The organism is Mycobacterium sp. 012931, from assembly GCF_000419295.1.
GTDB lineage: Bacteria > Actinomycetota > Actinomycetes > Mycobacteriales > Mycobacteriaceae > Mycobacterium > Mycobacterium marinum.
Genome location: NZ_AOPX01000001.1, coordinates 4,150,970 through 4,208,640, shown reverse-complemented (window position 1 = coordinate 4,208,640; position 57,671 = coordinate 4,150,970). Strand labels below are relative to the sequence as shown.

The following is a 57,671-nucleotide window of genomic DNA, read 5'->3' as shown; positions in this document are numbered from 1 at the left end:
GCCCGGTGACCGGATTCGGCGCACGCTTGGCAGAGGCCAAGGCACACCGCGGGCCGCTGTGTTTGGGGATCGATCCCCACCCCGAGTTACTTCGGGCCTGGGATCTGCCGGCCACCGCCGACGGATTGGCCGCGTTCTGCGATATCTGCGTGGCGGTCTTCGCGGGATTTGCGGTGGTCAAGCCGCAGGTGGCTCGTACCCACCCCGAGTTACTTCGGGCCTGGGATCTGCCGGCCACCGCCGACGGATTGGCCGCGTTCTGCGATATCTGCGTGGCGGCCTTCGCGGGATTTGCGGTGGTCAAGCCGCAGGTGGCGTTTTTCGAAGCGTACGGTGCCGCGGGATTTGCGGTGCTGGAAGGCACGATGGCCGCGCTACGGGCCAATGGTGTGCTGGTCCTGGCGGACGCCAAGCGTGGCGACATCGGGTCGACGATGGCGGCCTACGCGGCGGCCTGGGCGGGCGACTCGCCGCTGGCGGCCGATGCCGTGACTGTCTCGCCCTTTCTGGGGTTCGGCTCGCTGCGGCCCCTGCTCGAGGTTGCGACGGCCAATGATCGGGGTGTGTTCGTGCTCGCGGCTACCTCCAATCCGGAGGGCGCCACCATTCAACGCGCCGACGCGGATGGCCGCACGGTGGCCCAACTGATCGTCGATCAAGTCGGACTCTTCAATAGTGAAGTTGGCGAAGTGACGGGGCCGGAGCCCGGATCAGTTGGTGTGGTCGTCGGTGCAACGGTGCTGAATCCGCTGGATGTGAGCGGGCTGGGCGGACCCGTATTGGTTCCCGGCGTCGGGGTGCAGGGCGGCCGGCCGGAGGCGCTGGGCGGCCTCGGCGGCGCGGCGCCACAACAGCTGTTGCCCGCGGTGTCGCGCGAGGTCCTGCGCGCCGGCCCCAGCATTTCTGAAGTCCGGGCGGCGGCCGAGCGGATGCTGGACTCCGTCGCGTACCTTTCAGCGGTCTAGGTCTTCGGGTCAAGCACGCTCGGCGCCCGTTGCTGTTGGAGTTTCTGTAGCCGCTGACGCCCGGGGTCGATCTGCGTCTGAGCGCCGCCGGAATCCCAGCCCGCTTGCCACCTCACACGTCGGCGCTCGGCAACCGTGCGCGGCAGCCGGGCTCCATGCTTGCCGGAATCCACTCTGAAAAGGCTTGCAGTAAAAGGAAAATCGTCAGATTTCCGTGGTCACCGGGGCTTCGTCGCGGCCCGCCAAACTGCCCGAGTCGGCGTCGGCACGTTCGCATTGGTGCCGGCGCGATCAACTGCGTGTGGCCGTTTGGGCGCCCGCGCCGCGCTGTTGTTCGGGAAACCCCGACGTTGCTGGCCGCATTCGGCTGGACATCCGTACCAGATTTGCTGGGCAGTCGAAATGGACCGATGTTCGTCCGTCGGTGAATGCGGCGCGACGCCCGCGTCGTGAGTCGGCGTGGTGGGGTCTCGGGTCCGCCCCGTTCCGGCAACGTGGACGGGCCCACCGCACGGTTCGAGCATGCGCTGGCCTGCTGATTCGCTCCATTTGCCCCGAACCGCCCGACACGCGCGACACGCCACCGAAATGCGTGATCCATGGCACGTTGGTCGCGGGGGTTGCTCGGGGTGGCCCGGGGCGGCCCAAACCGGCCGGCGGGCGGTGCGATCGTCGGGCGGCGCCGCCCGCAGATTCCAGTCAAATCGCAAATAACCGCAGCTAGGCATCAATATCTGGGGGTGTGGCCGGACCATCCCGCTGGGCGCTCGACCCCGTGGTTTGTGGCCGCTCGGGCGTGGCGGCGGAGCGCTGATTCGTCTCGCGGCCGGGGCCCACGCTGGGGATTTGTCACCCAAACCAGGGGGTCGGGTTAGATTTCGTCAGGAACCGTGAGTACGGTCGTCTCCGCTGGCTGTAGTACCAGCCAAGACAAACAAATGATCGATTGATATCGATGAGAGACGGAGGAATCGTGGCCCTTCCCCAGTTGACCGACGAGCAGCGCGCGGCCGCGTTGGAGAAGGCTGCTGCCGCACGTCGAGCGCGAGCAGAGCTCAAGGACCGGCTGAAGCGCGGCGGCACCAACCTCACCCAGGTGCTCAAGGACGCCGAGACCGACGAAGTCTTGGGCAAGATGAAGGTGTCTGCGCTGCTCGAGGCTTTGCCGAAGGTGGGCAAGGTCAAGGCGCAGGAAATCATGACCGAGCTCGAAATCGCCCCGACCCGGCGGCTGCGTGGTCTTGGTGACCGTCAGCGCAAGGCCCTGCTGGAAAAGTTCGGCTCCGCCTAGCCCGCTGCCGACGATGCAGGCCGCTGGGCCTGAGGTGGGGTATCACCCGCTAGCAGGGGTGGTGCGGGCAATCAGCGCCCAAGGATCCAGGCTGCAGTGCCTGGTGGGGGTGCCGACTCAGGAGCGCCGATGAGCGCCGGCGGAGGACCGGGCACAGGACATGTGGTCGTGCTGTCCGGTCCTTCCGCTGTCGGCAAGTCGACGGTGGTCCGCTGCTTGCGTGAGCGGATCCCAAACCTGCACTTCAGCGTCTCGGCCACCACCCGGGCGCCGCGGCCGGGGGAGGTGGACGGCGTGGACTACCACTTCGTCACCCCGGAGAGCTTCCAGCAGATGATCGACCAGGGCGAGTTGCTGGAGTGGGCCGAGATTCACGGGGGATTGCACCGATCGGGCACCCCGGCTCAACCGGTGCGGGAGGCCACGGCCTCCGGAGTTCCGGTGCTGATCGAGGTCGATCTGGCCGGGGCCAGGGCTGTCAAGAAGGCGATGCCCGAGGCCATCAGCGTGTTTTTGGCGCCGCCCAGTTGGGAGGACCTCAAGGCCAGGCTGGTCGGTCGGCGCACTGAGACGCCGGACGTTATTCGTCGCCGGTTACAGACCGCGCAGACCGAACTGGCAGCCCAACCCGACTTCGACAAGGTCGTGGTAAACGGTCGATTGGAATCCGCATGCGCTGAATTGGTATCCTTGCTGGTGAGAACTGTGCCCGGCTCTGGGTGAGTCATCAGCCAGGCAAAGAGCCAGAATTCAGAATTGAGATCTTTACCGTCTTCGCAACGATTTACGCCGCCAGGAGAAAGTCTTAAGTGAGTATTCCGCAGTCCGATGCGCCGTTGGCCGCCGTTTCCGCCGTGGATCAATTCGATCCTTCCTCTGGCGGGGTCGGTGCCTACGACACCCCGCTGGGCATCACCAATCCGCCCATTGACGAGTTGCTGGATCGCGTCTCGAGCAAATACGCCCTGGTGATTTATGCGGCGAAGCGGGCTCGGCAGATCAACGACTACTACAACCAGCTCGGCGAGGGCATCCTGGAATACGTCGGGCCGTTGGTGGAGCCGGGCCTGCAGGAAAAGCCGCTATCGATCGCGATGCGTGAGATCCACGCCGATCTGCTCGAGCACACTGAGGGCGAGTAACAGGGCAGGCCCCGGATGGACCGTAAGCGGATCGTCGTCGGCGTCTCTGGGGGTATCGCCGCGTACAAGGCGTGCACGGTCGTCCGTCAACTGACTGAGGCCGGTCATCACGTCCGGGTCATCCCCACCGAATCTGCGCTCCGTTTTATCGGGGCGGCCACCTTCGAGGCGCTCTCCGGTCAGCCCGTGCACACCGGGGTGTTCGACGACGTGCCGGCGGTGCCGCATGTTCAAATCGGTCAGCAGGCTGACCTGGTCGTGGTCGCCCCGGCGACGGCTGATCTGCTGGCCCGGGCGGTAGCCGGGCGCGGAGACGACCTGCTGACAGCAACTCTGCTCACGGCCCGGTGTCCGGTGATGTTCGCTCCAGCGATGCACACCGAGATGTGGCTGCATCCGGCCACCGCCGACAATGTGGCCACGCTGCGCCGTCGTGGCGCGGTGGTGCTCGAACCCGCATCCGGGCGGCTGACCGGCAGTGACACCGGCGCCGGACGCTTGCCCGAGGCCGAGGAGATCACCACCCTGGCCCAGCTGCTGCTGGAACGCCATGATGCGTTGCCCTACGACCTGGCCGGCCGCAAGGTGTTGGTGACCGCCGGTGGCACCCGGGAGCCGATCGATCCGGTGCGCTTCGTGGGCAACCGCAGCTCCGGTAAGCAGGGTTACGCCGTCGCGCGCGTCGCTGCCCAGCGGGGCGCCGAGGTGACGTTGATCGCGGGGCACACCACCGGGTTGATCGACCCGGCCGGTGTCGAGGTGGTGCACGTCAGCACCGCGCAGCAACTCGATGACGCCGTCTCCAAGCACGCACCCACCGCGGACGTGCTGGTGATGGCCGCCGCCGTTGCCGACTTTCGGCCGGCGCAAGTTTCCACCGCCAAGATCAAAAAGACTGCCGACAGTCCACCGGTGATCGAACTCCTGCGCAACGACGATGTGTTGGCCGGTGCGGTGCGTGCGCGCGAGGATGGGCAGCTGCCCAAGATGCGTGCCATCGTTGGTTTTGCCGCCGAGACCGGTGACGCCAACGGGGATGTGCTGTTTCACGCCCGACAGAAGCTGCGGCGAAAAGGCTGCGACTTGCTGGTCGTCAACGCCGTGGGCGGTGACAGGGCCTTTGAGGTGGACAACAACGACGGCTGGCTATTGGCCGCCGATGGAACCGAGGCGGCGCTGCAGCACGGGTCGAAGACGCTGATGGCAAGCCGTATCGTTGACGCAATAGTTACGTTCCTGGATAGCTGTCGCGGGTAGTCGATCCACGGGCTCGGTGCTGTACAGCGGCTGGACAGGTCCTGAACGATGCCTTGCTCGAGTGGACGAGCGCAAATTGATGCCTGAGGATATAATTCGGCTAACTAATTATCGGAAGGATGCAGATAGTGAGTGAAAAGGGTCGCCTTTTTACCAGTGAGTCGGTGACGGAAGGACATCCCGACAAGATCTGTGACGCGGTCAGCGACTCGGTCCTCGACGCGCTTCTGGCGGCGGACCCCCGCTCGCGTGTTGCAGTTGAGACCCTGGTGACCACCGGGCAGGTGCACGTGGTGGGTGAGGTCACGACGACCGCCAAGGAGGCGTTCGCTGACATCACCAATATCGTTCGCGAACGCATCCTCGACATCGGCTACGACTCGTCGGACAAGGGCTTCGACGGGGCATCCTGCGGAGTGAACATCGGTATCGGAGCCCAGTCGCCCGACATCGCACAAGGTGTTGATACCGCCCATGAGGCCCGCGTCGAGGGCGCTGCGGATCCGTTGGACGCGCAAGGCGCCGGCGACCAGGGCCTGATGTTCGGTTACGCGATCAACGACACCCCGGAGCTGATGCCGCTGCCGATCGCGCTGGCTCACCGGTTGTCGCGGCGACTGACCGAGGTCCGCAAGAACGGTGTGCTGCCCTACTTGCGCCCGGATGGCAAGACTCAGGTCACCATCGCCTACGAGGACCGGGTGCCGGTGCGGCTGGACACGGTGGTCATTTCGACCCAGCATGCGGACGACATCGACCTGGTGAAGACGCTGGATCCCGACATTCGCGAGCAGGTGCTCAAGACCGTGCTCGACGACCTGGCCCACGACACCCTGGATGCCTCGGCGGTGCGGGTGCTGGTCAACCCGACCGGAAAGTTCGTCCTTGGCGGACCGATGGGCGATGCGGGCCTCACCGGCCGCAAGATCATCGTCGACACCTACGGCGGGTGGGCCCGGCACGGTGGTGGCGCATTCTCCGGCAAGGATCCGTCCAAGGTGGACCGCTCGGCGGCGTACGCGATGCGCTGGGTGGCCAAAAACGTGGTCGCAGCAGGACTGGCCGAGCGGGTCGAGGTACAGGTGGCCTACGCTATCGGCAAAGCCGCCCCGGTCGGCCTGTTCGTGGAGACATTCGGCTCCGAGGCTGTCGACCCGGTCAAGATCGAGAAGGCCATCGGTGAGGTGTTCGACCTGCGGCCTGGCGCGATCATTCGCGACCTGAACCTGCTGCGGCCCATCTATGCGCCCACCGCCGCTTACGGGCACTTCGGTCGCACCGATGTCGACCTGCCGTGGGAGCGGCTCGACAAGGTCGACGACCTCAAGCGCGCCATCTAGGTTTCCGGCACGAGCAGACGCGGAATCGCGCGCGGGATCCCCGCGCAATGCGATTCCGCGTCTGCTCGCGCGTGTGGTGGCTCAGTTTTGCGCGCTGGGCGGCAGGGGATGGTCGGAGTCCAACGCCGGCAGGCCATCGATGCTGTGCTGGTTGCGATCGATGACACCAGAGAAGGTTTCCTCGGTCGCTTTGCGGAAGTGGGCGTCCAGCACCGGTCGTTCATCGACGAGGTCGTAATAGGGAACCGCGAATCCGCACGCATCCGCGATGCGGTCGACGTCGATCACGACGGCGGAGCGCGTGCCCGGATGAAGAGTCTTGAAATGTTCTCTCAGGGTTTGGAATTCGCCGTCATCGGGGCGCACCACTCGTCCGGTCCCATAGAGCCGCAGGATCCGCGAGTTGCGGGTGAACGAGCAGAACATGATCGTGATCCGGCCGTTGTCGCGCAGGTGCGCAATGGTTTCGGCGCCGCTGCCGAATAGGTCGATGTAGACGACCGTGTGGTCGTCCAGCACCGCGAAAGTGTCGCGATAACCCTTGGGGGAGAGGTTGACTCGGCCTCCGTCGGACGGCGCGGTGGCAACGAAGAACATGGCCTGGTTGCCGATGAACTCGCGGATCGACTCGTCGATGTGCGAGAACTCTTTGGCCACCGAAATCTCCTTTTGCTCATTCGAAGCCGCACGTTCGAGCCTAACGCCGGCCAGCGAGGTCGGCGACGTGAGTTTTGTCTCGGGGGAGCTCTCAGCGTCCGAAGCGGTAGTCGTCGAGATCGAAATGCCTGCCACGCCAGTAGGCTTCCACGGTGGTGGTGGGACGCAGCGGCACGTCGCCGTTCTTGTCGAAGTAGTAGCTGTTGGCCCGGCGGCAACTGTCCTGCCAGAACACTTGGCGGTACCGGCGCCGCATCATCTCGGCGAAGTAGCGGGCGTTGGCTTCCTCGGTCACCTCGACCCGGGTCGCGCCGTCGCGTCGGGCCCGCTTCAGGCAGCGCAGGATGTGGTGGGTCTGGGTCTCGATGAGCGCGAAATACGACGAACCCACGTAGCCATACGGGCCGAACACGGCGAAGAAATTGGGGTATCCGGGAACGCTGACGCCTTGGTAGGCCTGCGCGCGATGCTCTTCCCAGAACTGGCTCAGTGATCGACCTGCGCGTCCGATGACCGGATAGGTCAGCACATCGTCGGTGTCGAGCACCTTGAAGCCGGTGGCCAGGATCAGCACGTCTATCTCGTGGTCGGTGCCGTCATCGGTGGCCACCGATGTCGGGGTGATCTTCTCGATCGGCTCGGTGACCAGCTGCACGTTGTCGCGGTTGAAGGTGGACAGGTAGCCGTTGTGGAATCCGGGTCGTTTGCAGCCGACCGCATAGCGTGGGGTGAGTTGGTCGCGCACCACCGGATCGTCGACCCGCTGTCGCAAATAGCGCCGTCCCAGCACCGCGCTCCAGCGCGCCAACGGAAACACCGTGAAGTAGTGCGCCGAGATTGGGAAGGTCGCCTCCACATAGGCCTGGCTGAGTAGCCGCTGCAGCGCTTTTCCGCCCGGGATGCGCATTGCCCAGCGCAGCGCTGCCGGCAACGGAAAGTCGAATTTCGGAAAACACCAGATCGGAGTTCGCTGAAACACCGTGAGGTGTTTCACGATTGGTGCGATTTCCGGGATGACCTGGACCGCCGACGCGCCGGTGCCGATGATCCCGACGCGTTTGCCGGTCAGCTCCTGGCTGTGATCCCAGCGCGCGGTGTGCATGGTGACGCCGGCGAAGGAGTCGACGCCGGCAATGTCAGGAAGCTTTGGCACGGTCAAAACGCCGCTGGCATTGATGATGAATCGGGTGGTCAGTTCGCCGCCGGGATCCGTCTGCAGACGCCACAGACTGCGCTCGTCATCGAACTCGGCACCAAGGACCTTGGTGTTGAACCTGATTCGGGGCCTGATGCCGTACTTGTCGGCGCAGTGCTCGGCGTAGGCCCTGAGCTCGCGGCCGGGTGCGTAGCTGCGCGACCAGTCCGGGCTCTGCTCGAACGAGAACTGGTAGGAGAACGACGGAATATCCACGGCTATGCCGGGATAGGTATTCCAGAACCAGGTTCCGCCGACGCCGTCGCCGGCTTCGATCACGAGGTAGTCGCCGAATCCCGCCTTGTCGAGGCTGATCGCGGCACCGATGCCGGAGAATCCGGCGCCGACGATCACGATCTGGTAGTCCGGTTCGATGCTCACTAGCGTTCCCCTCCGATGCCGAGAACTCCGTGCTCGGGCCGCAGGATCAGCGCCGCCTCGAGGGCCATGGCACCACTGTATGGCTGACGGCGGTGGCCGGTAAGGGCCGGACTCCCGGGTCTTTCGAGTCCCTGCTAGTTCTTGTTAGTAATGCAACACTTTGCGCAGTGCCGCCAAGCCGCGGCTGGTTGCTTCGGCGGCTGAGGGCACCACCACGGCGAAGCTGACGTAGCCATGCACCAGGTTGGGCTCGTTGCACCACTCGGCCGCTATCCCCGCGGCAGTGAGCAACTCGGCATAACGGGCCCCGTCGTCACGCAGCGGGTCGTGTTCGGCGGTGCCGATGAAGGCCGGAGGTAGCCCGGTCAGGTCGCCGTTGCCCGGCGCGAGCGTGGCAGGCAGCGCCGTGTGGTCGCTGACGTCAAGGTCGGGCACATACCACGACAGGAACGCGTCGATGACCTCGAGATCCAGGATGGGCGCTGTGGCGTTTTCGCTGAAGGACGGCAGGGCCAGGTCGCCGACGCACGACGGGTACCACAGCAACTGGAAGACCAGGTTCGGAGCGCCATTACCGGCATGGTCACGGGCCAGCTGCGCCATGATCGCCGAGATGTTGCCGCCAGCGGAGTCGCCGGCTACGGCGATCCGGTTCGGGTCCCCGCCCAACTCGTGAGCGTGCTCACCGACCCACCGCAACGCGGCCCAGCTGTCTTCGATCCCGGCCGGGTAGGGATGCTCCGGAGCGAGCCGGTAGTCGACGGAGACCACGATGGCCTCCGCGCCCACCGCATGCGCCCGCGCGACGTGGTCGTGGGTATCCAAGCTGCCCAGCGCCCAGCCGCCGCCGTGGTAGTACACGACGACCGGAAGGACCCGGTCGGGCTCCACGGTGGGCCAATAGATTCGGACGGGGATGTCGGTAAGCTCGCCATAGCCGATCTTGCGGTCCTCGGTCCGCAAATCGGGGAGCAGTTCCGGTGGTGCTTTGAGCGCGGCGAGCCGTTCGCGGGCCAATTCGACGCCGTCTGCGGCGCAAAAGGTCATCGGAACCGCGTCGAGCAGCATCTTCAGGATGGGATCGATGCCGGGGCGGGTGCTGATCTGCTCCGTCATGGGTCCTACACGGTACGCACTTGTGGCCTATCCGTGCAGCGCAACGCGCAATGCCGCCAGCCCGCGCTCCATGGCGGTGGTGGCCGCGGGCACCACGCCGGCATAGCCGATGTAGCCGTGTACCAGGGATCCGGCGTTGTGAACTTCAACCGAGACGCCGGCAGCGGCCAGCAATTCGCCGTACCGGATGCCGTCGTCACGTAGCGGGTCGTGGCCGGCCACCGCGATGTAGGCGGCCGGTAGATTCGCCAGGTTCTCGGCGCGGCCCGGAGCCATGCCCGCTGGTGGGTTAGACAGGTCGGTATCGCCTGCATACCAGCGGGAAAAGTCGGCGATGGCCTTGACGTCGAGAACCTCGCCGGTGGCGTTTTCGGTGAACGACGGCAATGTCTGATCCCACATCGTGGACGGATACCACAGCAGTTGAAAGGCGATCGGCGGTATGGGGCCATCGGCATTGTCCCGGGCCTGTTGTGCGATCACCGCAGCGATGGTTCCACCTGCTGAATCACCGGCCACGGCTACCCGGTTGAGGTCAGCGCCGATAGTGGATCCGTGGTCGGCGACCCATCGCGTTGCGGCCCAAGCATCTTGGATGGCCGCGGGGTAGGGGTGCTCTGGGGCCAAGCGGTAATCGACTGAAACGACCAGCGTGTCGGCCCCGACGGCATGCTGACGACAGGTTCCGTCGTGAGTGTCCAGGTCGCCCATGACAAAGCCGCCGCCGTGAAAGAACAGCACCACCGGTAGTGGATCGGTGGCATCGGGACTGATTGGTGGCCAATAGATCCGAATGGGGATGGATCCACCCGGTCCGTCGATGGCCCGGTCCTCGACGCGAAGCTCGGGGTGCACGGGCCGGCGTGGCAAGTCCCGCAGCCGCTGACGTACCGCATCGATTCCGTCCTCGGTGGATAGCCGAAACGGAACCGCATCCAGTACCTTCTGCATGATGGGGTCGATAGCGGGTTTCTCGTCTGCGGTTTTGTCCAAACTGGGCATGGACGTACCGTACGCACCTCGGTTGGTGACCGGCGGCTGGGTGCTCGCCGGATGGGCCGGCCTCGGCTACGGCGTGTACCTGACCATCATCGCGATGCGCCGCCCGCAGGGTATGGAACTGACCGGGCATTGGATCCTGCAGCCGCCGTTCAAGGCATCGATGGCGGTGCTGCTCGCGCTAGCGGCGGCCGCCCACCCGATCGCGCGCGAGCGACGGTGGCTGATAGCGGCGTTGCTGTTTTCCGCCGCCGGTGACTGGTTGTTGGCAATCCCGTGGTGGACCCAGTCATTTGTGCTGGGGCTTGGTTCGTTCTTGTTGGCCCACTTGTGCTTTCTCGGAGCCATGCTGCCGATGGCCTGGGGGGCGGTTCCATCGCGTCCACGGATCGCTGCGGCGGCGTTGATGTGCGTGGTCTCAGTGGGGCTGTTGATTTGGTTTTGGCCGCACCTCGGTCAGGAAAATCTGACGATTCCGGTGACGGTCTACATCCTGGTGCTGACCGCCATGGTGTGCACGGCTTTCGTCACCAGGCTTCCGACGATATGGACAGCGGTGGGGGCGTTGAGTTTCGCGGTATCGGACTCGATGATCGCGATCAGCCGGTTCATCCTCGGTAACGAGGCCCTGGCGGTGCCGATCTGGTGGGCATATGCCGCCGCGGAGATCTTGATTACCGCCGGGTTCTTCTTCGGCCGGGATATTTCGGATAACGGGCCGGCCGCTGTCGACGGCTGAGGCGCCGCGTCCGCTGTTGCGAAAAAGCAAGAAAAAGATTGTCTAGCAAATCATCTCGAGGCTGCGAGCGCGTACCGATCGAGGTAGAGCCGATCGCGAGGGTACTACCGATGCTTTCGGTGCCCCACCTCGATCGTGAATTCGACTACTTGGTGTCCGCCGAGCAGTCCGACGATGCCCAGCCCGGGGTGCGGGTCCGGGTGCGGTTCCACGGCCGATTGGTCGACGGGTTTGTGCTCGAGCGCCGCAACGACACCGACCACCAGGGCAAGCTGGGCTGGCTGGATCGGGTGGTATCGGCCGAACAGGTGCTCACGCCGGAGATCCGCCGATTGGTCGACGCCGTGGCCGCTCGCTATGCAGGCACCCGGCCGGACGTCTTGCGGCTGGCGGTGCCGGCCCGGCATGCGCGGGTGGAGCGCGAAGTCGCAACGCGGCCGGACCTGCCGGAGGTGGCTCCGGTCGATGGGGCCGGCTGGGCGGGGTACGGCAGGGGCGGCCAATTCTTGGACGCCCTCGGCGAGGCGCGGGCGGCGCGTGCCGTCTGGCAGGCGCTACCCGGCGAGCCGTGGGCCGATCGATTCGCCGAGGCCGCCGCGCAGACGGTGCGCACCGGCCGGGCGGTGCTGGCGATCGTTCCCGACCAGCGGGACCTCGACGAGCTGTGGCGAGCGGCGACAACCCGCATCGATGAGCGCAGCGTGGCGGCATTGTCGGCCGGATTGGGTCCGGCCGCCCGCTACCGACGCTGGTTGGCCGCGCTGCGGGGTGGTGCACGACTGGTGATCGGTACCCGCAGCGCCGTGTTCGCGCCGCTGAGCGACCTGGGGTTGGTCATGGTCTGGGCGGACGGCGACGACACCCTGGCCGAGCCGCGGGCGCCCTACCCGCACGCCCGGGAGGTGGCGATGCTGCGGGCACATCAAGCCCGGTGCGCGGCGTTGATCGGCGGCTACGCCCGAACCGCCGAGGCCTACGCCCTGGTGCGAAGCGGGTGGGCGCATGACATCGTCGCGGCCCGGCAGGTGGTTCGGGCGCGCACCCCGCGCGTCATTGCCCTCGATGACAGCGGCTACGCCGACGAACGCGACCCGGCCGCACGGACCGCGCGTCTGCCATCGATCGCCCTGCACGCCGCCCGCTCGTCGTTGCAGGCGGGGGTGCCCGTACTGGTCCAGGTGCCACGGCGCGGGTACGTGCCCTCCCTGGCTTGTGGGCGCTGCCGGGCAATCGCGCGGTGCCGACATTGCACGGGGCCGCTGTCCCTGCCGGAACGCGGCGCGCCCGGCGCGGTCTGTCGATGGTGCGGGCATGGGGAACCGCTGCTGCGCTGCACGCGCTGTGGGTCGGACACCGTGCGGGCCGTCGTCGTTGGAGCCCGGCGCACCGCCGAAGAGCTGGGACGCGCCTTCCCCGGTACGTCGGTGATCACCTCGGCGGGCGATGCGATCGTGCCCGACGTCGATGCTCGCCCGGCGCTGGTCGTGGCCACCCCGGGCGCTGAGCCCCGGGCAGCCGGGGGATACGGGGCCGCCCTGTTGCTGGATACCTGGGCGTTGTTGGGCCGTCAAGATCTGCGCGCGGCCGAGGAAGCGCTCTGCCGTTGGATGGCTGCAGCGGCCCTGGTGCGCTCGCGTGCCGACGGAGGCGTGGTGGCGGTGGTCGCCGAATCGTCTATCCCGACGGTGCAATCGCTGATCCGCTGGGACCCGGTGGGGCACGCCGAAGCCGAGCTGGAGGCCCGTAGCGAAGTCGGGCTGCCGCCGAGCGTGCACATCGCCGCCATCGATGGCACCGCGGAGGCGGTCCTGGCCTTGCTGGATCAGGCCCGGTTGCCCGAAGACGCAGACATGCTCGGCCCGGTCGACCTGCCGCCGGGGGTACGCCGCCCGGCAGGCACCCCCGACGGCGTGCCCGTGACCAGGATGCTGGTGCGGGTACGCCGGGAACAGGGTCTGGAACTAGCCGGGTGTCTGCGCCGCGGAGTCGGTGTGCTCAGCGCACGCCAGACTCATGAACCGGTCCGGGTACAGATCGACCCGCTGCACATCGGCTAACCTGCATTGATCCATCGTCAGCGCTTGCGCGCGGTGAAAATCAGGTACTCCCACTCCATCACGCCGTCGGTGAGGTATTCGCGGCTGAGTTCGATGAGTTCGGCGTCGAGCTGGGCAACTCGTTGGGGGTCGTCGCTGATATTGCGGTAGGCGTTGATCGTCGGTCCGTAGTAATCCTTGAAGTAATCGACGCATTCTTCGGGTTGCCCGAACCGCTTTACCCGCAACGAGCCCCGCTGTGTCCGGACATCGCACACGTGGTCGCTGAACAGGTCGCCGATGTACTCTTCGCGCCCCCACCACACCTCATGCGGGGCGCCCATCGGCAGCGTCGGCCGGTACGGCCGGAGGGTGGAGAGCAACTGGCCGTAGAACCCCTCCGGCGTCCAACTCAGCACACTGATCTTGCCGCCCCTGCGACATACCCGGGCCAGCTCGTCGGCCGTGCGCTGATGACGCGGAGCGAACATCGCCCCGATCGTCGAAAGCACCGCGTCGAACTCGTTGAACCCGAAGGGCAGGGTCTCGGCATTGGCTTCCCGCCAGCTGAGGTGTACTCCCGCTGCCGCGGCGCGTCGCTGAGCGCTGCGCAGCAGTTCCGGCGTGAGGTCACAGGCGACGACATGAGCACCCGCAACCGCCGCGGCGATCGACGCATTCCCCGAACCCGCGGCAACGTCGAGGACGCGACCTCCGGGGCGAATGCCGCTGGTGGAGAACAGGATTGGCCCCAGCGGGGCCAGTACTTCATCGGCCAGTACCGCATAGTCGCCCAACGCCCACATGGCCCGATGCGTGGTTGCCGGGGCCCGCCGATCGCTGATTGGTGTGTCAAGAGCCATTGCCCCTCCTGACCGAATTCGGGAAATTTGCTGCGACACCATCGTCGGCGCAAGGCAGGCGCAGGGAAACCACTTCCGATCGTTGCCCGGCGGCAATTGTATACGTGATCAATAATCGCTGTCTACGAATGTAGGGCGCTGCTAGATTCTTCCCTTGCTGCAGCCTGTTTTGTGCGACAACGAACTTGAAAAGCCCAGCGAAATCCGGGGAAGGGGGCCATTAATGTCCACCGAGAACGCGACGGCAGCTGAAGAGTCACTGGACATGATTACCGATGCGCTGCTAACGGCGTCTCGGCTGTTGGTAGGCATCTCGGCGCATTCGATCGCGCAGGTCGATGAGAACATCACCATCCCGCAATTTAGGACCCTGGTCATTCTGTCCAATCGGGGACCGGTCAATCTGGCCACGCTGGCGAACCTGCTTGGGGTGCAGCTGTCGGCGACCGGCCGGATGGTCGACCGTCTCGTCAGCGCCGGGATGATCGACCGACAGCCGCACCCGACCTCGCGTCGTGAACTACTCGCGGTGTTGACCAAGCGTGGTCGTGATCTCGTCCGCCGGGTCACCGCGCACCGGCGCGACGAAATCGCTCGTATCGTCGAGCAGATGCCGCCGGCCGAACGGCAGGGGTTGGTTCGCGCGCTGACCGCGTTCACCGCGGCCGGCGGTGAGCCGGACGCAAATGTCGAGATGGATCTATAGGCTCAGCCTTTTGGTGCCCATTTGGGCTTTGGGTCTTTGGGGTCCTCTCGAAGACGTCGGGATTCAGCCGTTCCAGGCCGCCCGCCGAATTGGCGGGCGGCCCCGGCCCGGTTGCGGAGCGGCTTACTTCTTGGTGCCGGTCAGAACCAGGTACTCCCATTCCATGACGCCGTCGGTCAGGTATTGGTCGGCGAGTTCAACCAGCTGGGCGTCGAGTTCGGCCGCCAGCACCGCGTTGTCGCCGATGTTCGCGTAGGCCTCGATCGTCGGGCCGTAGTGATTCTTGAAGTAGTCGTGCACGGCCTGCGCCGTTTGGAAGCGTGTGACCTCCAACTGTCCGCGCTGCGTTTGGATGTCGGAGACGTGGTTCCCAAACAGGCCGCGGGCGTAGGCTTCCCGTCCCCATAGCGCAGACGGGGGCAGGGCCGCCGACAGGCTCGGGCGGTAGGGCCGGATGGTGGCCAGCATGCGGCCGAAGAAACCTTCTGGCGTCCAGCTGATCACGCCGATGGTTCCGCCGGTCTTGCAGACGCGGGCCAGTTCGTTGGCTGAGCACTGGTGATCCGGGGCGAACATCACGCCGATCGCCGAGATCACGGTGTCGAACTCGCTGTCGCCGAACGGCAGTGCCTGTGCGTTGGCCTCCTGGTAGTCAAGGGTCAATCCCTGGGCTGCGGCGCGCGCCTTGGACCGTTGCAGCAGTTCGGGTGTCAGGTCCGTCGATACCACCGTGGCGCCCGACTTGGCCGCCGGAAGCGAGATGTTGCCGGAGCCGGCCGCAACGTCGAGCACGCGCACGCCGGGCCCAATGCCGGCGGCAGCGACCAGGATCGGGCCGAGCGGAGCCATCACCTCTTCGGCCATCAATGCGTAGTCGCCCAGTGCCCACATCGCCCGGTGTGTAGCCGCGAGCGATACGTCCTCGCGGATGGGTGTGTCGATAGTCATTCAGAGCTCCTCAAAAGGAAAGGGAAAGGGCTGCGTTACTTCGACATCGTCGTCGCAGGCGCGGCGGGAAAACTCGACTGCTTGCTCGCAGAACGTTTCCGCAGGACATAGTATGCAATAGCAAGTTTATAAACGGCTGAGAATCTGGCCATTGAAGATTGTGGTCCACGCCACTTTACAGGCACTTCCTAGACTGTCCCGGTGCGTCTCGTTTTTGCCGGTACCCCCGAAACTGCGCTGCCAGCGCTCCATCAGCTCATCGATTCGCCGCGACACGAGGTGATCGCGGTGTTGACCAGGCCCGATGCCGCTTCGGGTCGGCGCGGTAAGCCAGAACCGTCGCCCGTGGCGCGTGCGGCGCTGGAACGGGGCATCCCGGTGCTGCGGCCGTCACGGCCGAACTCGGCGGAGTTTGTCGCTGAACTATCCGAATTGGCGCCACAGTGCTGTGCGGTGGTCGCCTACGGCGCGCTCCTGGGTGACGCGCTGCTCGGGGTGCCGCCACAGGGCTGGGTCAACCTGCATTTTTCGCTGCTGCCGGCATGGCGTGGTGCGGCGCCGGTGCAAGCCGCCATTGCCGCGGGTGACGCGGTCACTGGGGCCACGACCTTCCAGATCGAGCCCAGTCTGGATTCCGGACCGGTGTACGGGGTGGTCACCGAGACCATCCGGCCCACCGATACCGCTGGCGATCTGCTTGGGCGACTTGCGGTTTCGGGTGCCGAGCTGCTCTCGGCCACCCTGGACGGGATCGCCGAGGGGGCTTTGACAGCGCGCCCGCAACCTGCGGACGGAGTCACGCTGGCGCCGAAAATCTCCGTCGAGCAGGCCAGGGTGCGGTGGGAGTTGCCGGTGCCCATCATCGAGCGTCGGATCCGGGCCGTTACTCCCAATCCGGGCGCCTGGACGCTCATCGGTGACCTGCGGGTCAAGTTGGGGCCGGTGTATCTCGATGCCGCGGTCGAACCTCCCGGCCCCTTGCCCCCAGGTGCGATTCAGGTGGATCGCAAGCACGTGTGGGTCGGCACTGGCTCGGAACCTTTGCGATTGGGCCAGGTCCAGCCGCCGGGCAAGAAGCTGATGAACGCCGCCGACTGGGCACGCGGTGCCCGCCTGGACCCCAGCGTGCGTGCATCATGAGCCCCGGCCAGGACAAACGACAGCGAAATCGGCCGGACCGAAAGCCGCGACGCTCCGAGGGCACGGGCGTGCCGAACCAGCGCAGGGGCCCGCGCCGGCGGCCGCTGGACCCGGCGCGCGGCGCCGCGTTCAACGCCTTGCGGGCGGTGAGTGAGCGCAACGCCTACGCCAACCTGGTGCTACCCGCGCTGCTGAGGGAGCGCGGCATCACCGGCCGCGACGCCGCCTTCGCCACCGAGTTGACCTATGGCGCCTGCCGGGCCAGGGGACTGCTCGACGCCATCATCGGAGCGGCGGCCGGACGTTCGCCCGAGGCGATCGACCCCTTCCTGCTGGACTTGTTGCGGCTAGGTGCCTATCAGCTGTTGCGCACCCGGGTGGACGCCCACGCCGCGGTGTCCACCACGGTCGAACAAGCCGGCATCGAATTCGATTCGGCGCGGGCGGGTTTTGTCAACGCAGTGCTGCGCACGATCGCTGATCGCGATGAGCAATCGTGGGTCCAGGAGCTGGCGCCAGACCCGCGCCGCGACCCCGTCGGGCACGCGGCCTTCGTCCATGCTCACCCACGCTGGATCGCGCAGGCCTTCGCTGACGCGCTGGGCCCGTCGGCGGCGGAACTCGATGCGGTGCTGGCCAGCGATGACGAGCGTCCACAAGTGCACCTGGCGGCTCGTCCGGGGGTGCTGACGGCCGCCGCATTGGCCGATGAGGTGCGCGGCACCGTGGGCAGGTATTCGCCGTACGCCGTGTACCTGCTCGGTGGTGACCCGGGGCTGCTGGCGCCCGTGCGCGACGGTCAGGCGCTGGTGCAGGACGAGGGCAGTCAATTGGTGGCGCGGGCGTTGACGCTGGCCCCGGTCGAGGGCGACTCGGGCCGGTGGCTGGACCTGTGCGCGGGGCCGGGCGGCAAGACGGCGCTGCTGGCCGCGCTGGGCGTGGCAACGGGGGCCCGGGTGACCGCCGTGGAGCCGTCGTCGCATCGCGCCGACCTGGTGGCGGACAACACCGGCGGGCTGCCGGTGGATCTCGTCCGTGGTGACGGGCGCTACACCGACCTGGAACCGGTTTTCGACCGGGTGCTCGTCGATGCGCCCTGCACCGGCCTGGGCGCCTTGCGCCGGCGGCCGGAAGCCCGCTGGCGCCGGCAACCGTCGGACGTGCCCACCCTGGTCAAGCTGCAGCGTGAGCTGCTGGCCGCGGCGATCAACCTGACTCGTCCGGGCGGGGTGGTGCTCTATGCCACCTGTTCGCCGCACCTGGCCGAAACCGTCGGGGTCGTCGCCGACGCGCTACGCCGGCACCCGGTGGATGCGCTGGATACCCGAGCACTCTTCGAGCCCATCACCGAGGGCCTGGGGGAGGGGCCGTACGTGCAGCTGTGGCCGCACCGGCACGGCACCGACGCCATGTTCGCCGCGGCGCTGCGCAGGCGGGCATGAGGCAGCGGGAGCGAATCGCCGACGTGCGTCGCGCGTCGCGCCGCGCGGCTCAGTAGTGTGTCGCTCATGCCTAACAGCATCGGGGGTCCCATGATCGCGTCGTCGATCCTGTCAGCTGACTTTGCCCGGCTAGCCGACGAAGCCGCTGCGGTGCGCGGTGCCGATTGGTTGCACGTCGACGTGATGGATGGTCACTTCGTGCCCAATCTGACGCTCGGGCTTCCCGTGGTGGAGAGTCTGCTGGCGGCCAGCGACATTCCAATGGATTGCCATCTCATGATCGACAACCCGGATCGGTGGGCTCCGCCCTACGCCGAGGCCGGGGCTTACAACGTCACGTTTCACGCCGAGGCCACCGACAACCCGATCGCGGTGGCCCGCGACATTCGCGCGGCCGGTGCGAAAGCCGGGTTCAGTGTGAAACCGGGAACCCCGCTGGATCCCTACCTCGAGATCCTGCCGCACTTCGACACCCTGCTGGTGATGTCGGTGGAGCCCGGCTTCGGCGGACAGAGTTTCATTCCCGAGGTGCTCAGCAAGGTGCGGACGGTACGCAAGCTGGTCGATTCGGGTGAGTTGACGATCCTGATCGAGATCGACGGCGGCATCAACGCAGACACCATCGAGCAAGCGGCGGAGGCCGGCGTGGACTGCTTCGTCGCCGGGTCGGCGGTGTATGGAGCCCAGGATCCCGCTGCCGCGGTGGAGGCACTTCGGCGACAGGCCGGGGCCGTTTCCAGCCATCACGGCCGGTGAGCGCCAGATGACAGTCGAACAGGTCAAGAGCCTCGAAGAGGCGATGCGTCTGGCGATCGAGCAGTCGATGCTGGTCAAAGGCGCGACGTACCCGAACCCGCCGGTCGGCGCTGTCATTGTCGACCAGGAAGGCCGGGTCGTCGGCATCGGCGGCACCCAGCCCTCCGGTGGTGATCATGCCGAGGTGGTGGCGCTGCGCAAGGCGGGTGGTTTGGCGGCCGGCGCCATAGCGGTGGTCACCATGGAGCCCTGTAACCACTTCGGCAAGACTCCGCCATGTGTGAACGCGTTGATCGAAGCCAGGGTCGGAACGGTGATATACGGCGTCGCCGACCCCAATGGGATCGCAGGTGGGGGCGCGGGGCGGCTGTCGGCCGCCGGCCTGAAGGTGCGATCCGGCGTGCTGGCCGATCATGTGGCGGCCGGACCGTTGCGGGAGTGGTTGCACAAGCAGCGCACCGGGTTGCCGCATGTGACCTGGAAGTACGCCACGAGTATCGATGGCCGTAGCGCTGCCGCCGACGGTTCCAGCCAGTGGATTTCCAGCGAGGCGGCCCGTGCGGATCTGCATCGGCGCCGCGCCATTTCCGATGCGATCGTGGTCGGTACCGGCACCGTGCTGGTTGACGATCCAACCCTGACCGCCCGGCTGTCGGATGGTTCCTTGGCGGCCGAGCAGCCGCTGCGCGTGGTGGTGGGCAAGCGTGACATTCCGCCCGAAGCCAAGGTGCTCAACGACGATGCGCGAACGATGATGATCAAGACCCACGAGCCGGTGGAGGTCCTGCGAGCCCTCTCCGACCGCACCGACGTGTTGCTAGAAGGGGGTCCGACCCTGGCCGGGGCCTTCTTACGGGCCGGAGCCATCAACCGCATCCTGGCCTACGTGGCGCCGATCCTGCTCGGCGGCCCGGTCACCGCCGTTGACGACGTGGGCGTGTCCAGCATCGCGCACGCATTGCGCTGGCAGTTCGACGGCGTCGAGCGGTGCGGCCCCGACCTGTTGCTCAGCCTGGTGTCGCGCGAGCGACTCACGGCCGGGGCGCTACGGCCGGTTCCTCCGAGATCTCCGGTTCTTCCGCGTGCTCCTTGCGTTCGCTGACCAGCAGACCCAGCACCGCACCAAAGACGCACACAAACGCGGTGATCGTGAAGATTTCGCCGTACATCAAGGCGAATGCCTGTTGGTATTGGGCTCCGATCGCGGCCGCGCGCTCGAGCAAGGTCGCGTCGGGCGGTACGGCCGCCGACAATCCCGCCAGGATCTGGTTGAACCGGTACAGACCCCAGGCGCTCAGCGCGGCCACACCGATCAACATGCCGGTCATCCGCGCGACCACCACCGCCGCCGAGGCGATGCCATGTTGGGCGGCCGGTACAACTCGCAGCGTGGCCGACGACAGCGGCCCAATCACCAGGCCAAGCCCTAGGCCGGCCACCAGCAGGTCGGCGTGCATGGCGGGCACGGTGAACAAGCCGAAGATGATGTGCCGATAATCCGGCAGATCGACGGGCCAATGCGAAATCAGCAAATAGCCGCCGGCGGCGATCAGTAGCCCGACAAACGTCACCGCCCGGTCGCCGACTCTGGTGGCAATCCACCCGCCGGTCACCGCGCCGATCGGAAGGGCGATCAGGAACCACAGCAGCATCCCCGCCGCCTGGGTCTGGTCCATGCTCAGCACGCCCTGGCCGAACAACTCCACGTTCACCAGAGTCACCATCAGCGCGGCACCCGCGGCCACCGATGAACCCAGGGCGGCCAAGAACGGCCGGAAGTGCACCCCATTCGGGTCGATCAGCCGGGTTCGAGCGAACCGCTCCCAGGCGAAGAACGCCACCGCGGCCACGATCGCGCCGGTCAGCACCGGTAGTCCGTAGCTCGGCAACACCTCTTTGCCGTCCGGGTTGGGGTTGTACAGCCCGATGACGGCGAGCCCCAACGCGATTGCCAGCAGCGCACCGCCAACCAGGTCGATCTTCTCCGGCTCTGCGTTCTTGTCGTGCGCCGGCAGGCTGAATTGGATCATCAGCATGGCGATCGCGGTCAGGGGGACGTTGATCCAGAAGACGTCTCGCCAGTCATGGAACAACCAGACGATGAAAATCCCGTAGAGCGGCCCCAGCACGCTGCCGAGTTCCTGGGCGGCTCCGATACCGCCGAGGACGCCGGCGCGGTTTCGTTGTGCCCACAGATCCGCACCCAGCGCCAAGGTGATCGGCAGCAGCGCACCGCTGGCCACACCTTGAAGTGCCCGGCCGGCGAGCAGCATATGGAAATCGCCGAAATGCCCCGCCAGCGCGGTGACCACCGAGCCGGCGGCGAAGCCGAGCAAGCTGACCTGCAGCATCAGCTTGCGGCCGAACCGGTCGGAAGCCCGTCCCAGCAGCGGCATCGCGGCGATGTAGCCGAGCAGATACCAGGTGACGATCCAGGTGATCCGCTGCAATTGGTTAACCGGGATGCCGACGCTGCCCATGATGTCGCGCATGATGGTGACCACGACGTAGGTGTCGAGGGCGCCCAACAATACCGCCAGGCTGCCGGCGCTGATGGCGACGCGGCGCCCTGTCTGCGTGCTCATCAGCTCACCGGGGGCTTGCTGACGCTGACCTGCTCGCCCCACTTGGACAAGGTCATCTCGACGGAATTGCCCGACCCGCGATCCAGTTTGGCTTGCACCAGCTGATGGTCACCGTTCTCCTGAATCCACACGGTGCCCGGCACGGGTTCTGTTGCATTGAACGGGGGCGCGATCTGGTTCACCGCCTCGGCAGTGACCTTTCCGGTGATCCGGATCGTGGTCTGTCCGTCGATGGTGTCGCGACCGTCGGCCTTGGCGTCCTGGAGATTGGCCAGCACATTGGCCAGGCCAACTTGCGGGTTCAGGATCTGCGACGGGTCGTAGATGTCGGCAGCCGGGCCGAAATCACTCCACTTGTTCGGGGTGAGGGTGGCATACAGGGTTCCGTCCACCACCACGAAATCGGCGTCGATCGCAGATCCGCCGAGCGTGAGCTCGACGTTTCCCTTCGCGGCGGTCGGGTTGGTGGTCAGATCGCCGGAGAGCGTCTTCATCGACAGGCCGGGGATCTTGCCGTTCACGGTGAGGACCAGGTGCGCGCTCTTGAGGTTCCTGGTGAGCTCGGTTGCTTGCTTCACCAACGGTGTCGCATCGGGTAGTGGTCCGCCGCTGTCCTTCGTGCCCGACGAGCAGCCGGCAACCAGGGCGGTGGCGGTGCCGAGGGCGGCGAGGACAGCGAATAGACGGCGGCGGGTCTGCATACCCTGCATCGTAGAGGGGGCCGCCGACCGGGTCGGGCAACGCGGGGTGTGCAGCGCGCTACACAACGGCGTTTGTCGCGGCCCGCGAGGGCCAATTAGCCTGGTGCAATGTTCACCGGAATAGTCGAGGAACTCGGCGAAATCACCGACCGGAGCACCCTCACCGATGCGGCACGCTTGACCATTCGTGGCCCGATCGTTACCGCCGACGCCGGTCATGGTGATTCGATCGCAGTCAACGGTGTCTGCCTGACGGTGGTGGAGGTGCTCGCCGACGGCCAGTTCACCGCCGATGTGATGGCCGAGACGCTGAACCGGTCCAACCTGGGGGAACTACAGGTCGGTAGCCAGGTCAATTTGGAGCGTGCCGCGGCCGTCAACAGCCGCCTCGGTGGGCACATCGTCCAGGGCCATGTCGACGGGACCGGCGAGATCATCGCCCGGAGCCCGTCGGAGCACTGGGAAGTGGTGCGCATTCAGGTCCCAGCGACGGTGGCCCGCTATGTCGTGGAGAAGGGATCGATCACCGTCGACGGCATTTCCCTGACCGTCTCCGATCTAGGTGCGCAGCCTCGGGACTGGTTCGAGGTTTCGCTGATTCCGACCACCCGAGAGCTCACCACGCTGGGACAAGCGCCGGTGGGTACGCAGGTAAACCTGGAGGTGGACGTGATCGCCAAATATGTCGAACGACTGATGCAATCCGGACCGACAGCCGACCCGGCGCACTAGCGCGGTAGGAAACCGGTCAGAATCAGCGGGCAGGGACCTCAAAGCCGCAAGACAGTAACTGTGGCGGTGCGGTAGTCCATACTGATTGCAGCACGTGAAACATCTCGTGTGAGTAGGTCTGACAGCAAGGTAGCAAAGATGACGAGGTTGGACTCCGTCGAGCGAGCGGTTGCCGACATTGGTGCGGGCAAGGCTGTCATCGTCATCGATGACGAGGACCGCGAGAACGAGGGCGACCTGATCTTCGCCGCTGAGAAGGCAACACCGGAGCTGGTGGCGTTCATGGTGCGCTACACCTCTGGGTACCTGTGCGTCCCGCTGGATGGAGCGGTGTGTGACCGGCTGGGACTGCTGCCAATGTACGCGGTCAACCAGGACAAGCACGGTACCGCCTACACCGTTACGGTGGATGCGAAAAATGGCGTGGGAACTGGTATTTCAGCTTCCGACCGAGCGACCACGATGCGGCTGCTTGCGGATCCGGCGAGTGTGGCCGAAGACTTCACCCGTCCCGGTCACGTCGTTCCGTTGCGCGCCAAGGACGGCGGGGTGTTACGCCGCCCGGGCCATACCGAGGCCGCGGTGGACCTGGCCAGGATGGCTGGCCTGCAGCCCGCGGGCGCGATCTGTGAGATCGTCAGCCAAAAAGATGAAGGGTCGATGGCCCAGACCGACGAGCTGCGGGTCTTCGCCGACGAACACGGGCTGGCACTGATTACCATCGCCGACCTGATCGAATGGCGGCGTAAGCACGAGAAACACATCGAGCGCGTTGCCGAGGCCCGGATTCCGACCCGGCACGGGGAGTTTCGCGCCATCGGATACACCAGCATCTATGAAGACGTCGAGCACGTTGCACTGGTGCGCGGCGAGATCGCCGGGCCGAGCAGCGACGGCGACGACGTATTGGTGCGGGTGCACTCGGAGTGTCTGACCGGCGACGTTTTCGGGTCACGTCGTTGTGACTGCGGGTCCCAGCTCGACGCGGCCATGGCCATGGTCGCCAGGGAGGGGCGTGGGGTGGTGCTGTACATGCGCGGACACGAGGGCCGCGGCATCGGGTTGTTGCACAAGCTGCAGGCCTATCAACTCCAGGACGCCGGGGATGACACCGTCGACGCCAACCTCAAGCTCGGTCTGCCCGCTGATGCACGCGACTATGGGATCGGGGCCCAGATTCTGGTTGATCTGGGGGTCCGTTCGATGCGGCTGCTGACCAACAACCCGGCAAAGCGGGTAGGGCTGGACGGTTACGGTTTGCACATCATCGAGCGGGTCCCGTTGCCGGTGCGGGCCAATGCGGAGAACATTCGCTATCTGATGACCAAGCGCGACCGGATGGGACATGACTTGACCGGATTAGACGACTTTCACGAATCGGTGCACCTGCCAGGGGAATTCGGTGGTGCTTTGTGAGCGGTGGCGCCGGCATTCCGGACGTGCCGGCGTTCGACGCTTCCGGCGTTCGGCTGGCTATCGTCGCCAGCACCTGGCACACCAAGATTTGTGATGCCCTGCTCGCCGGTGCGCGCAACACGGCTGCCGATTCCGGAATCGACAACCCGACGGTGGTGCGCGTCCTGGGGGCGATGGAAATTCCGGTGGTGGCACAGGAACTGACTCGAAATCACGACGCTGTGGTCGCGTTGGGTGTGGTAATACGTGGTGAGACACCGCATTTCGACTACGTTTGTGATGCGGTGACCCAGGGTCTGACCCGGGTCTCGCTGGACTCCTCCACGCCGGTGGCCAATGGGGTTTTGACCACCAACTCCGAGGAACAGGCGCTCAACCGGGCTGGCCTGCCAACCTCAGATGAGGACAAGGGCGCGCAGGCGACCGCGGCGGCGTTGACCACCGCGTTGACCCTGCGCGAGCTGCGTGCTGAGTCATGACCGACGAAGCACAACGCGCCGAGTGGGACGTCGTCTTGCGTCCCTACTGGACACCGGTTGTCGCGTACACCGCGGCGATCCTGATCGTGGCGGCGCATGTAGCCGGTGGATTGTTCCTCAAGGTGGGCTCGAGCGGGATGATATTTCAGACCGGTGATCAAGTGGCGATGGGCGCCCTCGGGCTCATTCTCGCCGGTGCTGTGCTGCTGTTCACCCGACCGCTGCTAAGGATCGGTGCTGCGGGCATCTCGGTGCGTAATCTGTTGGGCTATAAGCTGATTCCTTGGAAAGACGTGGTCGGTGTGTCGTTTCCTGGGGGGAGTCGCTGGGCGCGAATCGACTTGCCCGATGACGAGTACATCCCGGTGATGGCGATTCAGGCCGTGGACAAGGAGCGTGCGGTGGCGTCAATGGACGCGGTGCGCTCCCTGCTGACCCAATATCGCCCGGACCTGCCCACCCGCTGAGCCGCGCTACGATCTACCGATGACGCGTCTTGGGCGTAGCTGCGCGGCGGTGGTGTTGCTCGTCGTGGTGGTGGCGATGGCCGCGTGCACCAATTCCGTTGCCGGTCGCGCGATTCGGGCCTCCGGTCAGCCGCGTGCCCACATCTCGGCTCGTGACTTGTTGTTGCAGGATGGGGACAACACGCCGCTGGGGCCGGCGTCTTCGACTCGGGTGGGCGAAACCTATTTCACCAGCGCCCGGCCACCCGAATGCACGGCCGCGGTGTTGTTCAAAGGTTCGCCGCTACGGCCACCGGGCTCGGCGGACTTCGCCGAGTCCGCATACCGAGTGCAGGCTACGGCGATGTATGCCGAGTCGGTCGATGTCTACAACAGCCCGTTGAATCCTCACGACGTGGTGCAGAACGGATTCCGCGCGGTGTCGCAATGCCATGGCGATGCATTTGCCGGGTATCCGGCGGGGGAGTTCGGGCCGATCACGCTCAAGTCCTTCGGCACTCCGGCTGAGGGTGTGCTGGTGTGGAGCATGGGCCGTTCGGATTGGAACTGCGACTACGGACTGGCGGTGGTGCCGCGGGCCGCTCTGGTCATATCCGCGTGTGACCAAAATTCCGGATTTCCGATGGCGGAGTGGGCGGTCACCCGACGGGCGCAGCTCGACGACCGGGTCTGACACGAGTCGGGGGAAGTGTCGCCATCGGCCGCTAGGGTCGAACGTATGTTCGAGTACTGGTATGCCTCCCGTCCGACGGCGGAGTCGAATGCGCTGTTGGAGAGGGCGCGAGAGGCATCTCGCCGGGAGGCTGCGGCCGCGGCCGAACGGCTGGACGTGGTCGGTGCATTGTTCGTGCTGCGGTGCCGGGAGTCCGGCGACCGTGCCGAATGGGCGACGGATACTTGGGAGGCGGTCGCCGCGCAGGTGGCTGCCGCATTGCGAACCAGCGTGGCGATAGGCTCGAGCTATTTGCGTTATGCGATGGCGATGCGCAACCGATTGCCGAAGGTGGGGCAGGCCTTTCGCGCCGGAGATATCGATTACCGGGCATTCCAGACGATCGTGTTTCGCACCGACCTCATCACCGACGCCGAGGTGCTGGCGAAGGTGGACGCACAGCTCGCCGCGCTGTTGGCGCGATGTCCTGCGGTAACTCGAGGTCGGCTGTCCGTTGCGATCGATCAAGTGGTGGCCGATGTCGATCGCGATGCCGTGCGCCGCGTTGCCGAGGCGGCCGACGGTCGATTCGTCGATGTGGATGTGATCGCCGACGGTTCGGGCTTGGCCGCGCTGGCCGGAAGCGTGCTCGCGACCGCGGGGCGAGCCTTTGACCGGCGCCTCGACGAGCTTGCGAACACGGTGTGCGCCGCCGACCCGCGCACCCGTGAGCAGCGCCGTGCCGACGCGGTGGGGGCGCTGGTGGCGGGCAGTGATCGGTTGGCGTGCGGCTGCACGTCCGCCGATTGCACTGCCGCAGCGCGGTCAGCTCCGAGCAAGGTGGTGATTCACGTCGTTGCCGATCAATCGACTGTCGACGGAACCGGTCACACGCCCGCTGTGTTGCTCGGCGCCGAAGGGCTGATCCCGGCCTCGTTGATCGCCGAGCTGGCCAAGGTCGCCACACTGCGGCCGCTGATGCGACCGTCAGGGCGCCCCGAGTCCGGATACGCGCCATCAGCGGGGCTCGCCGAATTCGTGCGGTGCCGTGATCTGACGTGTCGAGCACCCGGCTGCGACCAGCCGGCAGTTTGCTGTGATCTGGACCATACCGTTGCATGCGGTGACGGCGGGCACACGCACGCGTCGAACCTGAAGTGCCTGTGCCGCAAACACCATCTGCTGAAAACGTTCTGGGGCTGGCGCGACCTGCAGCTACCCGACGGCACGGTGATCTGGCTGCTGCCCGACGGGCACACCTACGTGACCACCCCGGGTAGCGCGCTGCTGTTTCGGAACCTATGCGTGCCGACCGGGGAGCTACCGCCAATCGTGGGCACGGCCGGCAGCCCCCGCGCTGGCCGAGCGGCGAGGATGCCGACCCGTGCCCGAACCCGCGCACAAAACCGGGCGAATCGCATCGACACCGAGCGCCGATGCAATCGCAGGGCACTGGAAGCCGTCGGCGGCGTCCACGCCGACCGGTACGACACCCCGGAGCCGACAATCGGTCCCGACGAGCCGCCGCCCTTCTAGCGGCTACTAGCCTGGGTACGTGCCAGATCCCGCGACGTATCGCCCCGCGCCCGGGTCCATCCCGGTCGAGCCGGGGGTGTACCGATTCCGGGACCCGCATGGGCGAGTCATCTATGTCGGCAAGGCCAAGAGCCTGCGCAGCAGGCTGACGTCGTATTTTGCCGACATCGCGCACTTGCAGCCGAGGACCCGCCAGATGGTGACCACCGCCGCAAAGGTCGAGTGGACGGTGGTCAACACAGAAGTCGAGGCGCTGCAGCTCGAGTACAACTGGATCAAGGAATTCGATCCTCGCTTCAACGTTCGCTACCGCGATGACAAGTCATATCCGGTGCTGGCCGTCACGCTCAACGAAGATTTTCCCCGGCTCATGGTCTATCGCGGTCCACGGCGCAAAGGGGTCCGCTATTTCGGGCCCTACTCGCACGCGTGGGCGATCCGCGAGACAGTGGATCTGCTTACCCGGGTGTTTCCGGCGCGCACCTGCTCGATGGGAGTGTTCAAGCGGCACAAGCAGATAGACAGGCCATGCCTGCTCGGCTATATCGACAAGTGCTCGGCTCCCTGTATCGGCAGGGTCAGCAAAGAGCAGCATCGCCAGATTGTCGATGATTTCTGCGACTTTCTCTCCGGTAAGACCGACCGATACGCCCGCGAGCTGGAACAGCAGATGAACGCCGCTGCGGAGAACCTCGACTTCGAGCGCGCCGCACGGCTGCGAGATGACCGGTCTGCATTGAAGCGCGCGATGGAAAAGCAAGCGGTGGTGCTGGGGGACGGCACCGACGCGGACGTGGTGGCATTTGCCGACGACGAACTCGAGGCGGCGGTGCAGGTGTTCCATGTCCGCGGCGGTCGGGTCCGCGGTCAGCGCGGCTGGGTGGTCGAAAAGCCCAGTGCACCAGATGTTTCGGTCGAGGAACAGTTGGTGGAGCAATTTCTGGCTCAGTTCTATGGCGACCAGGCGGAGTTGGGCGGTGCCGCCGATGAGTCGGTCAACCCGGTTCCCCGCGAGGTACTGGTGCCGTGCCTGCCCTCCAACGCCGACCAACTGTCCAGCTGGTTGTCCGGCTTGCGCGGCTCGCGGGTCACGCTGCGCGTGCCGCGCCGCGGAGACAAGCGCGCGCTGGCCGAAACCGTGCAGCGAAATGCGAAAGAGGCGCTGCAGCAGCACAAGCTGAAGCGGGCCGGTGACTTCAACGCCAGATCTGCTGCACTGCAGAATATTCAGGAGGCGCTCGGGATGGCCGATGCGCCGTTGCGCATCGAGTGCGTCGACATCAGCCACGTGCAGGGCACCGATGTGGTCGCCTCGCTGGTGGTCTTTGAGGACGGCCTACCGCGCAAGTCCGACTACCGCCACTTCGCCATCCGGGAAGCGGCTGGGCAGGGCCGCTCCGACGACGTCGCATCCATTGCCGAAGTGACTCGACGCCGGTTCCAGCGCCACCTGAGTGAACAGAACGATCCGAATCTGCTTTCCCCGGAAGGAAAATCTCGCCGATTCGCCTATCCGCCCAATCTCTATGTCGTTGACGGCGGTGCGCCGCAGGCCAACGCCGCCAGCGCCGTTCTCGAGGAGCTGGGTATCGTCGACGTCGCGGTGATCGGCCTGGCCAAGCGGCTGGAAGAAGTATGGGTGCCCTCCGAGCCGGATCCGATCATCATGCCGCGTAACAGCGAGGGCCTTTACTTGCTGCAGCGGGTGCGCGACGAGGCGCACCGATTCGGCATCACCTACCATCGGAGCAAGCGATCCAAGCGGATGACGGCGTCGGCGCTGGATGCGGTGCCCGGATTGGGAGAGCACCGTCGCAAGGCGCTCGTCACCCATTTCGGATCGATAGCCCGCCTCAAGGAGGCCACCGTCGACCAGATCACCGCGGTACCGGGTATTGGCGTAGCAACGGCAACTGCCGTGCTCGAGGCGTTGCGTCCCGACCAGCCGGGGGGTGCCCAATGACCAACCATATTGCGGGTGGCGGAAATCTGCCCGGTCCAGAAGGCGACGCCTCGGCCGGTATCGACGTGGTGCTGGTGACCGGGCTGTCCGGGGCGGGCCGCGGCACGGCGGCCAAGGTACTAGAGGACCTGGGCTGGTATGTCGCGGATAACCTGCCTCCGCAGCTGATCACCCGAATGGTGGATTTCGGGCTGGCGGCCGGATCGCGCATCACCCAACTCGCCGTGGTGATGGACGTTCGGTCACGGGGCTTCACCGGCGACCTGGATTCGGTGCGCAACGAACTGGCCACCCGCAACATCACCCCCCGAGTGGTGTTCATGGAGGCGTCCGACGACATGTTGGTGCGCCGCTACGAACAGAATCGCCGTAGCCACCCGCTGCAGGGCGGGCACACACTTGCTGAGGGGATCGCCGCCGAGCGCAAGATGCTCGAGCCGGTGCGCGCCACCGCTGACCTCATCATCGACACGTCCACGCTCTCGGTGCGCGGGCTGCGGGAGAACATCGAACGAGCTTTCGGCGGCGACGCCGCGGCGATCACCAGCGTCACCGTGGAGTCCTTCGGCTTCAAGTACGGACTGCCGATGGACGCGGACATGGTCATGGACGTGCGGTTTTTGCCCAACCCGCACTGGGTCGACGAGCTGCGGCCACTGACCGGCCAACACCAGGCGGTCAGCGACTACGTCCTGGGCCGGCCTGGCGCGTCCGAGTTTCTGCAGACCTACCATGAGCTGCTATCCCTGGTCGTGGAGGGCTATCGCCGGGAGGGCAAGCGCTACATGACGGTCGCGATCGGCTGCACCGGTGGCAAGCATCGCAGCGTCGCCATCGCCGAAGCACTGGTGGGGCTGCTGCGGTCGAATTCGCGACTTTCGGTGCGGGTACTGCACCGGGATCTGGGCCGCGAATGAATTCACGGGCGAGCCACAGCATCGTTGCTTTGGGTGGCGGACACGGGCTATACGCGACGCTGTCGGCGGCTCGTCGGCTCACTCCCTACGTCACCGCGATCGTGACCGTTGCCGACGACGGTGGATCCTCGGGTCGGCTACGTAGCGAACTCGACGTGATACCGCCGGGTGATTTGCGAATGGCGCTGGCGGCCTTGGCATCCGACAGTCCGTACGGCCGACTTTGGGCGACCATTCTGCAGCACCGGTTCGGTGGCAGCGGCGCGCTGGCCGGGCATCCGATCGGCAACCTGTTGCTGGCCGGCCTGTCCGAGGTGCTGGCTGATCCGGTAGCCGCGCTCGACGAACTCGGACGCATCCTCGGTGTCAAGGGCCGGGTGCTGCCGATGTGTCCGATTGCGCTGCAGATCGAAGCCGACGTTTCCGGGCTGGAGTCTGATCCGCGGATGTTCCGGCTGATCCGCGGCCAGGTGGCGGTGGCCACCACCCCGGGAAAGGTGAGACGGGTGCGGTTGCGGCCGGCCGACCCACCGGCGACCCGCCAGGCCGTCGACGCCATCATGGCTGCCGATCTCATCGTCTTAGGTCCCGGGTCGTGGTTTACCAGTGTGATTCCGCATGTGCTGGTGCCGGGGCTGTTCGCGGCGTTGCAGGCCACGTCGGCGCGTCGCGCGCTGGTGCTCAACCTGGTGGCCGAGCCGGGGGAGACGGCCGGTTTCTCGGTTGAGCGTCACCTGCACGTCCTGGCCCAACATGCCCCGGGGTTCACGGTCCACGACATAATCATCGACGCGGACCGGGTGCCTAGCGATCGAGAGAAGGAGCAACTTCGCCGCACGGCAACAATGCTTCAGGCCGAGGTCCACTTCGCCGACGTTGCCCGACCTGGTACACCTTTACATGACCCGGGCAAGCTAGCGGCCGTCCTGGATGCAGTGCGGGTCCGTGACAGGGACCTCACGACGCCTCCGGTGACGAGTCCGCAGGAGATACCGATCGAGGGCAGACGTCAACAGACCGGCGGGCCCGGGGCGGGTGGCAACAAACCGAAGGGTGACGACGCGTGGCGATGACGACTGAAGTCAAGGACGAACTGAGTCGCCTAGTAGTCAAATCGGTCAGCGCCCGGCGCGCTGAGGTCACTTCGCTGCTCAGATTCGCCGGGGGCCTGCACATAGTGGCTGGGCGCGTCGTCGTCGAGGCCGAGGTGGATCTGGGCAGCATCGCGCGGCGGCTGCGCAAAGACATCTTCGACCTCTATGGCTACAGCGCGGTGGTGCACGTGCTGTCGGCCAGCGGGATCCGCAAGAACACCCGGTACGTGCTGCGGGTCGCCAACGACGGCGAAGCGCTGGCGCGTCAGACCGGACTGCTCGACATGCGGGGCCGTCCGGTGCGTGGCCTGCCGGCCCAGGTGGTCGGCGGCAGTATCGGCGACGCGGAAGCCGCGTGGCGGGGCGCCTTTCTGGCGCATGGGTCACTGACCGAACCCGGGCGCTCGTCGGCCCTCGAGGTCAGCTGCCCGGGCCCGGAAGCTGCCCTGGCGCTGGTGGGGGCCGCCCGCAGGCTCGGGGTGGGTGCCAAGGCCCGTGAGGTCCGCGGAGCCGATCGCGTGGTGGTGCGCGACGGCGAGGCGATCGGTGCCCTGCTGACCCGAATGGGGGCGCAGGACACCAGGCTGGTCTGGGAAGAGCGCCGGATGCGTCGCGAGGTGCGCGCGACGGCCAACCGGCTGGCCAATTTCGATGATGCCAATCTGCGCCGCTCGGCGCGCGCGGCGGTGGCGGCGGCCGCCAGGGTGGAACGAGCGCTGGAGATCCTCGGTGACACGGTGCCCGATCATCTGGCCTCGGCCGGCAAACTGCGTGTCGAGCATCGCCAGGCGTCGCTGGAGGAGCTGGGCCGCCTCGCCGATCCACCGATGACGAAAGATGCTGTGGCGGGTCGGATTCGGCGGCTGCTGTCGATGGCCGATCGCAAGGCGAAGGTGGAAGGAATTCCCGACACCGAATCGGCGGTGACGCCCGACTTGCTCGAGGATGCGTAGTCCGCGCAAGCACTGCTTGCGGGTCCGTCGCACGACGACGGCGCGTTGTGAGATTTCTGGGAGTGCTGGCCCTAGCAGCTCACGGGAGGTTATGGTCGCCCAATGAGGCGGCTCTCGAGTGTTGATGCGGCGTTCTGGTCTGCGGAGACCGCAGGCTGGCACATGCATGTTGGTGCGCTGGCGATTTGCGATCCGACCGATGCGCCCGACTACAGCTTTCAGCGGTTGCGCGAACTACTCATCGAACGGCTCCCGGAGATCCCACAGCTGCGCTGGAGAGTCACCGGGGCCCCGCTGGGGCTGGACCGGCCCTGGTTCGTCGAAGACCAGGATCTGGACGTCGACTTTCACGTGCGGCGAATCGGAGTCCCCGCGCCGGGCGGCCGGCGCGAGCTCGAGGAACTCGTCGGTCGGCTCATGTCCTACAAGCTTGATCGCTCTCGACCGCTGTGGGAACTCTGGGTCATCGAGGGTGTCGAAGGCGGGCGCATCGCCACCCTGACCAAGATGCACCACGCCATTGTCGACGGTGTCTCGGGTGCCGGGTTAGGTGAGATCCTGCTGGATGTCACGCCCGAACCTCGGCCGCCGCAAGAGGAAACAGTTGGATTCGTCGGATTCCAGATCCCCAGGCTGGAGCGCCGCGCGGTGGGTGCCCTGATCAACGTGGGAATCATGACCCCGTTCCGCATCGCACGGCTGGTGGAGCAAACCGTGCGCCAGCAGATCGCGGCGCTGGGCGTGAGCGCCAGGCCACCCCGCTACTTCGATGCACCCAAGACCCGGTTCAACGCACATGTGTCGCCGCACCGGCGGGTCAGTGGGTGCCGCATTGAACTGGCAAGAGCCAAGGCGGTCAAGGATGCCTTCGGCGTCAAACTCAACGACGTTGTGCTGGCGACGGTGGCCGGGGCGGCGCGGGAATACCTGAAGAAGCGCGACGAGCTGCCTGCCAAGCCGCTCATCGCGCAGATCCCGGTGTCCACCCGCACCGATCAAACCAAGGAGGACGTCGGCAACCAGATCAGCTCGATGACGGCGTCGCTGGCGACCCACATCAATGATCCGGCCGAGCGTCTCAAGGCCATTCACGAGAGCACCCAGAACGCCAAAGAGATGGCCAAGGCGCTCTCGGCGCATCAGATCATGGGGCTTACCGAGACCACCCCGCCAGGTCTGCTCCATCTGGCCGCCCGCGCGTACACCGCTACCGGGCTTTCCCATAACCTGGCCCCGATCAACCTCGTCGTATCCAACGTCCCCGGCCCGCAATTCCCCCTCTATATGGCGGGTGCGCGGCTGGACTCCTTGGTGCCGCTAGGGCCGCCGGTGATGGACGTGGCGTTGAACATCACCTGCTTCTCGTATCAGGAGCATCTGGACTTCGGGTTCGTGACGACACCCGAGGTAGCCAATGACATCGACGAGATGGCCGACCTCATCGAACCGGCGCTGGCCGAGCTCGAACGCGCGGCTGGTCTCTAGCTAGCGTGGGCCCGGGCCGTTGGTGACGTACACCCAGGACAGGAACCGGGCCACGGCTTCGGAAGCCTTATGCGCGCGTGGGGAACCGAAGATGTCGAAGGCATGCTGGGCGTTGGGCAATTCGGCGTAGGCGACCGGGGACTTCGACACCGCCCGTAATTCTTCGACGAACTCTCGAGCTTCGACCACCGGGATGAGGGAGTCGTCTTGGCCGTGTAGCACGAAGAACGGTGGTGCGTCGGCCCGTACATGGTGGATTGGCGAAGCATCGACGAAGACCTCGCGGTGGTCGCGGAATTTCCGTTTCACCACGAAACGCGCTAGCAATTCGACGAATTCAGGTCGCCCCTCGGCCTCGGTCGAATACCAGTCGTAGCGGCCATAGATGGGAACCGCTGCCGCCACAGAGGTGTCGGCTTCCTCGAAGCCGGGTTGAAACCTGGGTTCGTTGGGGGTCAGAGCCGCCAGCGCGGACAGGTGGCCGCCCGCTGACCCGCCGCTGATCGCCACGAAGTCCGGGTCGCCGCCGTAGTCGGCGATGTTTTCTTTCACCCAGGCCAGCGCGCGCTTGACGTCGACGATATGCGCCGGCCAGGTGTGTAGGGGAGAGACCCGATAGTTCAGCGACACACAGACCCAGCCACGCGAAACCAGGTTGCTCATCAGGGGATACGCCTGGGGGCGGCGCCATCCGAGGACCCAGGCGCCACCGGGCACCTGCACCAGCACCGGGGCCTTGCCGTCGCGCGGCAGATCGCGTCGCCGCCAGATGTCGGCCAGGTTGGCACGGCGGTGTGGGCCGTAGGCCACGATGTTGGTCTTCTCCACATAGAGTCGGCGTGCCACGGTCGTGCGCAGGGGGAGGTTGCGTCGTCCCCGCCGCGTCGGCTCGGTCGGCAGGGTGGCCAACTCCTGGGCGTAGTCAGCCCCCAGTCCTTCGGTCAACCCCTCCTCGAGGACCGGGCCGGGGGTGGTGATGCCGCGGTAGCGGATCACGCCCAGCGTTGCCCAGGCCGCGGCGGTAAGGGCCAACGCGACTTTGCCCTTCGGCCCGGCGAAATCACCGCGTCGTCCGCGGCGCAGCGCGTCCACCACTGACGCGGTCAGGTAAAGACCAGGCACCTCCGAGGTCGGCCAGCCAAGCCAGAACACGAAAAAGGCGGCATAGGGGTTGCGGCTGATGGGCCGTAATCCGTTGGCGGCGTTGACGAGTTCGGCCGTCGCCCGGGTCAGGGGCCGGGGCCGGGGCCGGCGGGCCAGCTTGCGCAGTCGATCGCCCCTCATGTGCCGCAGACCTTTGCCTGCAGTTCGGCACGCAATATCTTGCCGGTACTACCGCGGGGCAACTCGTCGAGAACCGCGATTTCGCGGGGCACCTTGTAGTTGGCCAGGTTGTCGCGCACATGTTGTTTGAGGGTTTCGGGGGCGGCATTCTCATCAAGATCAGCGTCGGGTTCGAGCACCACGAATGCGGCCAGCCGCTGTCCGTACTGTTCATCGTCGACGCCGATCACCGCGGCCTCCGCGACTTCGGGATGGGTAGCAAGGGTCTTTTCCACCTCGATCGGGTAGACGTTCTCTCCTCCGGAGACGATCATTTCGTCGTCGCGCCCGACCACGAACAGCCGTCCGTTGCGGTCCAGGTAGCCCACGTCGCCCGACGACATGAAGCCGGCCTGGAAATCCTTGGTGGTGCCCGATGTGTATCCGTCGAACTGGCTGTCGTTGCAGACAAAGATGCTGCCGACCTCGCCCTCCGGCACTTCGTTGAATTCCTGTTCCAGGATCCGGATTTCGGTTCCTTCGGCGGGGCGGCCCGCGGTGTCGGGTGCGGCACGCAGGTCTGCCGGCGTCGCGGTGGCGATCATCCCGGCCTCGGTCGCGTTGTAGTTGTTGTAGATCACGTCGCCGAATCGGTTCATGAACGCGACGACGACGTCGGGGCGCATCCGGGAACCGGACGCCGCGGCAAACCGCAATGTGCGGCCGCTGTAGCGGTTGAGCACCTTGGTGGGCAGTTCCATGATGCGGTCGAACATCACCGGCACCACCACCAGGCCGGTCGCCCGATGGCGGTCGATGAGGTCCAGCGTCGCTTCCGGGTCGAACTTGCGGCGGGTGACGATCGTGCATGCCAGTGATGCGGCCAGTACCAGCTGTGAGAAGCCCCAGGCGTGGAACATCGGCGCCACGATCACGATGGGCTGTTCGGCTCGCCACGGTGTGCGGTCCAGAATCGCTTTCAGGGTGCCGATTCCGCCGCTACCTCCAGAATGCTTGGCGCCCTTAGGCGTTCCGGTGGTGCCTGAAGTCAGCAGGATCAGCCGCCCGGTGCGGCCGGTGCGCTCGGGCTGGTCACCCAGGTGGGCGTTGACGAGCTGTTCGGCGGTCAGGTCGTGCTGTCCATCAGACCACGCGACGATTCGAGTGGCCTGTGGCCGGCCATCAAATGCGCGGTCGACCGTGGCGGTGAATTCTTCGTCGTAGATGACGGTGTCGAGGCCTTCGCGGGCCACCACATCGGCCAGCGCCGGACCCGCGAATGCGGTATTGAGCAGCAGAATGTCGGCACCGATCCGGTTGGCCGCCACCAGCGCTTCGACGAACCCGCGATGGTTGCGGCACATGATTCCGACGACCTTGGGCGAGCCGGCCGGCAGTGCCTGCAGCGCTGCGGCCAGCGCGTTGCTGCGCTCGTCGAGCTGCCGCCAGGTCAGCGTGCCCAACTCGTCGACCAGGCCCGGCCGATCTGGGCAGCGCTGGGCGGCTGCCGCGAATCCCGCAGTGAATCCCATCCCCTCGCGACGCATGGCGGCGGCGATCTTCAGGTACCGGTCCGGTCGCATCGGGGCGATCAGACCGGACCGCGCCAACGCGGTGATCAGACCCAGGATCTGGTCGATGCGAGGCGCCATGGCTCAGCCCAGAATCGGGAATCGACGAGTGGCGGCCAGCCTGGTGAGAGCCTCCTGCATCACCGAACGAACATGTTGGTCGACCTGGTCCACGTCGGGATCCTCGCCGAATTGGGCGATGACGTCGATCGGATCCAGCACCTCGGTGACGATCTTGGTCGGCAGCGGCAGGTTGGGCGGGATAGCCGCGCTGAATCCGAACGGGAAGCCGAACGAGAGGGGCAGAATATCGCTGCGCAGCAACCGCTTTAGCCCAAGCCGTTCGGCGAGCCAGGTGCCCCGGGACAGGTAGAGCTGGGTTTCCTGTCCGCCGATGGACACCGCGGGCACGATGGGGACACCGGCTTCGATCGCGGTGCTGACGTACCCCTTGCGGCCGTTGAAGTCGATGACGTTTTCCGAAAGCGTGGGCCGGTACGCGTCGTAGTCGCCACCGGGAAACACGATCACCACCCCGCCGGAGCACAATGCCTTTGCCGCATTGTCTCGGCTGGCCCGGATGTAGCCGGTGCGCCGAAAGAACGACCCGGTCGCGCCCATGAACAGGATGTCGTGGCTGAGCGTGTAGACCGGCCGGTCATAACCGAACTTGTCGTAGAAGTCGACGCTGAAGATCGGGACGTCCATCGGGAACATGCCACCGGAGTGGTTGCCCACCACCAGCGCCCCGCCCGGCGGAAACGAGTCCAAGCCGTGGACCTCGGAGCGGAAGTACGTCTTCACCACCGGCCGCATCACACCGATCATGCGCCGGGTCAGGCCCGGGTCGAACTTCTCGATGTCTTTGTCGTTGTCGGTATCGCTCACGAAGATCCCCTGACCATGGGCGCTGTGGGTCAACCGATGGTACCGATCGCCAATTGGTCCCGCGGCCGGCGGCCCCACCGGGTGGGCGGCAGTGATCTCGGCGAATCACCCACCAGAGTTCGCCGGATCGCGATAGCATCCGCCCTGCTAGATGTGCTGGGCGGCTGACCTTGCCAGAGCTGCCTGGGTCAGGCGGCGGAGGGGGGTGGGATGTCGTTCGTGGTCACCGCGCCGGAGACGGTGGTCGCCGCGGCGTCCCAACTAACGGGCATCGGATCGGCAATCGAGGCGGCCAACGCGGCGGCCGCGGCCCTGACCACGCGGCTTCTTCCCGCGGCTGCTGACGAGGTATCGGCGGGGATCGCGGCGTTGATGAGCACCCACGCCCAGGAATATCAGCTCCTGGGCGGCCAGCTGGCCACCTACCACGACCAATTGGTGCAGGCCCTCGATCGGACCGCGGGTTGGTACGCGGACGCGGAAACCGGCAACGCGGCGCTGTTGCGCAACGTGCAGCAGGAGTTACTCACCGGGTTGACGGCGCCGGGCAGGGCATGGTCTGGGGCCGGCGCCGCCTCCGCGGGAGCGTCCGGCGTTGACGCGCTGATGAGTTCGGCCTTGCTGTCCGGCGGGTGCTCGGTCTTGGTCGTGGGCTCCACCGGAACCCCGCGACCGTCGTATCGCTTCATGCGGGAGGTCTACGACCTGTTCGTCGCACCGCACTATTTTGGCGATTCGCTTTTCGGCGTACAGACACCCGCGCAGTTCCAGCCGTTCACCGGGATTCCCAACCTGACCTTCGATGAATCGGCCGCTACGGGAGCCAGCTACTTGCACGCCGCGATCACGCAACAACTCGCCGACGGGAATCGCGTTGTCGTTGCCGGCTTTTCGCAGGGCGCTTCGGTGGCGACCCTGGAGATGCGGCATCTGCAGAGCCTGCCCATCGACAGCAGGCCGAGCCCCGAGGACCTCTCGTTCGTATTGCTCGGCAATCCGAACAATCCGAACGGCGGGATCCTGGCGCGTTTTCCAGGTCTGTATATCCAATCAGTGGGTCTGACATTCAATGGCGCGACGCCGGTCACCGAGTACCCGACGACGGTCTACACGACCCAATATGACGGCTTTGCCGATTTCCCGCAGTACCCGCTCAATGTCGTCGCGGACGTCAATGCGCTGTTGGGTATCTCCTATTCGCACAGCCTCTACTACGGGCTCACGCCTGATCAAGTGGCGGCGGGCGTGGTGCTGCCGGTGTCCTCGCCGGACGTCAACACCACCTATATCTTGATCCCGAACGAGCACTTGCCTTTGTTGCAACCACTGCGCGGCATTGTGCCCGATTCGGTGCTCGATGGCATTGAGCCCGGTCTGCGCGACGTCGTTGAGTTGGGCTACGACCCAGGGCTCCGGCGTTAACGCAGGAGCCCTGGGCTACGACCGAACCGGATACGCGGATGTTCCCACCCCCGCGTCGTTGTTCCCCGCCAATGTCAATCCCAACGTGGTCGCGGGCGCGTTCGTAGAGGGCGCGGTGCGGGGGATCGATAATGGCCTGGCCGGCATGGGGCTACCGCCGCTACCGGATCTGCCGGCCGCGCCGTTGCTGCCGGAAATATGGAGCAATGCGCCGCCCATCCCCGGCTGGCCGGCGAGTGTTCCTAGCGCCATTGCGGTTCCACCGCAGCTCGGCGGTGCGATAGCCGGGCCGCTCGATCATCTGTATCGCACACTCGACAGCGTCATCAACGGGCAGATAAATCCCGCCATCACATCGGGTATCTACCAATATGGTGCCGACCTCTCCGCCGAGGCCGCCAGGCACGGCGCTTCTTCCGAACTGCTCAACGCGATCTACGTTGGCCGGCAGGTGTTGCCGATCTTGATCGAAGGGCCGGGGGTCATTCTGACCGCCGATACCTACTATTCGATCAACGCGATCAAGGATCTGGCGGCCGGCAACCTCAGCGGCTTCAATCAAAACCTGCAACTCATCCCTGCCACCAACGCCATGCTGCTGACTTTCGGTGCGACAATTCCGATCGCGGCCGGGGTCTCCGCTTACATCGGTCGTGACTTTCCCTGATAGTTGCCGTGTCGGTGCAGCAACCTGAAGGCCATGAAGGCCGTGAAGACATTGTGTGCTAGTGCTTTTCGTCGCGGCCGGACGGAGAAGGCACGGCGGGATTCAAAGCATCTATTCGTCGGCCGCGTGGTGCCGATAGATTGGAACCGCAAGGGACACACCAGCAGGGTTTCGCACCGAGAATGAGGCCGCTATGGGATTCATGTCACCGGACTTGCCAGACGTCGATCACGAAACCTGGCATACCCTGCCACGTGCAACGCGACTGCAGGTTGTTACTCGGCACTGGGCCGAACATGGCTTCGGGACCCCGTATGCGGTGTACCTGCTCTATTTGCTCAAGATCGGGATCTACGTCGCCGCCCCCGCGGCGATCATCTCGCTGACGCCGGGTTTGGGTGGGCTGGGGCATATCGCCGACTGGTGGACGCAACCAATCGTGTATCAGAAGGTCATCATCTTCACACTGCTGTTCGAGGTCCTCGGATTTGGTTGCGGGTCCGGACCGTTGACCGGGCGGTTCATGCCGCCGGTTGGCGGATTCCTTTATTGGCTGCGACCCAAGACAATTCGCCTGCCACCCTGGCCGGCAAAGGTGCCCTTCACCGACGGGGACACTCGCACCGTGGTGGATGTGACGCTCTACGCCATCGTCCTGATCAGCGGGGGGTGGGCACTGTTTTCTCCCGGCCATGCGGGACAGGTGACAGCCAGCGGTGACGTCGGCCTGATCGACCCGATCCTGGTGGTACCGACGATCATCGCGCTGGCGCTACTGGGTCTGCGTGACAAGACGGTCTTTTTGGCCGCGCGCGGGGAACACTATTGGCTGAAGCTGTTCGTGTTCTTCTTCCCGTTCACCGATCAGATCGCGGCGTTCAAGATCATCATGCTCTGCCTGTGGTGGGGAGCGGCCACGTCCAAGCTCAACCACCATTTTCCGTACGTCGTCGCGGTGATGACCAGCAATAACGCGCTACTGCGCGGCAGGCTGTTCAATCCGATCAAGCATCTGCTCTACCGCGACCACGTCAACGACCTGCGCCCGTCCTGGCTGCCGAAAATCATGGCCCACGTGGGTGGGACCACGGCGGAGTTCCTGGTTCCGGCGGTTCTGGTGCTCGTCGCCGGTGACCAGCCGTGGCGCTGGTTCCTGATCGGGTTCATGGTGATCTTCCACCTCAACATCCTCTCCAACCTCCCCATGGGAGTCCCGCTGGAGTGGAATGTGTTCTTCATCTTTTCGCTGTTCTATCTGTTCGGGCACTACGGCTCGATCCGCGCCATAGATCTTCGATCCCCGCTGCTGCTGGCGATCGTGCTCGCCGCTGTCGCCGTGGTGGTAGCGAGAAACCTTTTCCCGGAGAAGATTTCGTTCCTGCCGGCGATGCGCTACTACGCGGGTAACTGGGCCACCAGCGTGTGGTGTTTCCGTGCCGGGGCCGAGGAAAAGATCGAGGCCAGCGTCGTCAAGAGCTCCGCGCTGGTGGTCAACCAGTTGGCCAAGCTCTACGACGCGAACACGGCCGAAATCATGGCCGACAAGACGGCCGCGTTCCGGGCCATGCATACCCACGGCAGGGCGCTCAACGGGTTGTTGCCCCGGGCGATCGGCAACGAAGCCGAGTACAAGGTCCGTGAGGGCGAAATCGTGGCCGGGCCGTTGGTCGGCTGGAACTTCGGCGAGGGCCACCTGCACAATGAGCAGCTGGTACAGGCCGTGCAGCGGCGCTGCAATTTCGCCGACGGCGACCTGCGCGTCATCATCCTTGAAGGTCAACCGATCCACATCCAAAAGCAGTGGTACCGCATCGTCGACGCCAAGACCGGATTGATCGAAGCCGGGTACGTCACAGTCGAGGACATGCTTGCCCCGCAGCCGTGGCCCGAGCCCGGCGACGAATTTCCGGTACACGTGACGACTCAACGCGCCGCCCAATGACCAAGGCAGTCGTTGTCGGGGCCGGGCCCAACGGCCTGGCCGCCGCGATCCAGTTGGCCAGGCACGGGGTCGAGGTGCAGGTGCTTGAAGCGCACGACACCATCGGTGGGGGAGCGCGTTCGGGTGAGCTGACCGTGCCCGGGGTGATCCACGATCACTGCTCAGCGTTTCACCCACTGGGTGTCGGCTCACCGTTCTGGAATGAGATCGACCTTCAAAGCTACGGGTTGACGTGGAATTGGCCCGAAGTCGACTGCGCACATCCGCTCGACGACGGCACGGCCGGGGTGCTGCACCAGTCGATTGAACGCACGGCGGCGGGCATGGGGCCCGACGGCAAACGGTGGCGCCGTGCGGTGGGGGACCTGGCGGCCGGTTTCGATGAACTGGCGGGCGACCTGCTCCGCCCGGTGCTCGGCGTTCCCCGTCACCCACTTCGGCTGGCCGCCTTCGGGCCTCGGGCGGCGCTGCCCGCCACCATGATGGCGCGCTGGTTCCGTACCGAGCAGGCGCGCGCACTGTTCGGAGGCGCTGCCGCGCACGTCTACACCCGGCTGGACCGGCCGCTGACCGCGTCGCTGGGGTTGATGATCTTGGCCAGCGGCCACCGCTACGGCTGGCCCGTCGCACAAGGCGGTTCCGGGTCGATAACCGCGGCACTGGGAGCCGCCCTGGACGCGCTCGGCGGTGTCGTGGCCACGGGGATAACCGTCACCAGCCGCCGTGACATCCCCGATGCCGACATCGTCATGCTCGACCTCAGCCCGGCCAACGTTCTGGCGCTGTACGGCGATGCGATGCCCGCGCGGATCAAGCGGTCCTACCGGCGTTATCGGGAAGGATCGTCGGCGTTCAAGGTCGACTTCGCCATCGAAGGCGACATTCCATGGACCAATCCTGACTGCCGGCGGGCCGGGACCGTCCACCTCGGGGGCACGTTCGCCGAGATCGCGGACACCGAACGCCAACGCGCACAAGGTCGAATGGTGCAACGACCGTTCGTCTTGATCGGGCAGCAATACCTGGCCGACCCGTCGCGTTCGGCGGGCAACATCAACCCGATCTGGGCCTACGCACACGTACCGTTCGGCTATGCCGGCGACGCCACTGCCGCCGTCATCGACCAGATAGAACGATTCGCGCCCGGATTCCGCGATCGCATCACCGCGACCGTCAGCAAGTCGACCGCCGAGATACAGGCCTACAACCGCAACTTCATCGGCGGTGACATCATCGGCGGGGCCAATGACGGGCTCCAGGTCATTTTCCGGCCGCGGATAGCCCTCGATCCGTATGCGATCGGGGTACCCGGTGTCTATCTGTGTTCCCAATCCGCCCCGCCGGGCGCCGGAATCCACGGACTGTGTGGCTACCACGCCGCGGAATCGGCGTTGCAGGGGTTGCGTAAGCGGCGCTGAGGCTGTCTCAGCCGGCTCCCGCACCCGACGGGCCGGGCTGAACCGGCTGACCCGCCACAGGTCCGCCGGCCGGCGCCGGACCGATTGGCCCGTCCTTGCCGGTTCCCGACATATCGATGATGGGAGCTCCGGCCGCCGGAACGCCCGCGGGCACCGGCCCGAGCGCGATCAGCGGAACGCCGGCCGGGATGGGTACCGGTGCGCCGGCCGCGATGGGGATGGGTGCGCCGGCCGGGATGGGTACCGGTGCGGCGGCCGTGATGGGGATGGGTGCGGCGGCCGGGATGGGGATGGGTGCGGCGGCCGGGATGGGGATGGGTGCGCCGGCCGGGATGGGGATGGGTGCGCCGGCCGGGATGGGCACGGGTGCGCCGGCCGGGATGGGTACCGGTGCGGCGGCCGGGATCGGCACCGGTGCGGCCGCCGCGGCCCCACCGAGATCGATCAGTGGCGCACCAGCCGGAAGCACCGGAATGGGCCCTGGCACCGCCATCGGAACACCAGCCATGTCATTGATGGGAGCGCTGGCCGCGCATGTCGCGCCGGCCGCTGCCGGACCGCCGGCCGCAGCTGGACCGCCCGCCGCAGCCGGACCGCCCGCCGCCGGTGCTCCGCCTTCGCCCGCCATCCCTTGGATGCACGCGTAGCCGTCGGTTTTCAGCGGGACAGCTGCCGCTTGTGGGCTCAACGCAATAGCGGCTCCGCACAGCCCAGCGCAGGCAACTACCTTGAAGTTGAACCGATCAAAGATCGTCATCAACGCCGACTCCTCTTTATTCGCGCCCGGTACTTCTGCAATCAATTGGTGCAGTAACACCGCATGGTCCTACTGCACTCGTGTCTAGCCGACCGGCACAATTGTTAGCGGCCGCCGCGATACACGCGCCGCGCCGCACCGCGCCGTTTCCAAATGGTGACGTTTCCCCTCGAATCCCCTTCCGGCCCTGTCCGCCGGGGCCGGCGAACCCGCCGCGCCGCGCCTGGGCTTTCGCGGCCGCAGAGTTCTGGCATTTGTTACCGGCAGGGCGGTGACGCGTGTCACTGATCTAGGCTGACGGGCAAGGTGCTTTTAGGCGGACATGGAAGGCAGGGAGAGGCAAGTGACGGTCCGGGTAGGTATCAACGGCTTTGGTCGAATCGGCCGCAACTTTTACCGGGCCTTATTGGCTCAACAACAGCAGGGCAGCGCGGACATCGAGGTGATCGCCGTCAATGACATCACCGACAACCAGACGCTGGCCCACCTGCTCAAATTCGACTCGATTCTGGGCCGGTTGCCCCAGGACGTGAGTCTCGAGGGCGAGGACACCATCGTCGTCGGCGGTGTGAAGATCAAGGCCCTCGAGGTGCGGGAGGGCCCGGCGGCGATGCCCTGGGGCGACCTGGGGGTCGATGTCGTCGTCGAGTCCACCGGTCTTTTCACCAACGCTGCCAAGGCCAAGGGCCACCTGGACGCGGGTGCGAAGAAGGTGATCATCTCGGCGCCTGCGACCGACCCGGACCTCACCATCGTGCTGGGGGTCAACGACGACAAGTACGACGGCAGCCAGAACATCATCTCCAACGCGTCGTGCACGACGAACTGCCTGGCGCCGTTGGCCAAGGTGCTGCACGACGAGTTCGGCATCGTCAAGGGCCTGATGACCACCATCCACGCCTACACCCAGGACCAGAACCTGCAGGATGGGCCGCACAAGGACTTGCGTCGTGCCCGGGCCGCCGCGCTCAACATCGTGCCGACTTCTACCGGCGCCGCCAAAGCCATCGGTCTGGTGATGCCCGAGCTCAAGGGCAAGCTCGACGGTTACGCGCTGCGGGTGCCGATCCCGACCGGTTCGGTGACCGACCTGACCGCGGAATTGGCCAAGGCCGCGACCGCCGAAGAGATCAACGCGGCGTTCAAAGCCGCGGCCGAGGGCAGACTCAAGGGCATTCTGAAGTACTACGACGCCCCGATTGTGTCCAGCGACATCGTCACCGACCCGCACAGCTCGATCTTCGATTCCGGGCTGACCAAGGTGATCGATGACCAGGCCAAGGTGGTGTCTTGGTACGACAACGAATGGGGTTACTCCAACCGGCTCATCGACCTGGTCGCGCTGGTCGGCAAGTCCCTCTAGGTTCCGGCAGCCGTGACCATCCATTCCCTTGAAGACCTTCTCGCTGAAGGTGTTTCGGGTCGCGGGGTGCTGGTGCGCTCCGATCTGAATGTGCCGCTCGACGAGAACGGTGTCATTACCGACGCGGGCCGTATCACCGCGTCGGTACCGACGTTGAAGGCGCTGCTCGACGGCGGCGCCAAGGTCGTCGTCGCAGCGCATTTGGGTCGTCCCAAGGATGGGCCCGACCCGAAGCTGTCTCTGGAGCCGGTTGCCGCGGCTCTTGGCGAGCAACTGGGCCGGCACGTGCAGTTGGCCGGAGACATCGTCGGCACCGATGCGCTCGCTCGTGCCGAAGGGCTGACCGACGGCGACGTCCTGCTGCTGGAGAACATCCGCTTCGACAAGCGCGAAACCAGCAAGGACGACGGCGAGCGCCTCGCTTTCGCCAAGCAGCTCGCCGAACTGGTCAGCCCGGGAGGTGCTTTCGTCTTGGATGGCTTTGGCGTGGTGCACCGCAAGCAAGCTTCGGTGTATGACGTCGCCACGTTGCTGCCGCACTATGTCGGCAGGCTGGTGGCTGATGAAATCCGCGTGCTCGAGCAGTTGACCAGTTCGACCGAGCGGCCGTACGCGGTGGTGCTGGGCGGGTCGAAGGTATCCGACAAGCTCGGTGTCATCGAGTCGCTGGCAACCAAGGCCGACAGCATCGTGATCGGCGGCGGAATGTGTTTCACATTCCTTGCCGCCCAAGGTTACTCGGTCGGCACGTCGCTGCTGGAAAAAGAGATGATCGACACCTGTCGAAGGCTGCTCGACACCTACCACGATGTGCTGCGGCTACCCGTCGACGTGGTGGTGACCGAGAAGTTCGCCGCCGATTCACCACCTCAAACCGTTGCCGCGGATGCGATCCCGGCCGACACGATGGGCTTGGATATCGGGCCGGGATCGGTCAAGAGGTTCGCCGCGCTGCTGTCCAACGCCAAGACCATCTTCTGGAATGGCCCGATGGGCGTATTCGAATTCCCGGCGTACGCGACGGGCACCAGGGGCATCGCCGAGGCGATTGTCGCGGCGACCGGCAAGGGTGCGTTCAGCGTGGTCGGCGGCGGTGACTCCGCCGCCGCGGTTCGCGCGCTTGGCATTTCGGAGGGATCGTTCTCGCACATTTCCACCGGCGGCGGCGCGTCGCTGGAATACCTGGAGGGCAAGACGCTGCCCGGCATCGAGGTGCTCGGTAGACCCCAGCCCGGCCAAACCGAGGGCGGAGGACCCGCATGAGCCGCAAGCCGTTGATCGCCGGCAACTGGAAGATGAACCTCAATCACTTCGAGGCGATCGCTCTGGTGCAGAAGATCGCATTCTCGTTGCCGGACAAGTACTACGACAAAGTCGATGTGACGGTCATTCCGCCGTTCACCGACTTGCGCAGTGTACAGACCTTGGTCGACGGTGACAAGCTGCGCCTGACCTATGGCGGTCAAGACCTGTCCCAGCACGACTCCGGTGCCTATACCGGTGACATCAGTGGGGCATTTCTGGCCAAACTGGGCTGCAGCTTCGTCGTCGTGGGGCATTCGGAACGGCGCACCTACCACAACGAGGACGACGCTCTAGTGGCCGCCAAGGCTGCCGCGGCGCTCAAGCACGACCTGACTCCGATCGTCTGCACCGGCGAGCACCTCGATGTGCGTGAGGCGGGAAATCACGTGGCGCACAACGTCGAACAACTGCGCGGTTCGCTGTCCGGGCTTTCAGCAGAGCAGATCAGCAAGGTGGTCATCGCCTACGAGCCGCTCTGGGCGATCGGCACCGGGCGGGTAGCCGGCGCAGCCGACGCCCAGGAAGTCTGTGCGGCAATCCGCAGCGAGCTTGGTTCGCTGGCCTCGCCGCAGATCGCCGACGCGGTTCGGGTGCTCTACGGCGGCTCGGTCAACGCGAAGAACATCGGCGAACTGATCGCGCAGGCGGACGTCGACGGTGGCCTGGTGGGTGGCGCGTCGTTGGACGGTGAACAGTTTGCGACGCTGGCGGCCATCGCCGCCGGGGGACCGCTGCCGTAACCGGGCAGTCACGGCGAGCGGTCCCGCGAGTGCTCACCGAGTGCTCACCAACCCTCGGTGAGCACTCGGTCCAGCGTATCGGCGAAGTAGTCCGCCGCGGTCATGTCGATGCACAGCGGTGGCTTGGTCTTCAGAATGTTCATCCGCTCGCCGGTTGGTTGGATGATGACTCCGAGTTCGAGCATCCGGTCGCAGATGGCAGCGGTCTCTTCGGCCGCTGGCTCCAGTGTCTTGCGGTCGCGGACCATCTCGACGCCGATGTAGAGGCCGAAACCGTGGACGGTACCGATCAGCGGGTGTTTGGTGGCCAGCTTGCGTATCCGGGCGATCAGGTGACTGCCGACGGCCAGGGCATAGTGTTGTAGCCGTTCGCTTTTCAGGGCGTCGAGTACCGCGATCCCGATTGCGCTCGACAGCGGGCTGCCACCCGTGGACGAGAAGAAGTAGCCCTGCGAACGGAATCGCTGCGCGATGGCCTTGCTGGTGATGACGGCGCCGACGGGATGACCGTTGCCCGTCGCTTTGGCGATCGCCACGATATCGGGCACAACGCCTTGTTGCTCGAATCCCCAGAACCACTTGCCGAGCCTGCCGTACCCGACCTGGACCTCATCGGCGATGGTCAGGCCGCCCGCGGCACGAATGGCGGTGTATACCGCGTCCAGATATCCATCGGGAAGTGCCATCCCTCCGGCGCTGCCATAGACGGTTTCGGCGATAAATGCCGCGGGCGCACGGCCCGACTGCACCAGGTCCTCGATGGCGGCGACGGCGTCGTGGGCGTACTGGGACGCCCCGGCACCGCGGTACTTTCCGCGGAAACTGTTCGGGGACTCCACGGTGTGCACCCAGTCCGGGCGGGTGTTCAACGCGTTGGGGTTGTCCGCGGTCGACGTGGATACCGCGTCGGTGGCGTAGGTCCAGCCGTGATACGCCTCGCCGACCGCGACGACATCGCGCCGGCCGGTGGCCGCCATCGCCAGCCGCAATGCGAGGTCGCCGGCCTTCGAACCGGAGTTGACCAGGAATACGGTGTCGAGGGGATCCGGCAGCAGCTGGGTAAGTCGTTCGCAGAACTCGACCACCACCGCGTAGTTGAATCGCGAGTTGGTGTTGAGCCGCTCCAGTTGGCGCGCCGCCGCCGCGGCCACACCTGGGTGGGCATGTCCCAGAACGGTGACGTTGTTGACCATGTCCAGATAGCTTCGCCCCGCCGTGGACAGCAAGTAGTGCCGCCAGCCTCGTTCGATCTGAGGCGGGTCGTCGTAATAGTGCTCCTGCACTTCGGCGAATGTGGCGGCGCGCCGTTCCAGCACGTCGAGCCCATCAGAGGGGGCTGGCTCCAAGCCCAGCAGCGCGGCCGGATCTTCGGTGACGGCCAACCAGCCAGGTGCGTACTCGGGACGTACCGTGTGGGGCGCGGTGGGCGCGTCGGTCGGGCGTAGCGCGAGGTGAATGCGTTGGCCAAAGGGGGCTTTGGCCCAGGGCTGGCCCGCTTGGACCCGCTGGCCGCTAGTCGGCACCGGCTCTGCGCCGGTGAGCTGCAGCTCATGGGAGTCGGTGCGTAGGGTGATGGCCCCGGTGCTGGCGACGACGTCCCCGGCCCACGGGGCAACGAGCTCCGTGTCTTCGCGTAGCCAGAAATCGATGCCGGTGGCGATGGTGGGGCTGCTTCGTGGGTGCAACGGTGCGATGTAATCCGCGCGGGTGGCCGCGTAGCGCGTCGCTGCGGCGAGTGCGTTGGATGAAAGTGCGGAGTCTGCCAGCTCGTGGGCGAGGGCGCCATCGAGCCAGGCGCCCCGGTTCGCCGCGTCGGACTCCACGGAAAAGTCCAATCTCACAATGGACTTTGGGTCGATATCGATGATCGGTCGGTGCGGTTTGGGGAGCGGGTGGTGCTGCGGTTGCGCGATGCCGAGCCGGTCGCGGATGAGGCCGGTCATCACCGGGGCCGGCACCAGCAGAGCCTGGTCGAGGATGACCCGTTCGCGTTGGACGGTGTTGGCGGCGTATTCGTTGCCGGGGTCGATGGCGATCTGTTGCAGGTCGCTGACCAGTAGCACGGCAGCCCGCGCGATCACCATGGGCCACAGCGCTTCGATCTCGTCGCCGCTGAGGGGACGAATGGCGTGGAAGGCGGCGACGACCGGAAGAATGGTGGCCGGCTCGGCGCCCGCGTGGTACAGGCAGGAGGCCACGGTGGTGGCAAGCTCGGCGATCGCCCAGGTCTTGGTCAGGTCGCCGAAGTCGATGACGCCATCGGGGTGGCGGCGACCGTCGCTGCCCGGGGACCCCACCATGTTGGTGTCGGCGATATCGAGATGAACGGCCTGTCGCGGCAGTTGTGGGTCAAGGCGCTGCAGGCTGTTGACCGCCGTGGCGGTGGCGACCGCTAGGCGGTGAGCCTCCGCGGGTTCGGCTACATGCCCGATGAGGGCATCGACGGACTCGCTCGCGAAGCGTGGATCCCACTGCAGCACGCGATCCAACCCAGGATGCTCGAATGAGGCAAGCGCCCGGCTGACACGACCCGTCACATTGCCCATCCCGGCGAGAATCTTCGGTGCGAGGTATCCGGACTGCGACATGGCGCCGCCCGGTAGGAAGGTCAGCAGGCGGGCCACTCCCAGCATTTCCTGCCCGATCGACATGGGAGCGTGGCGCTGGCCCCGGCGGTCCGGGATGGCGCGGGGGAGTCGTAGTGCGCTGTCGCGTTCGGCCACCCATTCAACGGCTTCGACCTGGGCGTCGATCTCTTCGGTGCTGAACACCGCGTTGGCCACCTTGAGCACCCCGACCGTGTTGCCGTGGGGATCTGTCATCAAGAAGTTGGCGTCCTGCTGGCTTCCCAGACTCCTGGCGCAAGCGCTGATTTCGTAGTTCTCGACGACAAACTTCTCGGCATCGCGTTCGTTGACCGGCGGCCCCGGCAGTTCCGGGTGCGCGAAGAAGTCGAAGCCCGTCGGGGCTTTCACGGGTTTCACTGCAGGGTCCCTTCTTTGGTGAGATCAATTTCGGTCTGGATGGGCGCGGCGTCGGCGTCGAAATCCACCGCCGGTGCTGGCTTGCGAAATCCGCGCGTCAGTACGGCCAGGTAGCTGGTTCCGATCCCGAGCCAGGCAAACCCGATGGCAAAGGCACCGACGGACAGGCTGGTCCAAAGCCAGCCCGTGAGGACCACACCGACGGCAGGCATAGCTGCGTACAGCGCCCAGCTTCGCCAGCCGCGCCGGCGCTGATCGATCAGGAAGTGTTTGGTGACCGCGAGATGTACCAGGGTGAAGGCGGCCAATGCGCCGAAACTGACGATCGACGCCATCGTCTCGAGGTCCGCGATCAGCGCCAGCGTGGAGACTGCCGAGACGACCAGCGCCGCTCCGATCGGGGTGCGGAATCGTCGGCTGATCCGGCCAAACACCGCACGGGGCAACACACCGTCGCGTCCCATGGCGTAGAGGATGCGGGTGACGCTGACTTGCGATGACAGCGCGGCGGCGCTGCAGGCGCACATGTAGGCGATGATAAAAAATGTTTGCAGCGAATGGCCGCCGGCGGAGACGACAATCTGCAATGCGGCCGAGTTTGGCGTGGTGATTGCGCGGTAGTCCGGCTCGACCAGGGTGGCACAGTAGGAGACTGACAAGAAGGTCGCACCGCCGATGAGCACCGTGAGGATGATCGCCAGCGGAACCGTGCGGCGCGGGTTGCGCGCCTCCTCAGCCATCGTTGACACCGCGTCGAACCCAACGAAGCTCAAGGCGACGACGGCCGCCCCGCCGAGGATGTCTCCGCCGCGGAATCCGGCGCTGTAGAGCGGCTGTAGCAGCGACGCGTCCGGGTGGTCGCGCAGGTACAGCAGCGACACCGTGATGAAGACCAGGACGAACGCCAGCTGCAAACCGACGAGCGCGAAGTTGAGGCGGTTCATGATGACGACGCCGACAATGTTGACGGTGGTGACCAAGGCGATTGCGGCCAAGCAGAAGACGGGCGCCGGGACGGCGGGGAACTGCGCGTTGAGGTAGATCCCGATCAATAGGTAGTTGACCAGGGGCAACAGCAGGTAGTCGAGCATCAATGCCCAGCCGGTCAGAAAGCCGACGTTGCCGCCGAAGGAGCGGCGCGCGAAAGTGTAGGCGCTCCCGGCGCTGGGGTAGGCGTGGACGAGCACGGCGTAGCTTGCGGCGGTGAACAGCATCGCAACAAATGTCACGACGTAGGCGGTAGGCACGTGGCCGTGCGTCGTTTGGCTGACGACGCCGAATGTGTCGAACATGGCGAGCGGGTCGATGTAGGCCAAGCCGAATGCAACCAGCCCGGCCACGCCCAACGCCCGGCGCAGCCGTGGTTCGCCTGTGGGCTGACTCACGATGGCACCGGTCTGATCAACTGCGTCGAACCGTCTTGCATGCTTGGCCTCCCACCTAGAGGTGTGTAGATTTGCGAGGAAAGATTGATCACCAATATCACAATAACACGATTCGTCGGTAGACGATACGCGCCGATCTCGGTAAGCGCGAACCGAAGACTTCGGCCGGCCGCCGGGCGCGTGCTCATTGGCGGTGTAAACCGTCGTGGTAACAATGTTTTGAAACGACGAATGCTCGAGGAAGAAGCGGTGGTGATCCCAAGGGCGGATAGTCCAGATCAGACGTGCGGGCGGTTACCGGCGCGCGGCACCATCGGCGAACAGGTCGCGGATCTGATCCAGGAGTCGATCCTGTCCGGCGAGGCAAAGCGCGGTGCGCCGCTGCGCGAAGAATTGATTGCCGACCGGTATCAGGTGTCTCGTCGCACGGTTCGAGATGCGCTTCGGGTATTGGAGTCCAACGGGCTGGTTCGCCATCAGCGGCACAAGGGCTCGACCGTGGTCGACTTCAGTGCTGAAGACATCACCGATATGTACCGGTCGCGCGAGGTCCTCGAACTCGATGCCGCAAAACGGTGGTGTAGGGCAGGCGAGGTGGATTCCGGGTACCGATTCCACCGCCTGGCCGAGGCGCTTGGCCGGCTGGAGCAGGCCTCGCGGGGGACCGATTCCGGGCTGATCGTCAAGTCTGACCTTGACTTCCACGCGGCAATCATCGGCCTCCTCGACAGCCCGCGCGTGGATCGCTTTTTTGCGGCGATCGAGGCCGAGATGCTCTATGCGCTGGCCATTCTCGAGGCCAGCGAGGGCGAGTACAAGACCGATGCGGCAAAGGCATTCGGTGAGCACAAAGCAATGTATGAGGCGCTTCGCGACCGCGACGAGCAACGTTCGACGCAGCTAATCTCCGAACATCTTCGGATCAACCGCGACGTCCTGATCCGGATTGTCGCCAGCTGACTGCAGCGGCTGCAGTGCTGCGGGTCCGCTGAGTCAGGCCAGAAACAACGCCACGATGATCGGCAGTACGAACACCAAGGCCGCGACGATCGTGAGCACGGCGATGGTGATTCCGACGCCGTTGTAGCTTTGCGGCGGGGTGCCCAGCGACCCGGCGCTGTACCCCCAAACCGGCGCCTTGTACTCCAATTCGGCCAAGTGCCCAGGGTAGACATCCACCAGGGTGTCCGCCGGCCCGATCTGCGACGGCAACCAGTAGGGCACATGCACGTGCACCCGGTGCCGTCCCGGTTGCACGGGCACGACCGTACGACCCCAACCGGCAACCGGTACCTCGAAGCCATTGATGAAAATCTTGGGCTTGAACAGCGCCAACATGAACCCCAGCGGGAAGTACTGAGTCGTTACCGCGATTCCGCCGGAACCCGGGCTCGGCTGGACGTAGCCGTGCGGTGCGGGCGGATAAGCCTGATGTGGGGGCGATCATGCGGGTACGGCGCCGGTTGGTGGGGATAGCTCACCGAGGTGTGCCGCGTCAGCGGTACTTGATCAGCAATGCCACGCCGACGATCGATACCAGCCAGATCCCGGTGATGAACAGGGTCAACCGGTCGAGATTCTTCTCCACCACGGTGGACCCGGACAGCGAGGACTGCACACCGCCGCCGAACAGCGTTGACAGGCCGCCACCCTTCGCGCGGTGCAGCAGCACCAGCAACACCACCAGCACACTGGTGATCACCAAGGTGATCTGCAGGGCCAACTCCATGACCAGCAGCCTACCGAACAACCGATCGACAACAGGCGCCGGGCGAGTTGGTCCTTGATACTGGGACACATGGTTGAGGTGTCCGATACCGCACTCGAGCCCATTGGCGACGTCCACCGGACCCGGATTGGCCGCGAGGCTACCGAACCAATGCGAGCCGACATCAGACTGCTGGGCGCCATCCTCGGGGATACCGTCCGTGAGCAAAACGGTGACGAGGTCTTCGAGTTGGTGGAGCGGGCGCGGGTGGAGGCCTTTCGGGTGCGGCACTCCGAGATCGACCGCGCCGAGATGGCGCGCATGTTCGAGGGCATCGACATCCACCACGCCATCCCGATCATCCGTGCGTTCAGTCACTTCGCGTTGCTGGCCAATGTGGCCGAAGACATCCACCGGGAGCGCCGTCGCAGCATTCACGTCGCCGCCGGTGAGCCGCCGCAGGACAGCAGTCTGGCCGCCACGTACATGAAACTTGACGCGGCCCAGTTGGATTCGGCAACCATCGCCGAAGCGCTGAAGGGCGCACTAGTGTCTCCGGTCATCACCGCCCATCCGACCGAGACCCGGCGGCGCACCATTTTCGAGACCCAGCACCGGATCACCCAGTTGATGCGGTTGCACGCGGAAGGCCACACCGAAACCGACGACGGGCGCGGCATCGAAGTCGAATTGCGTCGGCAGGTCTTGAGGTTGTGGCAGACCGCGCTGATCCGGCTGTTTCGGTTACAGATCTCCGACGAGATCGAGGTCGGGTTGCGGTACTACCCGGCGGCGCTCTTCGAGGTGATTCCGCAGGTGAATGCCGAGGTGCGGGATGCGTTGCGAGCCCGCTGGCCCGATGCCGACCTGCTTTCCGAACCCATTTTGCGGCCGGGCTCGTGGATCGGCGGGGACCGGGACGGAAACCCGAACGTCACCGCCGAGGTGGTTCGGCTGGCCACCGGCAGTGCCGCTTTCACCGCGCTGGCGCACTACCTGGCCGAACTGACGGCACTTGCGCAGGAGCTTTCGATGTCGGCGCGACTGATCACCGTCACCCCCGAATTGGCCACGCTGGCCGATGCCTGTCCGGCGGGTGCCCGCCCCGACGAGCCGTACCGGCGCGCCTTGCAGGTCGTGCGCGGCCGGCTCAGCGCCACCGCGGCCGAAATCCTGGACCAGCAACCGCAGCACACGCTGGAGTTGGGCTTGCCGCCATATGCCACCGCGGCCGAACTGCGGGCCGATCTGGACACCATCGATGCCTCACTGCATAACCACGGCGCCGGGTTGTTGGCCGACGACCGGCTGGCCCGGCTGCGTGAAGCGGTGCGGGTCTTCGGATTTCATCTCTCCGGCCTGGACATGCGACAGAACTCCGACGTCCACGAGCAGGTGGTCGGAGAGCTGCTCGCGTGGGCGGGCGTGCACCCGGACTACACCTCGCTGGCCGAAGCGGAGCGGGTCGAGCTGTTGGCGGCCGAACTGAGCACCCGCCGGCCGCTGATCCGCGATGGCGCGCAGCTTTCCGATTTGGCTCGCAGCGAACTGGGCGTTCTGGCGGCCGCCGCCCACGCCGTCTGGACCTTTGGTCCCGCCGCGGTGCCCAACTACATCATCTCGATGTGCCGGTCGGTATCGGACATGCTGGAAGCCGCGGTCCTGCTCAAAGAGGTCGGCCTACTGGACGCTTCCGAGTCGGAACCCTATTGCCCGGTGGGTATCTCGCCGCTGTTCGAGACGATCGAGGACCTGCACAACGGGGCGGCCATTCTGCAAGCGATGTTGGATCTTCCGCTCTATCGCGCTTTGGTGACGGCCCGGGGTGGTTGCCAGGAGGTGATGCTCGGCTACTCGGACTCGAACAAGGACGGCGGGTATCTGGCCGCCAACTGGGCGGTGTATCGAGCCGAACTCGCGCTGGTGGAGACGGCGCGCAAGACCGGAATCCGGCTGCGGCTCTTCCATGGCCGTGGCGGCACGGTCGGCCGCGGTGGCGGACCCAGCTACCAGGCCATCCTGGCGCAGCCGCCGGGTGCGGTAAGCGGATCGTTGCGGCTCACCGAACAGGGTGAAGTGATCGCCGCCAAGTACGCCGAACCGCAGATGGCCCGACGCAATCTGGAGAGCCTGCTGGCCGCCACCCTGGAGTCGACGCTGCTGGACGTCGAGGGGTTGGGCGATACGGCGGCGCCGGCCTATGCGGTGCTCGACGAGGTGGCGGCATTGGCGCAACGTGCCTACGCCGAATTGGTGCACGAGACACCGGGTTTCGTCGAGTACTTCAAGGCTTCCACCCCAGTCAGCGAAATCGGGGCGCTGAACATCGGCAGCCGGCCGACCTCGCGCAAACCCACCGCTTCCATCGCCGACCTGCGGGCCATCCCGTGGGTGCTGGCTTGGAGCCAGTCGCGGGTGATGCTTCCCGGCTGGTACGGCACTGGCTCGGCATTCGAGCAATGGCTAGCGGCGGGTCCCGAAAGTGAGGCCGACCGGCTGCAGGTGCTGCACGACCTGTATCAGCGGTGGCCGTTTTTCCGCAGCGTGCTGTCCAACATGGCGCAGGTGATGGCCAAGAGCGACCTGGAACTGGCGGCCCGCTACTCCGAACTGGTGGCCGACGAAACGCTGCGGCGCCGGGTGTTCGACAAAATCGCCGACGAGCACCACCGCACCATCGCCATGTACAAGCGAATCACCGGACAAGACGACCTACTTGCCGACAACCCGGCCCTGGCGCGCTCGGTGTTCAACCGGTTCCCCTACTTGGAACCGCTCAACCACCTTCAAGTCGAACTGCTCCGCCGTTACCGCAGCGGTGAGGACGACGAATCCGTGCTGCGCGGCATTCTGCTGACGATGAACGGGCTGGCCAGCGCGCTAAGAAACAGCGGCTGATCGCGGCTGGCCGCCCTGGACGGCTACCCGTGCATCCCGGGTGTGCCGAAGAGCAGTCCGCCGGTGCCGCCGTTGCCGCCGGTTCCCTCCGGTAAGCCGGTGCCACCGGCCCCGCCATTGCCCCCGTTCCCGATCAGCAGCGCGCTACCGCCGCCACCGCCACCGCCACCCGCGCCGCGGCCGCTGTGGGGGCCAACGGACAAGCCGCCATCTCCGCCGCCGCCGCCGTCACCGGCACTGCCGAGCAGCCGTCCGCCGGTGCCGCCGGCTCCGCCGTTGCCGCCGTCACCGCCGTCGGCGTTGCCGCTGGACTGGCCGCCGGAGCCCGCAGTGCCGCCGTGGCCGCCCGCGCCGGCAATGCCGCCGTTGCCGACCACCCAGCCGCCATTGCCGCCCGCGCCTCCATCGCCCCCGCCGCCGCCGTCGCCGCCGATGCCGCCGATGCCGCCGATGCCCAAGCCCTGACCGCCCGTGCCGCCTTTGCCGCCAGCGCCGCCCGCCCCACCGTCGCCGTACATCCACCCGCCGTCACCACCGGCGCCGCCGCTGCCCCCGATCCCGCCGAGGCTAGCGGTAGCGCCTGACGACCCGCCTTTGCCGCCGGCGCCGCCAGTGCCGCACAGCCCCGTTGCACCGCCGCTGCCGCCGTTGCCACCCGCGCCGGCGCTTTGGCCCCCAGGGCTGGTGCCGCCAGCGCCGGCACCGCCGTCCCCGCCGGCGCCGCCACTGCCGAAAAGTTGCCGATCAGTCCGGCGTTGCCGCCGTTGCCGCCGGCCGGGTGGGTGGCGTCGCCGGTGCCGCCGGTGCCGCCGTTGCCCCACAGCAGTCCGCCGTCGGCGCCGTTTTGGCCGGGCGCCCCGTTGGCGCCGTTGCCGATCAGGGGGCGGCCCAGCAGGGTTTGGGTGGGTGCGTTGATCGCGGCGAGTAGTTGCTGTTCGAGGGCTTGTAATGGGTTGGTGTTGGCGGCTTCGGCGGCCGTGTAGGAGTTTGCGCTTCCGGTCAGGGCCTGCAGGAACTGCTGGTGAAAGTCGGCCAGCTGGGTGCTGAGGTTTTGGTAGTCGCGGGCGTAGCCGCAGAACAGGGTTGCGATGGCCCCCGAGACCTCGTCGGTGCCAGCGGCCAGCACCGTGGTGGTCGGGGTCACCGCGGCCGCATTGGCCGCACCCAGTGACGAACCGATTCCCGCTATGTTCGCTGCCGCCGCGCTCAACGCCTCCGGGGCCACCACTAGTACTGCCGACATCGCCGCAGTGTATGCGGTTTTTCCGGGCCAAATGCCGAATTGTCGTGACCGGTCCGCACTAATTTGCCGGAACGGCCCAAACCTGGACGGGCGTTCTAGTACGCTGTTCTATTCCGCAGCTTGTCCAGGAATCCACGAACGGTGTGCTCGGTGATCGACAGCGG

The 57,671-nt window shown here is 65.9% G+C and carries 48 protein-coding genes and 3 pseudogenes (2 of these 51 running past the window's edge); 33 read left to right on the top strand and 18 right to left on the bottom strand.

The genetic code is table 11. From position 1 onward, the window contains the following. From carB to metK, 7 genes are all read left to right on the top strand, one after another. Window positions 1–9, top strand: partial view of a carbamoyl-phosphate synthase large subunit gene (gene carB / locus MMSP_RS18435; protein WP_015355819.1) — the 3' portion only. The gene continues 3,357 nt to the left of window position 1, outside the view; the window shows 9 of its 3,366 coding nt (coding positions 3,358–3,366); its start codon lies beyond the left edge, outside the window; the stop codon is at window positions 7–9. Then, window positions 6–965, top strand: coding sequence for an orotidine-5'-phosphate decarboxylase (gene pyrF, locus MMSP_RS18430; protein WP_051153702.1), 960 nt, complete (start codon window positions 6–8; stop codon window positions 963–965). Before carB ends, pyrF begins: the two co-directional genes overlap by 4 nt. A gap of 973 nt (window positions 966–1,938) precedes the next feature. Next, the gene (mihF, locus tag MMSP_RS18425) at window positions 1,939–2,256 is read left to right on the top strand and encodes an integration host factor, actinobacterial type (protein ID WP_015355818.1); all 318 of its coding nucleotides are present in this window, start codon (window positions 1,939–1,941) and stop codon (window positions 2,254–2,256) included. A gap of 129 nt (window positions 2,257–2,385) precedes the next feature. Continuing rightward, a complete protein-coding gene (gmk, locus tag MMSP_RS18420; RefSeq protein ID WP_020787843.1) occupies window positions 2,386–2,979 on the top strand; it encodes a guanylate kinase in 594 nt (197 codons plus the stop codon). A gap of 86 nt (window positions 2,980–3,065) precedes the next feature. Continuing rightward, window positions 3,066–3,398 carry a DNA-directed RNA polymerase subunit omega gene (rpoZ, locus tag MMSP_RS18415; protein ID WP_012393967.1) on the top strand — a complete coding sequence of 111 codons (333 nt, stop codon included), beginning with the start codon at window positions 3,066–3,068 and terminating at the stop codon, window positions 3,396–3,398. A gap of 15 nt (window positions 3,399–3,413) precedes the next feature. After that, window positions 3,414–4,655 (top strand): bifunctional phosphopantothenoylcysteine decarboxylase/phosphopantothenate--cysteine ligase CoaBC, encoded by a 1,242-nt coding sequence (gene coaBC, locus MMSP_RS18410; protein ID WP_020787842.1) that lies wholly within the window; start codon window positions 3,414–3,416, stop codon window positions 4,653–4,655. 128 nt (window positions 4,656–4,783) lie between these two features. Further along, window positions 4,784–5,995 (top strand): methionine adenosyltransferase, encoded by a 1,212-nt coding sequence (gene metK / locus MMSP_RS18405; RefSeq protein ID WP_012393969.1) that lies wholly within the window; start codon window positions 4,784–4,786, stop codon window positions 5,993–5,995. An 81-nt stretch (window positions 5,996–6,076) separates the two neighbouring features. Here metK and MMSP_RS18400 read toward each other — a convergent pair whose 3' ends face one another. The 4 genes from MMSP_RS18400 to MMSP_RS18385 form a co-directional block, all read right to left on the bottom strand. After that, entirely contained in the window at window positions 6,077–6,652 is a 576-nt protein-coding gene (locus MMSP_RS18400) for a pyridoxamine 5'-phosphate oxidase family protein (protein ID WP_015355816.1), read from the bottom strand. 91 nt (window positions 6,653–6,743) lie between these two features. Beyond that, a complete protein-coding gene (locus tag MMSP_RS18395) occupies window positions 6,744–8,222 on the bottom strand; it encodes an NAD(P)/FAD-dependent oxidoreductase (RefSeq protein ID WP_085981920.1) in 1,479 nt (492 codons plus the stop codon). A 150-nt stretch (window positions 8,223–8,372) separates the two neighbouring features. Then, window positions 8,373–9,344 carry an alpha/beta hydrolase gene (locus MMSP_RS18390; protein ID WP_012393972.1) on the bottom strand — a complete coding sequence of 324 codons (972 nt, stop codon included), beginning with the start codon at window positions 9,342–9,344 and terminating at the stop codon, window positions 8,373–8,375. A 27-nt stretch (window positions 9,345–9,371) separates the two neighbouring features. Beyond that, entirely contained in the window at window positions 9,372–10,346 is a 975-nt protein-coding gene (locus MMSP_RS18385; RefSeq protein WP_012393973.1) for an alpha/beta hydrolase, read from the bottom strand. On the opposite strand from MMSP_RS18385, the gene MMSP_RS18380 reads away from it, so the two are divergent. Beyond that, window positions 10,345–11,082: a lysoplasmalogenase gene (locus MMSP_RS18380; protein WP_020724949.1), complete on the top strand. Its 738-nt coding sequence runs from the start codon at window positions 10,345–10,347 to the stop codon at window positions 11,080–11,082. The genes MMSP_RS18385 and MMSP_RS18380 overlap by 2 nt on opposite strands. Before the next feature lie 110 nt (window positions 11,083–11,192). After that, complete coding sequence (locus MMSP_RS18375) at window positions 11,193–13,139, top strand: primosomal protein N' (RefSeq protein ID WP_020787841.1); 1,947 nt, start codon at window positions 11,193–11,195, stop codon at window positions 13,137–13,139. Between the two features lie 17 nt (window positions 13,140–13,156). Here the strand turns inward: MMSP_RS18375 and MMSP_RS18370 are convergent, their stop codons facing one another. Beyond that, window positions 13,157–13,981, bottom strand: a complete 825-nt coding sequence (locus tag MMSP_RS18370; protein WP_020787840.1) for a class I SAM-dependent methyltransferase — start codon at window positions 13,979–13,981, stop codon at window positions 13,157–13,159. 223 nt (window positions 13,982–14,204) lie between these two features. Here MMSP_RS18370 and MMSP_RS18365 point away from each other — a divergent pair, with 223 nt between their 5' ends. After that, on the top strand, window positions 14,205–14,687 hold the full coding sequence (locus tag MMSP_RS18365) for a MarR family winged helix-turn-helix transcriptional regulator (protein WP_020787839.1): 483 nt from the start codon (window positions 14,205–14,207) through the stop codon (window positions 14,685–14,687). 123 nt (window positions 14,688–14,810) lie between these two features. Here MMSP_RS18365 and MMSP_RS18360 read toward each other — a convergent pair whose 3' ends face one another. Further along, window positions 14,811–15,635, bottom strand: coding sequence for a class I SAM-dependent methyltransferase (locus MMSP_RS18360; RefSeq protein ID WP_012393978.1), 825 nt, complete (start codon window positions 15,633–15,635; stop codon window positions 14,811–14,813). A 201-nt stretch (window positions 15,636–15,836) separates the two neighbouring features. On the opposite strand from MMSP_RS18360, the gene fmt reads away from it, so the two are divergent. From fmt to ribD, 4 genes and pseudogenes are all read left to right on the top strand, one after another. Continuing rightward, the gene (gene fmt / locus MMSP_RS18355) at window positions 15,837–16,775 is read left to right on the top strand and encodes a methionyl-tRNA formyltransferase (RefSeq protein ID WP_020787838.1); all 939 of its coding nucleotides are present in this window, start codon (window positions 15,837–15,839) and stop codon (window positions 16,773–16,775) included. Continuing rightward, window positions 16,772–18,217: an RsmB/NOP family class I SAM-dependent RNA methyltransferase gene (locus tag MMSP_RS18350; RefSeq protein WP_262491669.1), complete on the top strand. Its 1,446-nt coding sequence runs from the start codon at window positions 16,772–16,774 to the stop codon at window positions 18,215–18,217. The genes fmt and MMSP_RS18350 overlap by 4 nt, the downstream gene beginning before the upstream one ends. Before the next feature lie 57 nt (window positions 18,218–18,274). Beyond that, window positions 18,275–18,973, top strand: a complete 699-nt coding sequence (gene rpe, locus MMSP_RS18345) for a ribulose-phosphate 3-epimerase (RefSeq protein WP_086084666.1) — start codon at window positions 18,275–18,277, stop codon at window positions 18,971–18,973. A gap of 7 nt (window positions 18,974–18,980) precedes the next feature. Beyond that, a pseudogene (ribD, locus tag MMSP_RS18340) lies at window positions 18,981–19,997 on the top strand (bifunctional diaminohydroxyphosphoribosylaminopyrimidine deaminase/5-amino-6-(5-phosphoribosylamino)uracil reductase RibD); the annotation flags it as partial. Between the two features lie 7 nt (window positions 19,998–20,004). Here ribD and MMSP_RS18335 read toward each other — a convergent pair. Next, a complete protein-coding gene (locus MMSP_RS18335) occupies window positions 20,005–21,558 on the bottom strand; it encodes an MFS transporter (protein ID WP_020787835.1) in 1,554 nt (517 codons plus the stop codon). Next, window positions 21,558–22,259, bottom strand: coding sequence for an LppX_LprAFG lipoprotein (locus MMSP_RS18330; RefSeq protein ID WP_036426705.1), 702 nt, complete (start codon window positions 22,257–22,259; stop codon window positions 21,558–21,560). Before MMSP_RS18330 ends, MMSP_RS18335 begins: the two co-directional genes overlap by 1 nt. A gap of 108 nt (window positions 22,260–22,367) precedes the next feature. Between MMSP_RS18330 and MMSP_RS18325 the strand changes: the two genes are divergently transcribed. From MMSP_RS18325 to MMSP_RS18275, 11 genes are all read left to right on the top strand, one after another. Then, window positions 22,368–22,991: a riboflavin synthase gene (locus MMSP_RS18325; RefSeq protein ID WP_011739904.1), complete on the top strand. Its 624-nt coding sequence runs from the start codon at window positions 22,368–22,370 to the stop codon at window positions 22,989–22,991. Window positions 22,992–23,129: 138 nt separating this feature from the next. Continuing rightward, entirely contained in the window at window positions 23,130–24,407 is a 1,278-nt protein-coding gene (locus tag MMSP_RS18320) for a bifunctional 3,4-dihydroxy-2-butanone-4-phosphate synthase/GTP cyclohydrolase II (RefSeq protein WP_020787834.1), read from the top strand. Continuing rightward, complete coding sequence (ribH, locus tag MMSP_RS18315) at window positions 24,404–24,886, top strand: 6,7-dimethyl-8-ribityllumazine synthase (RefSeq protein ID WP_020787833.1); 483 nt, start codon at window positions 24,404–24,406, stop codon at window positions 24,884–24,886. The genes MMSP_RS18320 and ribH overlap by 4 nt, the downstream gene beginning before the upstream one ends. Next, entirely contained in the window at window positions 24,883–25,353 is a 471-nt protein-coding gene (locus MMSP_RS18310; RefSeq protein WP_020787832.1) for a PH domain-containing protein, read from the top strand. The genes ribH and MMSP_RS18310 overlap by 4 nt, the downstream gene beginning before the upstream one ends. A gap of 19 nt (window positions 25,354–25,372) precedes the next feature. Beyond that, complete coding sequence (locus tag MMSP_RS18305; protein ID WP_015355802.1) at window positions 25,373–26,026, top strand: sensor domain-containing protein; 654 nt, start codon at window positions 25,373–25,375, stop codon at window positions 26,024–26,026. Window positions 26,027–26,071: 45 nt separating this feature from the next. Beyond that, window positions 26,072–27,541 (top strand): HNH endonuclease signature motif containing protein, encoded by a 1,470-nt coding sequence (locus MMSP_RS18300; RefSeq protein WP_020787831.1) that lies wholly within the window; start codon window positions 26,072–26,074, stop codon window positions 27,539–27,541. A gap of 19 nt (window positions 27,542–27,560) precedes the next feature. Next, entirely contained in the window at window positions 27,561–29,504 is a 1,944-nt protein-coding gene (gene uvrC, locus MMSP_RS18295) for an excinuclease ABC subunit UvrC (protein ID WP_036426703.1), read from the top strand. After that, window positions 29,501–30,421, top strand: a complete 921-nt coding sequence (gene rapZ, locus MMSP_RS18290) for an RNase adapter RapZ (protein ID WP_020787829.1) — start codon at window positions 29,501–29,503, stop codon at window positions 30,419–30,421. The genes uvrC and rapZ overlap by 4 nt, the downstream gene beginning before the upstream one ends. Beyond that, on the top strand, window positions 30,418–31,494 hold the full coding sequence (locus MMSP_RS18285; RefSeq protein WP_020787828.1) for a YvcK family protein: 1,077 nt from the start codon (window positions 30,418–30,420) through the stop codon (window positions 31,492–31,494). Before rapZ ends, MMSP_RS18285 begins: the two co-directional genes overlap by 4 nt. Then, window positions 31,491–32,468 (top strand): DNA-binding protein WhiA, encoded by a 978-nt coding sequence (gene whiA, locus MMSP_RS18280; RefSeq protein WP_012393992.1) that lies wholly within the window; start codon window positions 31,491–31,493, stop codon window positions 32,466–32,468. The genes MMSP_RS18285 and whiA overlap by 4 nt, the downstream gene beginning before the upstream one ends. A 102-nt stretch (window positions 32,469–32,570) precedes the next feature. Then, window positions 32,571–33,953, top strand: a complete 1,383-nt coding sequence (locus MMSP_RS18275; protein WP_011739914.1) for a wax ester/triacylglycerol synthase family O-acyltransferase — start codon at window positions 32,571–32,573, stop codon at window positions 33,951–33,953. Here MMSP_RS18275 and MMSP_RS18270 read toward each other — a convergent pair whose 3' ends face one another. The 3 genes from MMSP_RS18270 to MMSP_RS18260 are packed head-to-tail and all read right to left on the bottom strand — an operon-like array spanning window position 33,954 to window position 37,615. Continuing rightward, window positions 33,954–35,237, bottom strand: a complete 1,284-nt coding sequence (locus tag MMSP_RS18270; RefSeq protein ID WP_012393993.1) for an alpha/beta hydrolase — start codon at window positions 35,235–35,237, stop codon at window positions 33,954–33,956. Then, window positions 35,234–36,868, bottom strand: a complete 1,635-nt coding sequence (fadD12, locus tag MMSP_RS18265; RefSeq protein WP_020787827.1) for an acyl-CoA ligase FadD12 — start codon at window positions 36,866–36,868, stop codon at window positions 35,234–35,236. The genes MMSP_RS18270 and fadD12 overlap by 4 nt, the downstream gene beginning before the upstream one ends. Before the next feature lie 3 nt (window positions 36,869–36,871). Continuing rightward, window positions 36,872–37,615 carry a lysophospholipid acyltransferase family protein gene (locus MMSP_RS18260; protein ID WP_232022875.1) on the bottom strand — a complete coding sequence of 248 codons (744 nt, stop codon included), beginning with the start codon at window positions 37,613–37,615 and terminating at the stop codon, window positions 36,872–36,874. A 270-nt stretch (window positions 37,616–37,885) separates the two neighbouring features. On the opposite strand from MMSP_RS18260, the pseudogene MMSP_RS18255 reads away from it, so the two are divergent. The 3 genes and pseudogenes from MMSP_RS18255 to MMSP_RS18245 all read left to right on the top strand — a co-directional run bounded on the left by MMSP_RS18255 (window position 37,886) and on the right by MMSP_RS18245 (window position 43,124). Further along, window positions 37,886–39,764: pseudogene (locus MMSP_RS18255) on the top strand (PE-PPE domain-containing protein). Between the two features lie 193 nt (window positions 39,765–39,957). Continuing rightward, a complete protein-coding gene (locus MMSP_RS18250) occupies window positions 39,958–41,706 on the top strand; it encodes a DUF3556 domain-containing protein (RefSeq protein WP_020787823.1) in 1,749 nt (582 codons plus the stop codon). Next, entirely contained in the window at window positions 41,703–43,124 is a 1,422-nt protein-coding gene (locus tag MMSP_RS18245) for an NAD(P)/FAD-dependent oxidoreductase (protein ID WP_020787822.1), read from the top strand. The genes MMSP_RS18250 and MMSP_RS18245 overlap by 4 nt, the downstream gene beginning before the upstream one ends. 7 nt (window positions 43,125–43,131) lie before the next feature. On the opposite strand, the gene MMSP_RS18240 is transcribed toward MMSP_RS18245, so the two are convergent. Next, the gene (locus tag MMSP_RS18240) at window positions 43,132–43,881 is read right to left on the bottom strand and encodes a beta-xylosidase (protein WP_188069322.1); all 750 of its coding nucleotides are present in this window, start codon (window positions 43,879–43,881) and stop codon (window positions 43,132–43,134) included. Window positions 43,882–44,224: 343 nt separating this feature from the next. Here MMSP_RS18240 and gap point away from each other — a divergent pair, with 343 nt between their 5' ends. Genes gap through tpiA form a run of 3 tightly spaced genes read left to right on the top strand, consistent with a single transcriptional unit; the run spans window position 44,225 to window position 47,289 of the window. Next, window positions 44,225–45,244: a type I glyceraldehyde-3-phosphate dehydrogenase gene (gene gap, locus MMSP_RS18235; RefSeq protein WP_011739921.1), complete on the top strand. Its 1,020-nt coding sequence runs from the start codon at window positions 44,225–44,227 to the stop codon at window positions 45,242–45,244. A gap of 12 nt (window positions 45,245–45,256) precedes the next feature. Beyond that, window positions 45,257–46,507, top strand: coding sequence for a phosphoglycerate kinase (pgk, locus tag MMSP_RS18230; protein ID WP_020787820.1), 1,251 nt, complete (start codon window positions 45,257–45,259; stop codon window positions 46,505–46,507). Then, window positions 46,504–47,289 carry a triose-phosphate isomerase gene (gene tpiA / locus MMSP_RS18225; RefSeq protein ID WP_020787819.1) on the top strand — a complete coding sequence of 262 codons (786 nt, stop codon included), beginning with the start codon at window positions 46,504–46,506 and terminating at the stop codon, window positions 47,287–47,289. The genes pgk and tpiA overlap by 4 nt, the downstream gene beginning before the upstream one ends. A gap of 44 nt (window positions 47,290–47,333) precedes the next feature. On the opposite strand, the gene MMSP_RS18220 is transcribed toward tpiA, so the two are convergent. Then, entirely contained in the window at window positions 47,334–50,273 is a 2,940-nt protein-coding gene (locus MMSP_RS18220) for an aminotransferase (RefSeq protein WP_036426701.1), read from the bottom strand. Beyond that, window positions 50,270–51,658, bottom strand: a complete 1,389-nt coding sequence (locus MMSP_RS18215; protein WP_012394002.1) for an APC family permease — start codon at window positions 51,656–51,658, stop codon at window positions 50,270–50,272. The genes MMSP_RS18220 and MMSP_RS18215 overlap by 4 nt, the downstream gene beginning before the upstream one ends. A 231-nt stretch (window positions 51,659–51,889) precedes the next feature. Between MMSP_RS18215 and MMSP_RS18210 the strand changes: the two genes are divergently transcribed. Then, the gene (locus tag MMSP_RS18210; RefSeq protein ID WP_020787817.1) at window positions 51,890–52,618 is read left to right on the top strand and encodes a GntR family transcriptional regulator; all 729 of its coding nucleotides are present in this window, start codon (window positions 51,890–51,892) and stop codon (window positions 52,616–52,618) included. A gap of 33 nt (window positions 52,619–52,651) precedes the next feature. Here MMSP_RS18210 and MMSP_RS18205 read toward each other — a convergent pair whose 3' ends face one another. Together MMSP_RS18205 and secG are read right to left on the bottom strand one after the other, a co-directional pair. Beyond that, a complete protein-coding gene (locus tag MMSP_RS18205) occupies window positions 52,652–52,996 on the bottom strand; it encodes a hypothetical protein (protein WP_011739925.1) in 345 nt (114 codons plus the stop codon). Window positions 52,997–53,153: 157 nt separating this feature from the next. Continuing rightward, window positions 53,154–53,387 (bottom strand): preprotein translocase subunit SecG, encoded by a 234-nt coding sequence (gene secG, locus MMSP_RS18200; protein ID WP_011739926.1) that lies wholly within the window; start codon window positions 53,385–53,387, stop codon window positions 53,154–53,156. A 69-nt stretch (window positions 53,388–53,456) separates the two neighbouring features. On the opposite strand from secG, the gene ppc reads away from it, so the two are divergent. Further along, on the top strand, window positions 53,457–56,264 hold the full coding sequence (gene ppc, locus MMSP_RS18195; protein WP_036427397.1) for a phosphoenolpyruvate carboxylase: 2,808 nt from the start codon (window positions 53,457–53,459) through the stop codon (window positions 56,262–56,264). 23 nt (window positions 56,265–56,287) lie between these two features. Here ppc and MMSP_RS18190 read toward each other — a convergent pair. Both MMSP_RS18190 and MMSP_RS18185 read right to left on the bottom strand, forming a co-directional pair. Then, window positions 56,288–57,507: pseudogene (locus MMSP_RS18190) on the bottom strand (PE family protein). A 95-nt stretch (window positions 57,508–57,602) separates the two neighbouring features. Beyond that, a protein-coding gene (locus MMSP_RS18185) for a hypothetical protein (RefSeq protein WP_011739930.1) crosses the window boundary here: on the bottom strand, window positions 57,603–57,671 show its final stretch. The gene runs 330 nt beyond the window's last position; 69 of the gene's 399 nt are visible here — the last part of the coding sequence; its start codon lies beyond the right edge, outside the window; its stop codon occupies window positions 57,603–57,605.

Coding starts and splice junctions, on each gene's coding strand:
- gmk (WP_020787843.1), top strand. CDS start 2,386: ATGAGCGCCGGCGGAGGACCGGGCACAGGACATGTGGTCGTGCTGTCC.
- coaBC (WP_020787842.1), top strand. CDS start 3,414: ATGGACCGTAAGCGGATCGTCGTCGGCGTCTCTGGGGGTATCGCCGCG.
- MMSP_RS18390 (WP_012393972.1), bottom strand. CDS start 9,344: ATGACGGAGCAGATCAGCACCCGCCCCGGCATCGATCCCATCCTGAAG.
- MMSP_RS18380 (WP_020724949.1), top strand. CDS start 10,345: ATGGACGTACCGTACGCACCTCGGTTGGTGACCGGCGGCTGGGTGCTC.
- MMSP_RS18385 (WP_012393973.1), bottom strand. CDS start 10,346: ATGCCCAGTTTGGACAAAACCGCAGACGAGAAACCCGCTATCGACCCC.
- MMSP_RS18375 (WP_020787841.1), top strand. CDS start 11,193: ATGCTTTCGGTGCCCCACCTCGATCGTGAATTCGACTACTTGGTGTCC.
- MMSP_RS18370 (WP_020787840.1), bottom strand. CDS start 13,981: ATGGCTCTTGACACACCAATCAGCGATCGGCGGGCCCCGGCAACCACG.
- MMSP_RS18365 (WP_020787839.1), top strand. CDS start 14,205: ATGTCCACCGAGAACGCGACGGCAGCTGAAGAGTCACTGGACATGATT.
- MMSP_RS18360 (WP_012393978.1), bottom strand. CDS start 15,635: ATGACTATCGACACACCCATCCGCGAGGACGTATCGCTCGCGGCTACA.
- MMSP_RS18350 (WP_262491669.1), top strand. CDS start 16,772: ATGAGCCCCGGCCAGGACAAACGACAGCGAAATCGGCCGGACCGAAAG.
- MMSP_RS18335 (WP_020787835.1), bottom strand. CDS start 21,558: ATGAGCACGCAGACAGGGCGCCGCGTCGCCATCAGCGCCGGCAGCCTG.
- MMSP_RS18330 (WP_036426705.1), bottom strand. CDS start 22,259: ATGCAGACCCGCCGCCGTCTATTCGCTGTCCTCGCCGCCCTCGGCACC.
- MMSP_RS18325 (WP_011739904.1), top strand. CDS start 22,368: ATGTTCACCGGAATAGTCGAGGAACTCGGCGAAATCACCGACCGGAGC.
- MMSP_RS18320 (WP_020787834.1), top strand. CDS start 23,130: ATGACGAGGTTGGACTCCGTCGAGCGAGCGGTTGCCGACATTGGTGCG.
- MMSP_RS18310 (WP_020787832.1), top strand. CDS start 24,883: ATGACCGACGAAGCACAACGCGCCGAGTGGGACGTCGTCTTGCGTCCC.
- MMSP_RS18305 (WP_015355802.1), top strand. CDS start 25,373: ATGACGCGTCTTGGGCGTAGCTGCGCGGCGGTGGTGTTGCTCGTCGTG.
- MMSP_RS18300 (WP_020787831.1), top strand. CDS start 26,072: ATGTTCGAGTACTGGTATGCCTCCCGTCCGACGGCGGAGTCGAATGCG.
- rapZ (WP_020787829.1), top strand. CDS start 29,501: ATGACCAACCATATTGCGGGTGGCGGAAATCTGCCCGGTCCAGAAGGC.
- MMSP_RS18285 (WP_020787828.1), top strand. CDS start 30,418: ATGAATTCACGGGCGAGCCACAGCATCGTTGCTTTGGGTGGCGGACAC.
- whiA (WP_012393992.1), top strand. CDS start 31,491: ATGACGACTGAAGTCAAGGACGAACTGAGTCGCCTAGTAGTCAAATCG.
- MMSP_RS18275 (WP_011739914.1), top strand. CDS start 32,571: ATGAGGCGGCTCTCGAGTGTTGATGCGGCGTTCTGGTCTGCGGAGACC.
- MMSP_RS18270 (WP_012393993.1), bottom strand. CDS start 35,237: ATGAGGGGCGATCGACTGCGCAAGCTGGCCCGCCGGCCCCGGCCCCGG.
- fadD12 (WP_020787827.1), bottom strand. CDS start 36,868: ATGGCGCCTCGCATCGACCAGATCCTGGGTCTGATCACCGCGTTGGCG.
- MMSP_RS18260 (WP_232022875.1), bottom strand. CDS start 37,615: ATGATCGGTGTGATGCGGCCGGTGGTGAAGACGTACTTCCGCTCCGAG.
- MMSP_RS18250 (WP_020787823.1), top strand. CDS start 39,958: ATGGGATTCATGTCACCGGACTTGCCAGACGTCGATCACGAAACCTGG.
- MMSP_RS18245 (WP_020787822.1), top strand. CDS start 41,703: ATGACCAAGGCAGTCGTTGTCGGGGCCGGGCCCAACGGCCTGGCCGCC.
- MMSP_RS18240 (WP_188069322.1), bottom strand. CDS start 43,881: ATGACGATCTTTGATCGGTTCAACTTCAAGGTAGTTGCCTGCGCTGGG.
- tpiA (WP_020787819.1), top strand. CDS start 46,504: ATGAGCCGCAAGCCGTTGATCGCCGGCAACTGGAAGATGAACCTCAAT.
- MMSP_RS18210 (WP_020787817.1), top strand. CDS start 51,890: ATGCTCGAGGAAGAAGCGGTGGTGATCCCAAGGGCGGATAGTCCAGAT.
- MMSP_RS18205 (WP_011739925.1), bottom strand. CDS start 52,996: ATGTTGGCGCTGTTCAAGCCCAAGATTTTCATCAATGGCTTCGAGGTA.
- secG (WP_011739926.1), bottom strand. CDS start 53,387: ATGGAGTTGGCCCTGCAGATCACCTTGGTGATCACCAGTGTGCTGGTG.
- ppc (WP_036427397.1), top strand. CDS start 53,457: ATGGTTGAGGTGTCCGATACCGCACTCGAGCCCATTGGCGACGTCCAC.